General features: G+C 65.5%; 56 protein-coding genes and 2 pseudogenes (2 of these 58 only partly in view). 17 read left to right on the top strand and 41 right to left on the bottom strand.

Annotated features, from left to right (window positions below; genetic code table 11):
• On the top strand, nucleotides 1-561 hold the 3' portion of the coding sequence (locus F7D01_RS15275; RefSeq protein WP_251566730.1) for a hypothetical protein. It extends 84 nt beyond the left edge of the window; only the last 561 of its 645 coding nucleotides appear in the window; the start codon falls outside the window, past its left edge; it ends in the stop codon at nucleotides 559-561.
• 364 nt (nucleotides 562-925) lie between these two features.
• Here the strand turns inward: F7D01_RS15275 and F7D01_RS10475 are convergent, their stop codons facing one another.
• Genes F7D01_RS10475 through F7D01_RS10460 form a run of 4 tightly spaced genes read right to left on the bottom strand, consistent with a single transcriptional unit; the run spans nucleotide 926 to nucleotide 5,164 of the window.
• Nucleotides 926-1,948 (bottom strand): glycosyltransferase, encoded by a 1,023-nt coding sequence (locus tag F7D01_RS10475; RefSeq protein WP_215227513.1) that lies wholly within the window; start codon nucleotides 1,946-1,948, stop codon nucleotides 926-928.
• On the bottom strand, nucleotides 1,945-2,934 hold the full coding sequence (locus F7D01_RS10470) for a glycosyltransferase family 2 protein (RefSeq protein WP_215227512.1): 990 nt from the start codon (nucleotides 2,932-2,934) through the stop codon (nucleotides 1,945-1,947). Before F7D01_RS10470 ends, F7D01_RS10475 begins: the two co-directional genes overlap by 4 nt.
• A gap of 26 nt (nucleotides 2,935-2,960) precedes the next feature.
• A complete protein-coding gene (locus F7D01_RS10465) occupies nucleotides 2,961-3,893 on the bottom strand; it encodes a glycosyltransferase family A protein (RefSeq protein WP_215227511.1) in 933 nt (310 codons plus the stop codon).
• Nucleotides 3,894-3,916: 23 nt separating this feature from the next.
• On the bottom strand, nucleotides 3,917-5,164 hold the full coding sequence (locus F7D01_RS10460; RefSeq protein WP_215227510.1) for an oligosaccharide flippase family protein: 1,248 nt from the start codon (nucleotides 5,162-5,164) through the stop codon (nucleotides 3,917-3,919).
• Between the two features lie 300 nt (nucleotides 5,165-5,464).
• Here F7D01_RS10460 and F7D01_RS10455 point away from each other — a divergent pair, with 300 nt between their 5' ends.
• Nucleotides 5,465-6,892, top strand: coding sequence for a WecB/TagA/CpsF family glycosyltransferase (locus tag F7D01_RS10455; protein ID WP_215227509.1), 1,428 nt, complete (start codon nucleotides 5,465-5,467; stop codon nucleotides 6,890-6,892).
• Here F7D01_RS10455 and F7D01_RS15430 read toward each other — a convergent pair.
• The 3 genes from F7D01_RS15430 to F7D01_RS10440 all read right to left on the bottom strand — a co-directional run bounded on the left by F7D01_RS15430 (nucleotide 6,886) and on the right by F7D01_RS10440 (nucleotide 13,459).
• Entirely contained in the window at nucleotides 6,886-8,541 is a 1,656-nt protein-coding gene (locus F7D01_RS15430) for a response regulator (RefSeq protein WP_305825942.1), read from the bottom strand. The genes F7D01_RS10455 and F7D01_RS15430 overlap by 7 nt on opposite strands.
• Before the next feature lie 154 nt (nucleotides 8,542-8,695).
• On the bottom strand, nucleotides 8,696-13,003 hold the full coding sequence (locus F7D01_RS10445; protein ID WP_215227508.1) for a PAS domain S-box protein: 4,308 nt from the start codon (nucleotides 13,001-13,003) through the stop codon (nucleotides 8,696-8,698).
• Between the two features lie 81 nt (nucleotides 13,004-13,084).
• A complete protein-coding gene (locus F7D01_RS10440) occupies nucleotides 13,085-13,459 on the bottom strand; it encodes a GAF domain-containing protein (protein ID WP_371819722.1) in 375 nt (124 codons plus the stop codon).
• A 329-nt stretch (nucleotides 13,460-13,788) separates the two neighbouring features.
• Here F7D01_RS10440 and galE point away from each other — a divergent pair, with 329 nt between their 5' ends.
• From galE to F7D01_RS10420, 4 genes and pseudogenes are all read left to right on the top strand, one after another.
• Nucleotides 13,789-14,811 (top strand): UDP-glucose 4-epimerase GalE, encoded by a 1,023-nt coding sequence (gene galE / locus F7D01_RS10435; protein ID WP_215227507.1) that lies wholly within the window; start codon nucleotides 13,789-13,791, stop codon nucleotides 14,809-14,811.
• 340 nt (nucleotides 14,812-15,151) lie between these two features.
• Nucleotides 15,152-17,899 (top strand): TonB-dependent receptor, encoded by a 2,748-nt coding sequence (locus F7D01_RS10430; protein WP_215227506.1) that lies wholly within the window; start codon nucleotides 15,152-15,154, stop codon nucleotides 17,897-17,899.
• Between the two features lie 90 nt (nucleotides 17,900-17,989).
• The gene (locus F7D01_RS10425; RefSeq protein WP_215227505.1) at nucleotides 17,990-18,970 is read left to right on the top strand and encodes an alpha/beta hydrolase; all 981 of its coding nucleotides are present in this window, start codon (nucleotides 17,990-17,992) and stop codon (nucleotides 18,968-18,970) included.
• 40 nt (nucleotides 18,971-19,010) lie between these two features.
• Nucleotides 19,011-19,790: pseudogene (locus F7D01_RS10420) on the top strand (pectinesterase family protein); the annotation flags it as partial.
• 348 nt (nucleotides 19,791-20,138) lie between these two features.
• Here the strand turns inward: F7D01_RS10420 and F7D01_RS10415 are convergent.
• From F7D01_RS10415 to F7D01_RS10400, 4 genes and pseudogenes are all read right to left on the bottom strand, one after another.
• Nucleotides 20,139-21,038 (bottom strand): annotated as a pseudogene (locus F7D01_RS10415) (TRAP transporter large permease); the annotation flags it as partial.
• Nucleotides 21,038-21,508, bottom strand: a complete 471-nt coding sequence (locus F7D01_RS10410) for a TRAP transporter small permease (RefSeq protein ID WP_215227504.1) — start codon at nucleotides 21,506-21,508, stop codon at nucleotides 21,038-21,040. The gene F7D01_RS10410 and the pseudogene F7D01_RS10415, both read right to left, overlap by 1 nt.
• Before the next feature lies 1 nt (nucleotide 21,509).
• On the bottom strand, nucleotides 21,510-22,517 hold the full coding sequence (locus F7D01_RS10405; RefSeq protein ID WP_215227503.1) for a TRAP transporter substrate-binding protein: 1,008 nt from the start codon (nucleotides 22,515-22,517) through the stop codon (nucleotides 21,510-21,512).
• The gene (locus F7D01_RS10400) at nucleotides 22,514-23,473 is read right to left on the bottom strand and encodes an alpha/beta hydrolase (RefSeq protein WP_251566726.1); all 960 of its coding nucleotides are present in this window, start codon (nucleotides 23,471-23,473) and stop codon (nucleotides 22,514-22,516) included. The genes F7D01_RS10405 and F7D01_RS10400 overlap by 4 nt, the downstream gene beginning before the upstream one ends.
• 139 nt (nucleotides 23,474-23,612) lie before the next feature.
• On the opposite strand from F7D01_RS10400, the gene F7D01_RS10395 reads away from it, so the two are divergent.
• Nucleotides 23,613-24,959, top strand: coding sequence for a polysaccharide lyase family 1 protein (locus F7D01_RS10395; protein ID WP_215227501.1), 1,347 nt, complete (start codon nucleotides 23,613-23,615; stop codon nucleotides 24,957-24,959).
• A gap of 22 nt (nucleotides 24,960-24,981) precedes the next feature.
• Here F7D01_RS10395 and F7D01_RS10390 read toward each other — a convergent pair whose 3' ends face one another.
• The 4 genes from F7D01_RS10390 to F7D01_RS10375 all read right to left on the bottom strand — a co-directional run bounded on the left by F7D01_RS10390 (nucleotide 24,982) and on the right by F7D01_RS10375 (nucleotide 28,574).
• Complete coding sequence (locus tag F7D01_RS10390; RefSeq protein WP_251566724.1) at nucleotides 24,982-26,004, bottom strand: sugar kinase; 1,023 nt, start codon at nucleotides 26,002-26,004, stop codon at nucleotides 24,982-24,984.
• Entirely contained in the window at nucleotides 26,001-26,774 is a 774-nt protein-coding gene (kduD, locus tag F7D01_RS10385) for a 2-dehydro-3-deoxy-D-gluconate 5-dehydrogenase KduD (protein ID WP_215227500.1), read from the bottom strand. Before kduD ends, F7D01_RS10390 begins: the two co-directional genes overlap by 4 nt.
• Nucleotides 26,775-26,798: 24 nt before the next feature.
• A complete protein-coding gene (locus tag F7D01_RS10380; protein ID WP_215227499.1) occupies nucleotides 26,799-27,431 on the bottom strand; it encodes an RpiB/LacA/LacB family sugar-phosphate isomerase in 633 nt (210 codons plus the stop codon).
• Nucleotides 27,432-27,554: 123 nt separating this feature from the next.
• Nucleotides 27,555-28,574 carry a LacI family DNA-binding transcriptional regulator gene (locus F7D01_RS10375; protein WP_215227498.1) on the bottom strand — a complete coding sequence of 340 codons (1,020 nt, stop codon included), beginning with the start codon at nucleotides 28,572-28,574 and terminating at the stop codon, nucleotides 27,555-27,557.
• Nucleotides 28,575-28,745: 171 nt separating this feature from the next.
• Here F7D01_RS10375 and F7D01_RS10370 point away from each other — a divergent pair, with 171 nt between their 5' ends.
• Nucleotides 28,746-29,525: a 2-keto-4-pentenoate hydratase gene (locus tag F7D01_RS10370; protein WP_371819593.1), complete on the top strand. Its 780-nt coding sequence runs from the start codon at nucleotides 28,746-28,748 to the stop codon at nucleotides 29,523-29,525.
• 66 nt (nucleotides 29,526-29,591) lie between these two features.
• Here F7D01_RS10370 and F7D01_RS10365 read toward each other — a convergent pair whose 3' ends face one another.
• The 14 genes from F7D01_RS10365 to flgB form a co-directional block, all read right to left on the bottom strand.
• A complete protein-coding gene (locus tag F7D01_RS10365) occupies nucleotides 29,592-30,473 on the bottom strand; it encodes a flagellar motor protein MotB (protein WP_215229768.1) in 882 nt (293 codons plus the stop codon).
• A 19-nt stretch (nucleotides 30,474-30,492) separates the two neighbouring features.
• On the bottom strand, nucleotides 30,493-31,356 hold the full coding sequence (motA, locus tag F7D01_RS10360; protein WP_215227496.1) for a flagellar motor stator protein MotA: 864 nt from the start codon (nucleotides 31,354-31,356) through the stop codon (nucleotides 30,493-30,495).
• A 19-nt stretch (nucleotides 31,357-31,375) separates the two neighbouring features.
• Nucleotides 31,376-32,302 (bottom strand): flagellar biosynthesis protein FlgL, encoded by a 927-nt coding sequence (locus tag F7D01_RS10355; RefSeq protein WP_215227495.1) that lies wholly within the window; start codon nucleotides 32,300-32,302, stop codon nucleotides 31,376-31,378.
• 1 nt (nucleotide 32,303) lies between these two features.
• Nucleotides 32,304-32,561: a flagellar basal body rod C-terminal domain-containing protein gene (locus tag F7D01_RS10350; RefSeq protein WP_215227494.1), complete on the bottom strand. Its 258-nt coding sequence runs from the start codon at nucleotides 32,559-32,561 to the stop codon at nucleotides 32,304-32,306.
• 86 nt (nucleotides 32,562-32,647) lie between these two features.
• The gene (locus F7D01_RS10345) at nucleotides 32,648-33,640 is read right to left on the bottom strand and encodes a flagellar hook-associated protein FlgK (RefSeq protein ID WP_215227493.1); all 993 of its coding nucleotides are present in this window, start codon (nucleotides 33,638-33,640) and stop codon (nucleotides 32,648-32,650) included.
• 6 nt (nucleotides 33,641-33,646) lie between these two features.
• On the bottom strand, nucleotides 33,647-33,949 hold the full coding sequence (locus F7D01_RS10340; protein ID WP_215227492.1) for a rod-binding protein: 303 nt from the start codon (nucleotides 33,947-33,949) through the stop codon (nucleotides 33,647-33,649).
• Nucleotides 33,946-35,052 carry a flagellar basal body P-ring protein FlgI gene (locus F7D01_RS10335; protein ID WP_215227491.1) on the bottom strand — a complete coding sequence of 369 codons (1,107 nt, stop codon included), beginning with the start codon at nucleotides 35,050-35,052 and terminating at the stop codon, nucleotides 33,946-33,948. Before F7D01_RS10335 ends, F7D01_RS10340 begins: the two co-directional genes overlap by 4 nt.
• 13 nt (nucleotides 35,053-35,065) lie before the next feature.
• A complete protein-coding gene (locus F7D01_RS10330; RefSeq protein ID WP_371819592.1) occupies nucleotides 35,066-35,728 on the bottom strand; it encodes a flagellar basal body L-ring protein FlgH in 663 nt (220 codons plus the stop codon).
• Nucleotides 35,729-35,733: 5 nt separating this feature from the next.
• Nucleotides 35,734-36,522 (bottom strand): flagellar basal-body rod protein FlgG, encoded by a 789-nt coding sequence (gene flgG, locus F7D01_RS10325; protein WP_215227490.1) that lies wholly within the window; start codon nucleotides 36,520-36,522, stop codon nucleotides 35,734-35,736.
• A gap of 34 nt (nucleotides 36,523-36,556) precedes the next feature.
• Nucleotides 36,557-37,300, bottom strand: a complete 744-nt coding sequence (locus F7D01_RS10320; RefSeq protein WP_215227489.1) for a flagellar basal body rod protein FlgF — start codon at nucleotides 37,298-37,300, stop codon at nucleotides 36,557-36,559.
• 5 nt (nucleotides 37,301-37,305) lie between these two features.
• A complete protein-coding gene (locus tag F7D01_RS10315) occupies nucleotides 37,306-38,121 on the bottom strand; it encodes a flagellar hook-basal body complex protein (RefSeq protein WP_215227488.1) in 816 nt (271 codons plus the stop codon).
• Nucleotides 38,122-38,155: 34 nt separating this feature from the next.
• The gene (locus tag F7D01_RS10310) at nucleotides 38,156-38,473 is read right to left on the bottom strand and encodes a flagellar hook assembly protein FlgD (RefSeq protein ID WP_215227487.1); all 318 of its coding nucleotides are present in this window, start codon (nucleotides 38,471-38,473) and stop codon (nucleotides 38,156-38,158) included.
• Nucleotides 38,470-38,874 carry a flagellar basal body rod protein FlgC gene (gene flgC / locus F7D01_RS10305; RefSeq protein WP_371819591.1) on the bottom strand — a complete coding sequence of 135 codons (405 nt, stop codon included), beginning with the start codon at nucleotides 38,872-38,874 and terminating at the stop codon, nucleotides 38,470-38,472. The genes F7D01_RS10310 and flgC overlap by 4 nt, the downstream gene beginning before the upstream one ends.
• 1 nt (nucleotide 38,875) lies before the next feature.
• Nucleotides 38,876-39,223 carry a flagellar basal body rod protein FlgB gene (gene flgB / locus F7D01_RS10300; protein ID WP_215227486.1) on the bottom strand — a complete coding sequence of 116 codons (348 nt, stop codon included), beginning with the start codon at nucleotides 39,221-39,223 and terminating at the stop codon, nucleotides 38,876-38,878.
• 191 nt (nucleotides 39,224-39,414) lie between these two features.
• On the opposite strand from flgB, the gene F7D01_RS10295 reads away from it, so the two are divergent.
• From F7D01_RS10295 to F7D01_RS10255, 9 genes are all read left to right on the top strand, one after another.
• Nucleotides 39,415-40,071: a MotA/TolQ/ExbB proton channel family protein gene (locus tag F7D01_RS10295; protein WP_215227485.1), complete on the top strand. Its 657-nt coding sequence runs from the start codon at nucleotides 39,415-39,417 to the stop codon at nucleotides 40,069-40,071.
• Complete coding sequence (locus tag F7D01_RS10290; protein WP_215227484.1) at nucleotides 40,068-40,493, top strand: hypothetical protein; 426 nt, start codon at nucleotides 40,068-40,070, stop codon at nucleotides 40,491-40,493. Before F7D01_RS10295 ends, F7D01_RS10290 begins: the two co-directional genes overlap by 4 nt.
• 42 nt (nucleotides 40,494-40,535) lie before the next feature.
• Nucleotides 40,536-41,054, top strand: a complete 519-nt coding sequence (flgA, locus tag F7D01_RS10285) for a flagellar basal body P-ring formation chaperone FlgA (protein WP_215227483.1) — start codon at nucleotides 40,536-40,538, stop codon at nucleotides 41,052-41,054.
• Between the two features lie 105 nt (nucleotides 41,055-41,159).
• On the top strand, nucleotides 41,160-41,453 hold the full coding sequence (flgM, locus tag F7D01_RS10280; protein WP_241554441.1) for a flagellar biosynthesis anti-sigma factor FlgM: 294 nt from the start codon (nucleotides 41,160-41,162) through the stop codon (nucleotides 41,451-41,453).
• The gene (locus F7D01_RS10275) at nucleotides 41,450-41,788 is read left to right on the top strand and encodes a flagellar protein FlgN (protein WP_215227482.1); all 339 of its coding nucleotides are present in this window, start codon (nucleotides 41,450-41,452) and stop codon (nucleotides 41,786-41,788) included. Before flgM ends, F7D01_RS10275 begins: the two co-directional genes overlap by 4 nt.
• An 82-nt stretch (nucleotides 41,789-41,870) precedes the next feature.
• Entirely contained in the window at nucleotides 41,871-42,788 is a 918-nt protein-coding gene (locus tag F7D01_RS10270; RefSeq protein WP_251566720.1) for a transglycosylase SLT domain-containing protein, read from the top strand.
• The gene (locus F7D01_RS10265; RefSeq protein ID WP_215227481.1) at nucleotides 42,785-44,884 is read left to right on the top strand and encodes a flagellar biosynthesis protein FlhA; all 2,100 of its coding nucleotides are present in this window, start codon (nucleotides 42,785-42,787) and stop codon (nucleotides 44,882-44,884) included. The genes F7D01_RS10270 and F7D01_RS10265 overlap by 4 nt, the downstream gene beginning before the upstream one ends.
• Nucleotides 44,881-45,600: a sigma-70 family RNA polymerase sigma factor gene (locus F7D01_RS10260; RefSeq protein WP_215227480.1), complete on the top strand. Its 720-nt coding sequence runs from the start codon at nucleotides 44,881-44,883 to the stop codon at nucleotides 45,598-45,600. The genes F7D01_RS10265 and F7D01_RS10260 overlap by 4 nt, the downstream gene beginning before the upstream one ends.
• 113 nt (nucleotides 45,601-45,713) lie before the next feature.
• Nucleotides 45,714-46,316, top strand: a complete 603-nt coding sequence (locus F7D01_RS10255) for a response regulator transcription factor (RefSeq protein WP_215227479.1) — start codon at nucleotides 45,714-45,716, stop codon at nucleotides 46,314-46,316.
• 6 nt (nucleotides 46,317-46,322) lie between these two features.
• Here the strand turns inward: F7D01_RS10255 and F7D01_RS10250 are convergent, their stop codons facing one another.
• The 12 genes in view from F7D01_RS10250 to F7D01_RS10195 are tightly spaced (at most 40 nt apart) and all read right to left on the bottom strand, a layout consistent with a single transcriptional unit that may run on beyond the window.
• Nucleotides 46,323-46,709, bottom strand: a complete 387-nt coding sequence (locus tag F7D01_RS10250) for a hypothetical protein (protein ID WP_215227478.1) — start codon at nucleotides 46,707-46,709, stop codon at nucleotides 46,323-46,325.
• Between the two features lie 3 nt (nucleotides 46,710-46,712).
• The gene (gene fliD / locus F7D01_RS10245) at nucleotides 46,713-48,146 is read right to left on the bottom strand and encodes a flagellar filament capping protein FliD (RefSeq protein WP_215227477.1); all 1,434 of its coding nucleotides are present in this window, start codon (nucleotides 48,144-48,146) and stop codon (nucleotides 46,713-46,715) included.
• A 39-nt stretch (nucleotides 48,147-48,185) separates the two neighbouring features.
• A complete protein-coding gene (locus tag F7D01_RS10240; RefSeq protein WP_215227476.1) occupies nucleotides 48,186-49,307 on the bottom strand; it encodes a flagellar biosynthesis protein FlhB in 1,122 nt (373 codons plus the stop codon).
• Entirely contained in the window at nucleotides 49,304-50,083 is a 780-nt protein-coding gene (fliR, locus tag F7D01_RS10235; RefSeq protein ID WP_371819590.1) for a flagellar biosynthetic protein FliR, read from the bottom strand. Before fliR ends, F7D01_RS10240 begins: the two co-directional genes overlap by 4 nt.
• Nucleotides 50,083-50,355: a flagellar biosynthesis protein FliQ gene (gene fliQ / locus F7D01_RS10230; protein ID WP_215227475.1), complete on the bottom strand. Its 273-nt coding sequence runs from the start codon at nucleotides 50,353-50,355 to the stop codon at nucleotides 50,083-50,085. The genes fliR and fliQ overlap by 1 nt, the downstream gene beginning before the upstream one ends.
• 13 nt (nucleotides 50,356-50,368) lie before the next feature.
• Nucleotides 50,369-51,145 carry a flagellar type III secretion system pore protein FliP gene (gene fliP / locus F7D01_RS10225; protein WP_215227474.1) on the bottom strand — a complete coding sequence of 259 codons (777 nt, stop codon included), beginning with the start codon at nucleotides 51,143-51,145 and terminating at the stop codon, nucleotides 50,369-50,371.
• On the bottom strand, nucleotides 51,138-51,416 hold the full coding sequence (locus tag F7D01_RS10220; RefSeq protein ID WP_215227473.1) for a flagellar biosynthetic protein FliO: 279 nt from the start codon (nucleotides 51,414-51,416) through the stop codon (nucleotides 51,138-51,140). The genes fliP and F7D01_RS10220 overlap by 8 nt, the downstream gene beginning before the upstream one ends.
• Nucleotides 51,416-51,697, bottom strand: a complete 282-nt coding sequence (locus F7D01_RS10215) for a FliM/FliN family flagellar motor switch protein (RefSeq protein WP_215227472.1) — start codon at nucleotides 51,695-51,697, stop codon at nucleotides 51,416-51,418. Before F7D01_RS10215 ends, F7D01_RS10220 begins: the two co-directional genes overlap by 1 nt.
• 29 nt (nucleotides 51,698-51,726) lie before the next feature.
• Nucleotides 51,727-52,578 carry a FliM/FliN family flagellar motor switch protein gene (locus F7D01_RS10210; RefSeq protein WP_215227471.1) on the bottom strand — a complete coding sequence of 284 codons (852 nt, stop codon included), beginning with the start codon at nucleotides 52,576-52,578 and terminating at the stop codon, nucleotides 51,727-51,729.
• A 32-nt stretch (nucleotides 52,579-52,610) separates the two neighbouring features.
• The gene (locus F7D01_RS10205; RefSeq protein ID WP_215227470.1) at nucleotides 52,611-53,189 is read right to left on the bottom strand and encodes a flagellar basal body-associated FliL family protein; all 579 of its coding nucleotides are present in this window, start codon (nucleotides 53,187-53,189) and stop codon (nucleotides 52,611-52,613) included.
• Between the two features lie 28 nt (nucleotides 53,190-53,217).
• Nucleotides 53,218-54,687, bottom strand: coding sequence for a hypothetical protein (locus F7D01_RS10200; protein ID WP_215227469.1), 1,470 nt, complete (start codon nucleotides 54,685-54,687; stop codon nucleotides 53,218-53,220).
• 40 nt (nucleotides 54,688-54,727) lie between these two features.
• Nucleotides 54,728-54,790: the 3' end of a hypothetical protein gene (locus F7D01_RS10195; protein WP_215227468.1), read on the bottom strand. The gene runs 342 nt beyond the window's last position; only the last 63 of its 405 coding nucleotides appear in the window; its start codon lies off the right edge, out of view; it ends in the stop codon at nucleotides 54,728-54,730.

The following is a 54,790-nucleotide window of genomic DNA, read 5'->3' as shown; positions in this document are numbered from 1 at the left end:
GACCGCGCCTGGATGTGGTACCTCGCCGCCCCCGCCATGGTGCTGCTGGGCATGTTCGGGCCAGTCTTGATCGAGATCATCGAGGCCCTGATGAACGACTTCTCCGCCGCGCGTGCCGATTCCAGCCGGGTACGCGCCGCGCTGGGCCGTATCGCGATCGAGCGCTGGCAGGCAGAGGCGTACTGGTTCGGGCACGGGATCGTCGAGAACGGCCCGCATTTGGTCGAATACATGCCCATCGGCAGCCATCACAGCTGGTACGGCCTGCTGTTCGTCAAGGGACTGACCGGCGCGATCGCCCTTGCGGTGCCGCTGTTCAGCACGCTGCTGGTGCTCGCGTGGCGCGCGCGCCAGGGGAGCGCCGAGCGGGCCGCGCTGTCGATGGTGTTCGTTCTGGTGCTTTACAGCTTCGGCGAGAACCTCGAGATCCTCGCCTACCTGTTCTGGCCGGCGTTGGTCCTGATGGGCAAGGTGTTGGCCTGTCCTGCCCCCGAAACGCGGCGTGACGAGGCTAGAGAGCTCGCAAAGGAATTCGCGGCTCGACCGGCATTCGCACTCTGATCGGATCGCTGGCCCTTACCCCCGCAGCTGACCGCCACGGTCGATCACGGCGGCGAGCAAGCTTTCTCGAACGCTCTGGTCGGTTCACATGACGTCGATCGCCTAACTGCCTTCACCGTCGCGCGATCCCCGATTTTGCGAGGCGCTATATGGGACCGGGAAAGCAGGCCGATCCCTCCGTTGGTGGTGGTCCTCCAGGTCGGCGCTTCACGGCAAAGAAGTGCGGCAAGCTCCTCAAGCATGGCCGAAGGACAAGATGCAGCGAGATGATCGCAAACTAGCAGCATGTCTTACGCAAAAGGGCCGCCCCGTCGCGACATACGGCGGGACGGCCCTGGCGAGCGCGGAAGGGTAACGGCTCGCTTCAGGCGGCGTTTCTCGACAGTGGGGTCTCCACATGACCCGCCGTGTCACCGACGAATAGGTCTTTCCAGCCATCCAGGATCGCGCCCGACAGCTTGGCCGCCCGGTGCCGTCCGTGGAGCCCCATTCGGTAGAGTGGCAGCTTGGCAAATTCGGCGATCGCGGCGGCGATTTCGTCTGACGTGCGCATCGGCCGGACGAGGCCAGCCAACCCGACCTGTTCGGGCAGCCCATCGACATCGGCGACCAAAATGGGCCGCGCCGCCATGCGCGCCTCGGTGGCGACGAGGCCGTACGCCTCATAGCGCGAAGGAACGATAACGGCATGACAATCGTTAAGGAACTCTGCCGGATTGTCGATTCTCCCCCGGAAGTGAATGTGCGAATTGTCGCCGGCCGCTTCGCGCATGGCGGCCAGTTCCGGTCCGTCGCCGATCAGTTGGAGGTCGACATCGCCGGGAGCGAACATAGACACGGCTTCGATCAGGGCGATCAAGTTCTTCTCGCTGGCGAAGCGGCCATAGGCCACGAGGCGCAAGGGGCGGTCCCGATGGACCGGGACAGGCGGCAGGGCCAATAGCTCCTCGCGGCCGCACCACGGATGGATCACGCGCAGCTTGTGGCTCGGGATGCCAACGGACCTGGCGAGCCAGTCGCGCTGGACGCGCGGAACGCAGACGATCTCGTCGTACAGCGAATAGGCGATCCGCAGCAGCGCCGCGAACCTGCGCGGAGCTTTCACGCGTTCGCGGACGAACCCCTCGGTATAGCTGTGCTCGACATGGACGAGACGCGCGCCCGCATTGCGCATCCGCAGCGACAGGAGGAAGGGCAGCCGCGACCAGCGGGGCGGAACATGCGTGACCAGCACCTCCGCATCGAACCTCTTTGCGATAAGGTCCTTCCCGATAGCCACTGTCCGTGACCTTGCATGCGCCGCCAACTCAGGGTGATCGAACACGGTGAGCGCCCGGGTCACCCCGCCAAAGGCGAAATCGTCTAGCAGATGGACGACGTCGATCATGCCGCTGCCTCCTTGAGGTAGAGCTTCGAGATCGCGCGGAAGCGATCCGGGCCCAGCACCTTTCCCGCCAGCACGGCACCCGCAGTCGTCGCACTCTTGCGCGGTTCGGCCAGGAACATCTTGGGTTCGAGGCGGACGGCCTGCCCGAACAGGTCGGCAGCCAGTTCGGCATTGCCCAGCTGAACCGCGCGGCGGGCCAGGTAGCGCAACTGATACGCACGCGCCGCGTCGCCATGCCGCGCCACCAGTTCGGGCGCGTAGAGCGTGGCTTTGTCCAGCATCGCGGTCCAGCTGAGATACTGCTTGACGATATTGGCCGACAGCGCCCCGCCGACGATGCGATATTCCGTCAGCTGCCCCGCGATCCCTTCGAACCGCACGCCGTGCGCCGCCGACAGGCGAACCCACAGGTCGATGTCTTCCGACTGGCGGAAATTCTCGTCGAACCAGCATTTGCGCCACGGTTCCTTCGGATGGAAGAACATCGCCGCGTCGATGGCCGAACGGCGCAGCACCGGGGCGCTGCCATTGCCGACCGGATTGCGGCGAAGGATATCTTCGGGGCGAATACCGGTCAGTCTGGGACGCATGGCCACCGCCAGCTCGTTGCCGGCCTGATCGATCATCCGCGATCCCGAAAAACTGACGCCGATCGCCTTGTCGGCTTCCAGATGCACGTAGTGCAGGCGCAGCTTCTCGGGGTGCCAGCGATCATCGGAATCGAGCAGCGCGACATAGGGCGCGCGCGCCTCCGCTATCCCGCTGTTTCGCGCACCGGCCAGGCCGCGGTTGGCCTGGGTAACGATGCGGATGCGGCTGTCGCCGAAGCTGCGGACGATTTCCATCGAGCCGTCCTGCCCGCCATCGTCGACTACGATCAGCTCGAAGTCGGTGAAGGTCTGCGCGAGTACAGATTGGATGGCCTCGGCAACATAAGTCTCGACATTATAGACGGGCATCACGACGGAGATCTTGGGCGTGGTCATGGCAAATTCCTTTTCAAAGTAAGTGATCAAGCGAAGACGTTCGCGCGGACGCGAGCAGGCATCAGGCTGCTGCCGATGGCGGCGCCCAAAGTGAGCGCACCGCGGCGGGTGTCGGAAAAGAAGGCGCGCCAGTCAGAGCGGACGCCGTCGAAGGCCATCTGCCGGGCGAGCGGCGCCGGCCCACCGGCGCGCAGGATGCGGCGGGCGAGGTACCGGCAATAGACCGCCTCGGCGCTGCGCATGTCGAACCGGTCCGCGAACTTCGCCGCGAGCGTCCGCCAGCCGGCCAGCATGGCCTCGTAATCGCAGGAAAGGCCGTCCGGGCTCATGCGGTAGTCTACCAGCCAGTGGTCGATCCCGACGATCCGGCGTCCCTCATCCACGAAGCGGGCGAGGAATTCCTGATCCTCCGCGTGGTTCATGCCCTTGCGAAAGCCACCCATCCCCACGAACGTCTCGCGCTTGATGACCAAGTTGGAGGTGGTGCAGACCGGGTTTTCGGGTAGCACCGTTGCGAGGTCCAGCGGGCCGTCGGGCACGCTGGAGAAGGTCATCGGCTTGGCGAGCTGACCGTTCTGCATCTCCGAGCGAAAAGCGATCTTGGCATAGCTCGCCTCGATGTCTTCGTTCTCGATATGCAAGCGATTGTGACGCGACAGCTTGTCGAACGTCCAGCAATCGTCAGCATCGAGGAAAGCCAGGAACTCGCCGCGCGCGAGATCGGCTCCCTGGTTACGGGTGGCCGAAACGCCCTCACGGTTCTTGGCGAAGGAACGAACCCGCTCGTCGTCACGCGCGAAGCGGAGCATTTTGCGCACGCTGTCGTCGGTCGAGCCATCGTCGATCACGATGATCTCGAAATCCTTGAAGGACTGTCTCAGCACGCTTTCGATCGCGGCGGAGATGGTCTTCTCTGCGTTATGAACCGGGATGATGACAGAAAAGCGTGGGGTCTTCATCGGAAATCTCCTTGGAAATGAAGTTACTTGGTCGAAGCGAAGAGGTGAGAGACGGCTGCTGGCCCCATGATGAGAGCGAGCCCCGCCGCGTAGGCGGCACAGGCGGCGGCCAGTGAATAGGTGCTGCCGATCGCGAGACCGGCGAGGCCCACCACCGTGGCGGCGACCGCCAGCCGGGTCTCGACGAAGGGGCGCTTGCGGGCGCGCAGCCAGGCTCCGATCAGCGAACCCGCGTAGAGCGGCAGAGCGGCGAGCGAGAGCAGCGCGATATAGGGGGCGGCCTCGATCCACTCCGCGCCGAACACCAGCGGCACGTAGAACGGTGCCAGCAGCGCCTGTGCCGCGACCACCGGGGCCAGCAGCACCAAGCCCAGCACGAAGGACTGGCGGAACAGGCGGGCACGGTCCGCGTCGCCCTCCTGCTTGCACAGCAGCGGGAAGACCACTGTGTTGCAGGCGGTGACGAAGGACAGGGTTATGCCCAGCCCCGCGTTGAAGGCGAAGTAGTACAGGCCCAGCGCTTCGCTTCCCAGCAGCGCGCCGATCACCAGCTTGTCGGCATTGACGCGCAGCGCCGCGATCAGTTCGGAGCCGAGAATGGCGGGGCCATAGGCGGCGAATTCGCGCACCGGGGCATAACCGACCGCCGGATTGGCCGACCATGCACGGGCGCGGCGTGTCAGGATGGTCCACAGGGGCGCGGTCAGCAGCTTGGGCAGCACGATCGCCCACGCGCTCGGCCACACGACGACCAGCGCCAGGGTCAGGCAATGATCCGCCATGGTCTGTGTCGCGCCGATCCGCGCGGTCGTGGTCAGGCGACCGTCGCGCATCAGCAGGAAGACCTGCACCAGCGCGGGCGGCATGCAGAGATAGACGCCGCTGAGCACTGCTAGCATCAAGGCCGCATCGGACAGGTTCCAGATCAGGAACGAGGCAGCGGCGATGCCCAGCTGGACGCATGCGACGGCCAGGCACACCGCCCAGAACAGACGCGCGGCGGTATTGCACAGCGCGGGCAGTTCCTCGTCGGTCGCGGCGATGATGCGCTGGCCGATACCGGCATTGGCGAGCACGCGGATCAGTTCGAACAGGGTCAGCGCCAGCGCCGCCGTGCCGAGCAGTTCGGGCGACGTGCGCCGCGCAATCACGAGGATCGCGAGGATGCGCACGATCCGGGTCGCCGCCTCGGCCGAGCCATAGGCGACGAGCCCCTTGGCGATCGGTGCGATGCCTGCGGGCAGCCGGTTGGAAATGGTACGTGCGAACATTGAATGCGGGTCCTCGAATAGGTTCGCCGCATTCACTTCAAAGACTGTGCCAATCCCGGATTTCTGCCGTTCTCGAGAGGTCCGAAGACCGTCTCGCCTATCCCGGATAGCCGCTTTCGCATTTTGCAACACAATCCGTGGCGATCCGCGATGGCGAGCCCTCGCAAATTGCGAAAGGTGGACCGAGAGAAGCCAGCTTGATCCGCTTCAATTTCACCTAGGTTACTGTAATTATTACGTTTTCCCCGTCTGGCACGGCGGTTGCTGAAGGGAGGCCATCCAACAGAAGGAGGGCTTCCCATGAAACATAATCCGACAAGCGAATTCACCAGCTACGACTTCGCCGCGTTTATGCAGCGCATCAAAGCTACCGAGGCGCAGCCGACGGTCGACTTGTTCGGCCAGCCCCTCGTCAAGGGCACGCGAAAGGATACCGCGCGCGAGATCGTGTCCCGTGCAGCTCGCGGAGAGCGCACGATCGTGAACTTCGTCAACGCTCACTGCGTCAATACGCTTCATAAAGACGCTGGATATCGGCGGGCTCTCGCTGCCAGCGACCGCGTGCTGCCCAATGGCAGCGGCGTGTCGCTCGCCGCCAGAATGGCGGGTGTGGAACTCGGCGAAAACCTCAACGGCACCGACCTGTTTCCGCATATCTGCGAGTTCGCGGAATATAGCGGCCAAGCGATCTTCCTCCTGGGCGGCGATCATGGCGTGGCCGATGGCGCAGCGGCGTGGGCGGCGCGCACCTTCCCGCGCATCGATATCGCTGGCACCTGGCACGGCTATTTCGATGCCGACCAGGAAAACGCCCTGATCGAGCGGATCAATCGCTCCGGCGCCTCCATTCTGTTCGTCGGCTTCGGCGTGCCGCTGCAGGAAAAGTGGATTGCCAAGAACCGCCATCGGATCGACGTGCCTGTGATCCTCGGCGTCGGCGGCCTGTTCGATTACTACTCGGGTCGCATCCCTCGCGCGCCCAAGGCGGTGCGCGCCATCGGCTGCGAATGGGCGTGGCGGCTCGCAATGGAGCCGCGTCGCCTGGCCAATCGCTACATCGTAGGCAATGCGGTCTTCGTGGCGCATGCGGCGCTCCACGCGCTGGAGTGTCGCGGTGCGCTGGAGAAAGCCTCGGCGGCCATCAAGCGTGCTCTCGACGTGGCGATCGCCGCGATGGCGCTGGTGGTTCTCGCCCCGATCTTCCTCGCCGTCGCGCTGGCGATCAGGCTGGAGGATCGCGGCCCGGTGTTCTTCCGCCAGACCCGCATCGGCGAGCGCGGGCGCAATTTCAGCATGATCAAGTTCCGCTCGATGTACACCGATGCCGAAGCGCGCCGTGCCGCATTGCTCGCTCGCTCGGAACGGGACGGGACGTGCTTCAAGATGAAGAACGATCCGCGCATCACCAGGGTCGGTCGCTTCATCCGCCGCACCTCGATCGACGAACTGCCGCAGCTCATCAATGTGCTGACGGGCGAGATGTCGCTGGTCGGCCCGCGCCCCGCCTTGCCCTCGGAGGTGGTGACCTATGCCGGGCGGAGCTGGCGCCGGCTGGGCGGCAAGCCGGGCATCACCTGCATCTGGCAGGTCAGCGGACGAGCCGAAATCCCGTTCAAGCGCCAGGTGGCCATGGATTGCGCGTATCTGCGTCGGCGCGGTCTGCTGACCGATCTCTCGCTGCTGCTGCGTACGGTTCCGGCCGTCGCCACCGGTCGTGGCGCTTACTGAACCTGCGCGACACGCTCACCATACAGATCGTCGCAAGCCGCGAGGCTTGCGACGATCGTGTGCTGCAAGGAAGGTACCATGCTCTCCCGCCGATCGACCGGTGCGCTGCGGATCTCGGCCAGCCGATCCACCATTGCGACCGCGCCCACGTTCAGGCAGATGCCCTTGAGACTGTGGACGAGCCTGCCCGTAAGTTCATCGTCGCGGGCGAGCATGGCTTCGGCCAGTTTTTCACCATTCTTCCTGAGATCCTTGCGAAACGCATCGCGCATTTTTTTACGAAAGGATGGGGGCAGAACCAGAAACGCTTCGAGGAAAACCTCGATATCGAAAAGTCCCGTGTTTTTGTCTTGCGCGTTCTCGGCTGACAGCGCCGCGCGCAAGGCGGCATCGAGTGCATCGCGCCTGATCGGTTTGACCAGGCATTGCGACATGCCCGCCATCAGCAGGCTCTCTCTTTCGGCCTGAAGGCTGTGCGCACTGATGCCGACGATCGGCACCCGGGCTTCGGGGCCCGGCAGGGCCCGGATTGCCACGGTCGCCTCCTCGCCCGACATGATCGGCATCATCACGTCCATCAGCACCGCGTCGAAGCCTCCCCCGCGCACCGCTTCCACGGCATCGCGACCATTCGCCACCGTCGTGACCTCTCCCCCCAGCATTTCGGCCAGCCTGGCGATGACGAAGGCGTTGCTCTCGGTATCTTCCGCCAGCAGGATCTTCGGCGCGTGGCCATCCGCCGTACGCAGCGGCGTGAATTCGCTGGTCGGAACGGGAGCGGGCGCCGAATCCGCTTCACGCGGCCGGTTACCGGTCTCGTCCGCAGTCGTGATCAACTGGTCGGCGATCGCCGCCAGATTGTCCGCCGCATCCAGCCCCCGGTTGGCGAGTTCGTCACCCGGATAGCGCTGGACCAGCAGCTCCATCGCTCCGGTCAGCCCCCCCATGGGGGTACGAATGCGATGGGCCATTTCGGAAATGAAGCGGTTTCTCTTCTCCAGTTCTCTCGCCGTCTCGTGCTGAGCCTGGCGAAGCGCGTCGGTGAGCCGGGCCAGTTCCTTGACGCGGCGCTCGGCCCGCAACTGCAGGGCGCGGACGCGGCGGGCATTGGTGCGGGTTTCGGTCACGTCGCGCACGGTGGCGAAAACCACGAACTGATCGTCGACGTTCGTGCTCTCGCGCTTCACATGCCAATCGAGCCAGCGCACCTCTCCGTCGGGCCGAAGGACACGGTGCTGGAAGCTATGATCCACGTCCGGTTCGAGCACGGCGAAGGCATTGCGTGCAACGCTTGTGAAACGCTGTCGGTCGAGCGGATGGATCGCCTTCCCCAGCCGCTTCTTGCTGACGATCGTCCCTTCGGGATAGCCGAGTAGCACCGCGAAGTTCGCAGATGCGGTGAAGTGGCGATCATGTTCTACGTAGATGGTCGCCAGCTCCGCAAGACGCTGCGCACTCAGGAGCTTCTGGTTCTCGATATCGAGCCGCTCGACAAGTTCACCTTCGCGCTGGCGCAGCTCCCTGTTGGCAGTGTCGAGCTCGCGCATGCGCCTGTCGAGCATCGTTTCCGCGTCTTCGAGCGCCCTTTCCGCGCGCGCCAGACGACGAGACAGAAGTTCTATCTGCGTTTCGGGTGGAAGATCAGCCAAGTCGCTGACCATCGGCAATCTCCGTCTCCTAATCGCGGCTTCACCGCCACTTCCGTTAGCTTCTCGTAATCAGTGACCGCGCCCGGTTTCGTAAGACCAGAGAGGAATCACAGATTTCCAGATAGGTCAGGGCCCCTTTGTATTAGCGGCAATTCTAATCCCGCGCTTCGTCTGATCGCGATGAAGCGCCCGCAGCGCCAGTGAACAGCGTAGTCGGGGGGGCGGTCGCTTTCCATTTGGCGAACGCTCGCTGCGCCGCCCGAACGGCTGCGCTCTCGTCTTCATCTTGGGCATCGAGCATGGCCTGCTCCTGAACCCGGGCCACCTCGCCGAGCTCTGCCTCGCCGAACATCCCGGCGGTACCGGCCAGTTTGTGCAACATCTGCGCCACCGCTTCTACCTCGCTCCAATCGAGCGGGCTGCTCGCGTCCAGTTGGTCGAGCGCCTCGAGCGTCGTCTCGCGCCGCTCGGCATAGCTCTTCAACAGCGCTTCTTCCGGATTGTGCGGAGCCTTCTGCTGCGAACCCGAGGTTGCCTCACGGAAGAGGTGCTTGGGCAGCCATTTCTTGATCGCGTCCTTCAGGCTTCGCATGCGGATCGGCTTGGCCAGATGGCCCTGCATCCCCGCCGCGAGACAGCGTTCGACGTCGTCGCTGTAGGCATTGGCCGTCTGCGCCAAGATCGGCAATTCTTCCGGGGTAATCCCCGCGCTGCGCAACGACCGCGTGGTTTCCAAGCCGTCCATGATGGGCATCTGAACGTCCATCAGGATCAGATCGTACGGTTTACCCGCTGCCCGTGCATCGGTGACCAACCGGATGACCTCCTCGCCATTCTCGGCAATATCGACCGCCAGGCCGATGCGGCTGGCCATGGAGATGATGAGGGCCTGGTTGATGTCATGGTCTTCGGCGACGAGGATGCGCGGCGGCCTGCCGAAAACCAGCGCGCGCTCGCTGCGCGGCGGCTTTGCCAGCTCGGTCCGATCGCCATCCGCCCTCTGGATGGGAAGCCGCAGGGTGAAGACCGAGCCGCGCCCTTCTTCGCTGCTGACCAGCAGTTCGCCGTCCATCATTCTGGCAAGCTCGTTGCTGATCGTCAGCCCGAGGCCGGTGCCCCCGTATATGCGGGCGGTGGATTCATCTGCCTGGCTGAATTCACGGAAAATGGCGTCCAGCCGGTCCGCCGGTATGCCGATGCCTGTATCCTCCACAGCGACGGACAGCGTCTCCTGCAGCTGCGGGCCCCGCTCCACCGAGACGCGGCAGCTTACCATCCCCCTAGCCGTGAACTTGATCGCATTGCCCACCAGATTGGTCAGGATCTGTCGCAGCCGCAGTGGATCGGCCATCACGCGGGACGGCACATCGTCATCGATGAAGAGGTCGAATTTGAGCCCCTTCTGGCGAGCGGTCGGCTCGAGGAGCCTCATGCACGAGTGCAGCTTGTGACGCAGGTCGATCGGCTCCGGGACGATCTTCATCTGACCCGCATCGATTTTCGAAACATCGAGAATGTCGTTGAGAATCTGCATCATCGCCCGGCCCGAATCCGCGATGAGCTGCGCATTCTCCCGCTGTTCGGGCGACAGCTCGCCGGCGAGCAGCAATTCGGTGAAGCCGACCACGCCGTTCATCGGGGTGCGGATCTCGTGGCTCATATTGGCAAGGAACGTGGCTTTGGCCGCGGCGGCGGTTTCTGCATTCTTGCGCGCGGCGACCAGGTCCAGCTCCATCTTCTTGCGGTCGCCGATGTCCCTGATGGACACCGAAACCTCTTTGGCCTCATCGCTCTGTTGGTCTTTGACCAGGCCGGCATTGGCCTCCAGCCACCGATATTCGTGTTCCTCGGTCAAACGCCACCGGTAGGCGGTAACGATCTGGTTGCTCCGCCCGCACCGCAGATCGTCGAACAAGGACCACATGCGTTCCTGGTCGTCCGGGTGGAAGCCATCGAGTGCATTGGTGCCGATCAGGTGCTCGCTCGGCACGCCCAGCACGTCCTTTGCCGAGGGCGACGCATAGAGGCAGGTCCCGTCCAGCTCGACGCGGAATACCGCATCGGTCGCATTCTCCGCCAGGATCGCCAGCTGCTTGTCCCGGTCGGCGATCTCCTGTTCGAAGCGCTTGCGGTCCGTGACGTCGATGAGGACGCCGATGTAGCCGCGTACGTTTCCGTCATCGTCGCGTTCGGGTTGTGCGACGGCGTCGACCCAGACGATCGAACCGTCGGGATGCAGCCAGCGAAATTCGCCGCGGTAGGGATCCCCTTGATCCACGGCTGCGGCCCAGCTTTGGATTAGGCCGTCCAAGTCGTCCTGATGCACGGCTGTCGTCCAGCCCGTGCCCATCGCTTCCGCCTCTGTCAGGCCGGCCATCTCGCACCACGCGGGGTTGACGTAATTGCACACGCCCTCGCCATCTGTGCGGAAGATGCCTGCTGGGGAAAAGCTCGCCAGCGACTGGAAACGCCGTTCGCTTTCCTTCAGCGCGTCGGTCGCCAGCCTCTGTTCGGTGATGTCGATCGCGACGCCGATGAAGCCCTGCATCTCGCCGTTGTCGCCGATCCGCGGGACTGCGATCAGGTCCACCCACGAGATGACTTCGCCGGGCTTGACGAACTGCAATTCGCTCCGCCACTGCTTGCCCGCCTGAACGGCAGCGAGCCAGTCCCGCCTGACGTCCTCTCTCCGGTCGGGATGAACCGCCTCCAGCCAACCTGCGCCCAATGCCTGCGAGGCGATGAGCCCCGTCTGCCTGAGCCACGAATCGTTGACATAGGTGCAGAACCCGTAGGGATCGGTCCGGAAAATGCCGGCTGGGGAAAGACCGGCGAGATCGCCGAAGCGCCGCTCGCTTTCCCCCAGCGCGGCCACGGTCTCCTCGAGTTCCTGGGTGCGCTGCCTGACCAGCAACCCGATATAGGCTTCGCGGCGCGAGCCACTGAACAGCAAGCCTGCAAAAATGAGCGTAAGCAGCAGGCCGCCAATCAGTATGAGGCTGGCCTCGCGCGTCACTACCCCGCGCTCGAACGCGGGAGTACTGGTCCACACGACGGTCCAGGTCTGTTCCATCACCCTGAACGTGCGTTGGACGGTAAAGGCGGACGACGCATCGCCCGCGGGTGCTTCGGAGCTGCTGAAAATCAGCTCTTCCGCGTCGGGCCGCGCGCCATCGTATACGGCGATGTCGAACAGTTTTCCCTGACTGGGCGTAAGGTTGGACATGAACCGCGAGCCGACGAACGGGGCGTATATCCATCCGTCGAACGCCGCCCGGCGCTGACCCACCGTTTCGGTCGCCGCCCCCGGACGATACAGCGGCCGCAGCAACAGAAATCCGGGGCTTTCCGTTTCGTCCTGCACCAGCAGGATACGTTTCGTGATCGTGGCCCTGCCCGTATCGCGCGCGTTGCTGGCCGCGGCTCTGCGATTGCTCTCGAACGCTATGTCGAGACCGACGGCTTCGATGTTGTCGGCCTCGGGTTCGATCGCCACGATGACGAAACGCTCGTCGCGATCGGTAAGCGGATGGATGTCGAGATCCCCCCGCCCCCTGGCGGCCACGCTATCGAGAAATGCCTGCTCCTCGCCCGCGCGCAGCGCCTCGATAAAGCCGATACCGCTGATGCCGGGAAGGTCGTGTGACAGGTCGAGCACCGAGGCATAAGCGCGCCATTGTTCCAGGGTCACGTCCCCGGACGCCTCGAAAAGCGCCGCGCCGCCATCCAGCGCCTGCCGATAGGATTGTAGCCGATATGCGAGTGCCTGCCGACTATCGGCCGCCAGCGATTCGAAAGAGGCCTGGCTGCGCTCGTAAGCCGCCTGCATGTTCAGCCTCCACGCGGCCAAGGTCGCGCACAGCATCACCAGGATCGCGATGAAGGCGACCACCGAGAAGGGCGAGAGCCTCTGGCCCCGCCAAGTCACCAAGCCTCGGCTACAGGGTGCCAGGAACAGGAGCGGCACGACGATGAGGACCCCGCCCATATCGCCGGCCCACCAGTGCAGCCAGAAGTTCGGCAAGTCGCTCTGGGAAACGACGCCGCTCGCAAATAGCGTCGCCGTTCCGAAGGTGGCACCGACGACGCAGGCAATGGGGCCGACCAACAGGCAAAGACGCACGAGCTCTCGCGGCCCCTCCAGCTTCAGCGGGAAGCCCGCACGGCTCCTTATCCAGTATCCCCCGAGAATGGCCTGCAGGGTCGAGCCGCTCGCGATCAAAGCTGCATCGAGCAAGACGGCTGCATCGGTCGGAAGGTCGGCCGAGCCGGTCGAGAGTGCGTTGACGGACCACGCGCCCAGAAACACACCCGGCCAGACGCGGTAGCCCAGCGCCGCAACGGATGCGACGGCGAGCCCCGCCGCCGGCCAGATAAGCGACGCGAAGCCCGGTGGCGGCGCCAGGTGCTGGCCGATCCAGCCGAGCAGGGCATATCCCAGCGCAATGCCCAGGATTTGCACCGGAAGCTTGGCAACGAGTTCGCGCCATTGTGACGGAACCGATGCCCCCCTTTCGCGGATGGATGCCCTCCCGCTCATGTCCTACCCCGAGCTGGCCATTTCTCGGTGCGATCCAAGTACCTGGCTCACCTCCGCCGCCAGTTTGGTCAGCGCTTCCCTGTCCGCCTCGCTGAAATCGTGCCTCGGCTTGCGGTCGATGATGCAGATCGTGCCCAGCTTGGCCCCGTCTGCTACCGTGACCGGGGCGCCCGCATAGAAACGGATCGAAGGATCGTCGATGACGAGCGGATTGCTGTTGAACCGTTCGTCGTCCCTTGCATCTTCCACCACCATCACGTCCTCGCCCTGAATGGCATAGGCACAGAACGCGACCGAGCGCGGCGTCTCGTCGACATCGAGACCGACCTTCGCCTTGAACCACTGCCGGTCTGCGTCGACCAGCGACATGAGCGCGATCGGGGTATCGAACCGCTCCGCCGCGCGCCTTACGATCTCGTCGAATTCCGGCTCGGGGGGGGGTGTCGAGCAGCCGGTAGCCGTGGAGCGATTGCAGTCGCTTTTTTTCCCGATCTTCCATGGTATTTCCAGATTTTAAGGGCCTCCGGTTGGTACAGGGCAGCGGTTTCCGAACCATTAAGCCGAGGCCTGTCGGCAGGGCGGAGTGCCAGGGACGAGAGCGTTGGGAACGGTCAAAGCTCACCCGCCGGCGCGGATTAACGAATCCGTGCAGGTATTGTGCGAAAGGCACCGCTCGATGTGATGCCAGGTGGACATGTTTAGAACCCATGCAGACAACGGTTAAAAGCTGCATCCTCGTAACCGGCGGTGCGGGCTATATCGGTAGCCACGCGGTGCACGCCTTGCGCGATGCCGGGCGCCCCGTGGCGGTGATCGACAATCTTTCGACCGGTTTCCGCTTCGCGGTGCCAGAGGGCGTTCCCTTTTACGAAGGCGATATCGCCAACCGCGATCTGCTGGAGCGGATTTTCGCCGAACAGGGCATGGGCGATGGCCGAGGGGCGGTGATGCATTTCGCAGGCTCGATCATCGTGCCTGAATCGGTCGCCAAGCCATTGTGGTATTACGAGAACAATACCGTGAAGAGCCGCGGTCTCATCGAAGCTGCGGTGGCGGCTGGCGTGCCGCATATCCTGTTCAGCTCGACCGCCGCCACCTACGGCGTACCCGATGTTTCCCCGGTGACGGAGCAGACGCCGACCGTGCCGATCAATCCCTACGGCTGGTCAAAGCTGATGACCGAGCAAATGCTGGCGGATACCGCCCATGCCCATCCGGTCAACTTCTGCGCGCTGCGTTACTTCAACGTCGCCGGGGCCGATCCGCAAGCGCGCACAGGACAGTCGACTGCGGGGGCGACGCATCTGATCAAGGTCGCGGTCGAGGCCGCGCTGGGCAAGCGCGATTGCGTCAGCGTGTTCGGGACCGATTACGACACGCCCGACGGCACCGGCGTGCGCGACTACATTCATGTCAGCGATCTGGCGGCGGCACATGTGCTGGCGCTCGATGCGCTGATCGCCGAGCCCGAACGGTCGATGACCATGAATTGCGGCTACGGGCGCGGGTTCTCCGTACTCGAAGTGCTCGACGCGGTCGACCGGGTGACGGGAGGCCGGATCGAGCGCGTCTTCGGCGAGCGCCGCGCGGGCGACCCGGCCATGCTCGTCGCCGACATTTCGCTGCTGCGCGCGACCGTTCCCTGGACGCCGCGCTACGACGATCTCGACACGATCATCGAACACGCGCTGAAGTGGGAAGAGAAACTGACGCAATTGCGCGACGTCTAACGGGTCAAGCTCCAGCACCGGGTAAAATGAGACGTGCCGCATTCCGACAGGAGGGAGACCGGTCTCCTCTCGCTGCCGTGCAATGCCTCGATACCTTCGGGTGTCCGCCCCCACAAGGCAGCGTGCGTGAAGTCGGCAGCGCTAGGTTGTGTCCTCAGGCCCGACTTGCCCCGCCGCGTCCCCCGTTGATCGTCCTAAAGCTCATGTTTGGCTCGACCAGCGCATTGCCGACCAGCCGCATTGACACCGGTATCAAACCTTTCTAGGTCGGTGTGATTGTTGACACCGGTATCAAAGCCGCATCAGAACGGCGATAACGGAGAAAAGATGGGAGAGAGGAATGCTGAGAGGTCGGATTGGCTTGGTTTCGCGCACGCTGTCGTCGTCGGCGATGGGCGTTGTGCTGTTGGCGGGAATCGGGCTGCCATGCACGGTCGCCCATGCGCAAACCGCCGAAGAAGATCCCGCGACCCAGGCCGAGCCTGAAACCGCGATCGACGAGAACGTCATTATCGTCACCGGCTTTCGCGGGTCGCTGAAGGAGGCGCAGGATATCAAGCGCGAGGCGGTCAACGTCGTCGACAGCATCGTCGCCGAAGACATCGCCAAGATGCCGGACCTGAACATCGCCGAATCGATCCAGCGTATTCCCGGCGTCGCGGTTTCGCGCGAGGGCGGCGAGGGTCGCAACATTACTTTGCGCGGCTTCGCACCCGATTTTACCCGCACGACGCTCAACGGCATGGAAGTGCCTGCCAGCTCCGACGGTCTCGATTCCGGTGGCTTCACGATCAACGCGGGGCGCTCTTTCGACTTCCACATCTTCGCATCCGAGCTATTCAACCGGATCGACGTTCAGAAGTCGCAACGCGCCTCGACCGAAGAAGGCGGCATCGCCGGCACCGTCGACCTCTATACCGCGCACCCCTTCGATTATCCGGGGCTGACCGTGGTGGGATCGGCGCAGGCCGGCTACAATTCGCTCAGCCACAAGATCGACCCCCGGTTCACCGCGCTGGTCAGCGATACGTTCGCGGACGGCCTGATAGGCGTTCTGTTCTCCGCTGCATATTCGGAGCGCACCGTGCGGCAGGAAGGCTTCGGCACCGTTCGCTACACCTCGCCCTACGAAACCGGCGATAGCTGGGCCGATACCAACCCGACCGTCATCGGAACGGTCGACGGCAGCTGCGGCGCGGCCGACCCGCTGGACTGCCTGTGGGCCCCTCGCCTGCCGCGCGCCGACTACTTCGGCAACGATCAGAAGCGGCTGGGGCTGACCGGCTCGGTTCAGCTCGCGCCCGCCGATGGGCTGAAGCTTTCGTTCGACTGGCTGCATTCGGAACTGGAGAACGACCGGCGCAACTACAACTCGATGGAATGGCTGCTGACCCACGGCGATCCCGGTAACTTCACCGGCCAGACGCCGCTGGAATTCGTGGTCGGTCCCGACGGGAAGCAACTGATCGCAGCGTCGTTCGACGATGTGACCAGCTGGTTCGAAAGCCGCTACCAGTATTCGAAATCGACCTTCAACCAGTACATGTTCAACGCCGATTACGACGTCAGCGACGACATCACGTTTAGTGGTCTGGTCGGATATGCGGCGGACCAGGCGGACCGTACCGAGCTGCGTTTCTACACCCGCTCCGCGCCCCACTTCTACAGCTACGATTTCCGGGACAACCCGTACGTCGCGCAAGTGGACTACGGAGGCTGGGATCCGAACGACCCGGACAATTTCATCAACGCGCAGACATCGGGCAATCGCATAAACAACGTCGACAAGAAGAATTTCACCACGAAAGGTGACTTCGTGTACGACGGCGATCGCTTCAGCGTCCTGCTTGGCGCGGCCTATAACGACCGGTCGGTTCGCTATGAAGAAGGCTATGGCGATGCGGTTTCCCAGTCGCCACTCGATTACATCATCCCCTTCCCCATCGACAATTTCGGACGCGGACTGGACGAAACTCTGGTTCCATTTGCAGTCGTTGATTTCGACGCACTGCGATCGGCTGGCGGGTTCCCCGCGGGCTACACTCTCGACGTCGGACGCGGCTGGAAAGTTTCGGAGGAAACGCTGGGCGGGTATGTCGAGATCAATTCCGATTTCGACATCGGCTCCATGCTGCTGCGTGCGAATGCCGGCGTTCGCTACGTCCGGACCAAGGTGACGTCGGAAGCGGTCCTCAACGGCACCAATGTCGAGCAGGGCAACACCTACGACAATTACCTCCCGTCGCTGAACCTTGCGCTGGAGATCACGCCCGATGTCGTCGCCCGCTTCGCCTACGGGCGCAGCATGACGCGGCCGGGCCTGGGCTCGCTCAACATCGCCGGGCCGAGCTTCGGTTACACCACGCGCACCGTCAGCAATCTCGGCAATCCTGCCCTGAAGCCCTACGAGTCGAACGACCTCGACCTTTCGTTCGAATACTACACCCCCAATGGCGGCCTGGTGGCGGTCGCGCTGTTCAACAAGGACATCGTGACCTCGCTCAAGACCGACGTGGTCGAACAGATGATCGATCCGGTGTTCTGGCCCGGCATCTACGCGGACCCGGTCTACGACCCGTCGTACAATGCCGATCCGGCGGAGGTGCCCTACACTTTCTACATCCCGGTCAACAGCGACGACGGCAACCGGGTCCGGGGTATCGAAGTCACCGTGAACCAGCCGTTCACCTTCCTCCCGGGCATGCTCCAGTATTTCGGTGTCGCCGCCAACTACACCCATGTGTCGGCCGAAGATTCCACCGGACTGTCGCCCAACTCCTACAACGCCACGTTCTATTACGATCACAAGGATTACGGCGTGCGCCTGTCGGTCAACAAGCGCGATGATTATCTGTTGAGCGAACCGGGCGGAAACGGCCACGTCCAGGAGCGCAAATACGGCCCGACGCATGTCGACTTCTCGGCGTTCGTCAACGTGACCGAGAAGTTCGCGGTGACCCTCGAAGGGATAAATATCACCGACGAGAAGGAATTGATCTATGGCACGGGCTTTGGCGACCAATACCTTCCGCGCGAATACAGCCATACCGGCGCGCAGTGGTTCCTGGGTGCCCGATACACCTATTGAAGCCGGTACGTGCTGAAACAGTATCTTGTACAAAGGACGGCGGTGACCTTGCTGGTTGCCGCCGTCTCGGTTCTACCCCTTTCCGGCTGTATGCTCCCCGCATCGGCGGATAAGCCGCGCACAGCACTCTCGCACAGCTCCACCGGCGACCACACGCGCTTGCTGGACGACAGCTATACGGTGTCGCAGCGCTTCGAAGCCAACAGCCCCGCGCACCGCGAATTGGCCATCCCTACCCTTGAGCTGGGGGACGGACGCCGGATCATGTTCGATCGGCTCTATGCAAAGCGCGGAATGCGCGAATTGCATGCCGACGTGTTCCTCCCCGCCCCTTCCGCCAAACCGGCGCAGGCGATCGTGCTGGTGCATGGTGGGGCTTGGCGGTCGGGCAACAAGTCCAATTTCTACGCCATGGCCAACCTGCTTGCGCAGCGCGGCTACGCGGTGGTCATACCCGAATACCGGCTGGCGCTGGAAAGCCCTTATCCTGCCGGACTGATCGACGTGAACGCGGCGGTCGGATGGACGATCGAAAACGCCCAAGCCTTCGGGATCGACCCCCGGCGGATCGCGATCGGCGGGGAATCGTCCGGCGGTCAGATGGCTTCGCTCATCGCGTATACCGGGGGAACGGCACTGTTCTCGGGCGGAGCGGCGCATGCGCCACGCCTCAATGCGCTGATCGATCTGGATGGGGTGCTGGATTTCACCACGCCACTCGCGCTGCGGTACGAAAACGCCGCAGGCGAGGACTCCGCCGCCGCACGCTGGCTTGGCGGGTCGATGGAAACCGCGCCGCAAACCTGGCGAGAGGCGAGCGCGGCCACCCATCTGAGCGCAGCTTCGCCACCTACTCTCATCGTGAGCGGAGAGGATGACCGGTTCACGGCCGGTCGTGACGAAGTCATCGCCACGCTCACCGCGGAGGGCATTCCGGTCCGCCACGTCCACTTCGCGGGACTGCCGCATACGTTCTGGCTGTTCGACCCCTATCTGGGACAGGTTGTGGAAGCGATCGACAGCTTCCTGAAGGACCTGCCGCCCGCGCGCCCATCGCAAGCCGAGGAATGATCAATTGAAGACCACCACCAGCCTTTCCTCGCTCACGGCAATGCTCCTGTGCACCGCTGCCTGCACGACCCTGCCGCCGCAATCCTCCGCCGCTAGGATCGAGGTCAGCAAGGATTGCGGAGCGCGGCCCGCGTGCTTTGCCACCCTCACCGGCGCGCTCCAGTCCGTCGATGCGGCAGACAGCGCCCCGGTGCGTATCGATATCGGTCCCGGGGAATATGAAGAACGCGTCGTGATCGGGCGATCCAACCTCACCATCCAGGGTGCCGGCCGAGGCTCGACCGTTCTGCATAACGATCTCGTCGCCGAGAATGCCGGTCCCTATCATCGCGACGGCTGGGGCACGGCGGGATCGGCGACCCTCACGCTTGCCGGACAGAATATCCGCATCGCCGGACTGACGATCGAGAACGACTTCGACTACCTCGCCAACGATGCCTTGCCGGACTCCGACCCGCGCAAGATCGGCAATTCGCAGGCACTCGCCGTCCTGCTCGACGAGACCAGCGACATGGTGCTGCTGCGCGACGTGGCCCTTCTCGGCTATCAGGACACGCTGTTCGCGCATGGGGGGCGAGCGGTCGTGCGCGACAGCCTGATCGCGGGAAATGTCGATTTCATCTTCGGCGACGGGCAGTTGCTGATCGAGGATAGCGAGATCCGTTCGCGCCCGCGCAGCGGCGTCGATAGCGACGGCTTCCAGTCCTACATCGCCGCCCCATCCACCCAGCTCTCTCAGCCGGTCGGGATCGTGTTCCGCAATTGTCGGCTGACGCGCGAGGACGGCGTCCCCGATGGGAGCGTGGCACTGGCGCGGCCGTGGCATCCCACGACCCGGTTTCCCGATGGCCGCTATGCCGACCCTAGGGCGGTGGGCATGGCAGTGTTCGCCGATTGCTGGATGGACGCCCATATCGCGCCGGCGCACTGGACGAGCATGGCGGGAACCGCGCGCGACGGCACGAAGACCGATATATTCCGCCCGCAGGACTCGCGCTTCTGGGAAACGGGGGCCACCGGCCCCGGCGCGCGTTACGACGATATCGGCGTGACTTGGCGACCGACCATGACCGTGCAAGAGATGAGCAACGTCATCACCCGCGGCTGGGATGATGAGCAGGGTCATGACCGGGTTGTCGGTGATGACCGCGATCAGGCTGGCGAGCTCGGTGGGCACCTCCAGCAGAGCAAGCGCAAAACCGAAGGCGGTGGCGGTCGCGATGATGAACAGGACCATCGCCGTGGTCCGCGCCGACTTGCGCGCCGCGCCCCAGAATTCGTTCCACCCGAGGCTGCGATAGACGAGCGTGCCGACCAGAACGGTGTAGATCACCGCGATCGCCGAGCTCTCGGTCGGCGTGAAGATACCGCTCAGGATACCGCCCATGATGATAATCGCGGTCATCAGCCCGGGCAGCGCGACCGCAACCGCGCGCAATAGCGCTCGCCAGCCGGGAAAATAGCCCTTGGGAAGCTGCCGCTGGCGGGCAACGAACCACGCCGTGGCCATCAGCATGGCCCCGGTCAGCAAGCCTGGCAGCACGCCCGCCATGAACAGGTCCCCGATCGACACCCCGATGCCGGAGGCGGCGGAATAGATGATCATGTTGTGCGAAGGCGGGATCAACAGGCCGACGATGGCGGCGGTCACCGTCACGTTGACCGAATAATCGAGCGGATAGCCCTTGTCCTTCATCAGGGGGACCATCGTCGAACCGATCGCGGAGGCGCTGGCGATGGCCGATCCGGACACCGCGCCGAACATCATCGATGCGCCCACGTCGACTAGGCCGAGCCCGCCGCGAACTCGCCCAACCGCTGCATCGGCGACGCGCACGAGACGGTCGGCAATGCCGGCGCGGTACATCAGATCGCCGGCGAAGATGAAGAACGGAATCGCCATCAGGGTGAAGACGCTGATCCCGGCAGCCGTCCGCTGAACGGCCACGATCAGCGGAATGTCCATGACGGCAAAGCACGCGATGGCGGAACCGAGCAGGGCGAAGCCGACCGGCACGCCGAGGATCAGCAGGGCGAACAGAACAACGAAGAGAACCAGCAATTCCATCAGTCGTCTTCTTGATCAGGTTCGAAAGGGAGGCCGGTGAAAACCCGGGGCAAGGCGAACAGCGCCATCAGCAGCCCCGATACCGGCATCGGGAAATACGCGATCGACCGGCTGATCCCGAGCGAAGCGATGACGTTATCGCGCACCGACCAGCACAGCTGCGCACCGAAAATGCACAGCACCAAACCCAGCAGGAAAATGACCAGCGCGACCACGCGTCGCACGGACAGCGCCCGGTCGCCCAGTCGCTCCTCCAGCAAGGTTATGCGGATGTGGAATTCCTCGTAAACGCCCGCGGCGGTCACGAACATCACGTACCAGATCATCAGCACCAGAGAGGCCTGCTCGGTCCAGGACGGGCTCGATTGCAGGACGAACCGCCCGAACACCTGCCAGCCCACGATGATGGCCATCAGGACGAGGCCAAACGACCCCAGGCGGACCAGCCAGGCGGAAACCGTGCGCGCCATGTCAGCCCTGCCCCATTGCGACGATGCGATCGACCAGCGATTTCTGGGTCGGCGTCACGATGAACCGGTCCCAAACGGGCCTCATCAGATCGGCGAACGGGGCCTTGTCGACTGCGTTCACCTTGACGTCGGACGCGGCGATAACCCGCTTCGCTTCGGCGACGCGCAGATCCCACAGGCGCCGCATCTCGACGACCGATCGCTTCGCCGCCCGGCGCACCAGTGAACGATCGCCTTCCGCCAGATTGTCCCAGCTCGCCTTGCTCATCACCAAAGCCTCCGGGGTGAAGAGATGTTCGGTCAGGCTGAAATAGCTGACGGCTTCGTAATGCCGCTCCCCCACCAGCGTCGGCCAATTGTTCTCGGCACCGTCGATCACCCCTTGCGTCAGGGCCTGGTAAATCTCGCCGAAGGGAATCGGCACCGCGTTCGCGCCCAGCGCGTTGATCATCGCGACGTAGAGGTCCGATGGCGGCACGCGGAGCTTCAGCCCCGCCATGTCCCGGGGATGGCGGATCGGGTTGCGCTTGTTGTAGAAACTGCGCGCGCCGGAATCGTAATAGCACAGGCCGATCAGCCCATGCGGTTCGAGCGAGGCGAGGATTTCCTCGCCCACGTCGCTGTCCACCACCCTGCGCATATGCGCCACGGAATTGAAGATGAAGGGAAGGCAGACCGGCAGGGTCGTCGGCTCGATCGAATTGAGCGGCGCGAAATTTACGCGGGTGAGGTCCAGACCGCCGAAGCTGGTGATTTCCAGCGTATCGGTCTCGCTGCCGAGCTGGCCGCCCGCGAATATCTTGATGCCGAGGCGGCCACCGGTCCATTCGGACAGCAGATCGCCCATATATCGCACCGCCTGCACCGTCGGATAGTTCTGCGGGTGCGCATCGGCCGCGGTCAACATGCCGCCGAGCTTGGGCGCGCAGCCGGCCATGAGCGCGGACGCTCCGAGACCGGCGACACCCTTCAGGAAGACGCGGCGATCGGCAGTCGGCGTACCGGTCATGCGATCCCGTGCTCCTTCAGCCACGCGAGGAACATTTGCGGCCAGAGCGACAGCGCGCCGCGATCGATCCTGCGCATTCCGAAACCGTGGCCGCCCTTCGCGAATAGGTGAGTCTCGACCACGATCCCCTTCGCTTTCAGAGCGTCACGCATCGCCAGCGTGTTCTGTACCGAAACCGCCCCGTCGTCCTCGGCATGCGCGAGGAAGAACGGCGGTGCGTTGCCAGAGACATTGCGATCCGGCGAATGCGCGTTCTCGGCTGCTGCCGTGGGTCGCTCACCCAGCAGTAGCCGTCGCGAACCGGCATGGGCCAGCGGTTCGCGCATGGAAACGACGGGGTAAAGCAACGCGGTGCAGGCCGGCGTGCCAGCTTCCCGATCCGCGGCATCGACCGGCACGTTCGCGCTGGTGGCATTCAACGACGCTTCGGCGGCAACGTGCCCACCGGCGGAAAATCCGATCATCGCGAGCCGCGCAGGATCGAACCGGTAGCGTCCGGCGTGATGGCGGGCCAGGCGCACCGCGCGCTGCGCATCGCGAGAGGGGACGTTCGCACGGTCCGCCCAGCCTTCGCCGGGCAGGCGGTGGAACAGTACGAAGGCAGTGAGGCCGTTCTCCGCCGCCCAGCGAGCCGTCTCCAGCCCCTCCTTGTCGACGACGATATGCCGGTAGCCGCCACCGGGAATGACGACGAGCGCACCCCCTTTGGGCTGCCGCGCACGGACGACCAGCATACGCGGGTTGGAAATGCCGCTCATCGCGCGGTCGCGGATATCGGTATCGGTGCTGCGCTCAACCACTTGCTCGATCCGGTTCGGATCGAGATCGCCGGGAGCGCCATGGGGCCAAAGAGCGATCGTGTCCGACACGCCTGCAAGATCGAGCGTCGCCGTCGCGCCGCCGGGCGACGCGGCTGCGGCGCTCGCGGCACCGCCTCCGAACGCCGCCAGAGCCACACTGGTTGCAAGCAATGACCGGCGATCCAGGCCCACTCTCTTCCTCTCCCCCCGGCTCTTCACATTTTTTGGTAACCGGTGTCATTCGGCATTGCATTGCCGCCGCAAGCTTGTCAAGTTCGCCGGGAGAGGAGCAAATATGAAATTTTCCAGCACCCTGATCGGGCTCGTTACCGGTGCCGCGCTATCGCTGGCAACACCCGCCGCCCTGAGCGCACATCCGGCCGATCCCACCAATGGCGGGGAAGGCGGGCGGATCGTGCGCGTCACTACGCTGGCCAAGGATGGACCGGGATCCCTGGCCGAAGCCCTGGCGGGCAAGGGGCCGCGTATCATCGTGTTCGAGGTTGGCGGCGCGATCGATCTGCAACGATCCTCGCTGCGTATCGACCAGCCTTATGTCACCATCGCGGGCCAGACCGCGCCCTCCCCCGGCATCACCCTGCTGCGCGGCGGCATCGACGTCGCGACCCACGACGTAAAGATCAGCCATCTGCGCGTCCTCACCGGGGTCGACGGGCAGGCCAAGCGCAGCGGCTGGGAAGCGGACGCCTTTTCCACCATCGCGGCGCATGACGTGGTGATCGAAAACAACACCTTCATGTGGGCGATCGACGAGAACATGTCTGCCAGCGGCCCCCGCTTCACCGGCGATACCGTCGCCGACTGGCGCGCGGGCACCAGCCACGACATCGTCTTTCGCCTCAACATCGCCGCCGAGGGGCTCGCCGATGCCAGCCATCCCAAGGGCGAGCATTCCAAGGGCTCGCTGGTTCACGACAACACCACCGGGATCGTGTTCGACCGCAACATCTGGGCGCACAATGTGGAGCGTTCCCCGCTGGTGAAGGGCGGCGCGCAGGTGCTGATGGTCAACAACTTCATCTACGACCCGATGCACCGGGCGGTGCATTACAATCTGATGGACCTCGAATGGGCCGGGCACGAACCGGTGACAGGCCAGATCACCGCGGTCGGGAACGTCATGCGCGGTGGCAACAGCACCGATCCCGAGCTCCCCTTCCTGATGCTGGGCGGGGTGGGCGATCTTGCCTATTACGGTCGCGACAACGTCGCGGTGGATCGCCATGGCACCAAACTGCCGGATTTCGGCCGCTACGGCGATACCGCGGCGAGGTTGATCACGGCGGAACGACCGCTCGCCTCGCTGGAGGGATACGACATCATGCCCTCCTCCGATGTGGAGACCACGCTGCTCGCTACCGCCGGTGCCCGCCCCTGGGACCGCGGCGACGAGGAGGTTCGCATCCTCTTCTACATTGCCGAGGGCCGCGGCCACGTCATCGATTCGGAAGAGGAAGTCGGCGGCTATCCGCAGATCGCGCCGAGCCGCGCGCCCTTCGTCGAGAAGAACTGGGATCTGAAGACGCTGACGCCGAAAGCCGGGCTATATCCCGGACAGAAGGCGGGCGCGCAGGAGCATCTGTCGCCGCGGGACCGGGAGATGCGGCAGACCGGGAAGTAACCCTTCCCGGCCCGCGGCCGGACTAGCGGATGACATCGCCCCCCGAGAGGTCGAAGGCCTCGACCTCCTCGGGGGTGACAGCCAGAACGTCGCCCGGTCGGCCATGCTTCATCGCCGCGAGCTTAAGTCCGAGCTGCGCCATCCGGGCGAGCTCCACCCCTTCGAGCCAGCCGCACAGGATGCCCGTGGCAAAGGCGTCACCCGTGCCGACCCGATCGACGATCGGCGCGATGCGCACTTCGTCGGTCTGCGAGCAGCTTTCGCGGCGATCGACGCGCGCCGCCAGCCGGTGGACCTGTCCCGTTTCGACATGGCGCGCGGTGGACGCGATCAGCTCCAGGTTGGGATAGGCATCGAATGCGCGCTGCGCCGCGATCCGGCGGCGTTCGGGGCCGGACCCCTCCAGCTCCTCCCCCAGCAACAGCGAGATATCGCGGTGGTTGCCGAGCAGGATGGTTGCCTGCGAGACCAGATCGTTCAGGATCAATCGGGCATCGCCATCCCATGCGCTCCACAGATTGGCGCGATAATTCCCGTCGAAACAGATCGGAACCTCTCGACGTCGTGCAGCATCGACCGCCGCCTTCGCCAACGCTACACCGTTCGGGCCGAGCGCAGGCGTTATTCCGGACATATGCAGCAGCGCGGCACCGTCGAGAGCGTCATCGAACCGCAAGTCTTCCGGGCGGACCTGCGCGAACGAGCTATGTTCGCGGTCGTAGGTCACGCGTCCCGGGATCGGTCCCGATGGATATTCGAAGAAATATGTCCCCATGCGCCCCGCCGACCGCACGACCGCGCGCGTATCGACCCCGGCCTCTCCCAGAGCGGCTATGGCGCGCTGGCCAAGACCGTTCGGCGGGAGGGCGGTGACCATCCGGGCGGGATGCCCCATTCCCGCCAGTGCCATGGCCACATTGGCCTCCGCGCCGCCCACATGCAGGTCGAGCGCGTCGGCCCGCGCCAGCGGCGTGCCCGCGGGCGGCGACAGCCGCAGCAGCATCTCGCCGAAACAGACGACATGCCCCCCCACCGTCGCGCTCATCGGGCGAGCCAGCCCCCGTCGACGGCGAGGATATGGCCCTGCACGTAATCGGCGGCCCTGCTAGCCAGGAATACGGCGGCCCCACCGATGTCGCTCGGATCGCCCCAGCGCCCTTCGGGAATGCGTTCGAGGATCTGGCGATTGCGCGTCTCGTCATCCTGCAGCGCAGCGGTGTTGTTCGTCGCAATATAGCCGGGCGCAATGGCGTTCACATTGATGCCCTTGGGCGCCCATTCGTTCGCCATCAGCTTGGTCAGCCCGCCCACACCGCTCTTCGATGCGGTGTAGCTGGGCACGCGAACGCCGCCCTGAAAGGTGAGCATCGAGGCGATGTTGACGATCTTGCCACGGGTGTCGTCCTGCTTCGACCAGCCGCTCATATGGCGGGCAGCCGCCTGGCTGAGGAAAAACAGAACCTTCAGGTTCACATCCATGACCGCGTCCCAGTCCTCCTCCGAAAAATCGAGGGCATCGTTGCGCCGGATGATCCCCGCGTTGTTTACGAGGATATCGAGCTTCCCGAAAGTGTCCACCGTCTCGCCCACGATGCGTTCGCACGGCTCGATACTGGACAGGTCCGCCATCACGACATGCGCCCGGCTGCCTGTATCTTCCACCATGCGGCGGGTTTCGGACGGGTCCCGGCGGGCGACCAGGGTCACATCCGCCCCGGCCTGCGCCAGAGCAACAGCGATACCCTGCCCGATTCCGGTGTTCGCACCCGTCACCACGGCGGTCCGCCCGGTGAGGTCAAAAGCGTTCGCGCTCATAACTTCGTATCCCTCCGCCCGCGATCAGAGGCTACGCAGGTAGTCGTTCATCTGCTCGTCCGTCGAATTGGCGTAGAACAGCTCGTCGAACTTTTCCCCCGCGATCGCACTTTTCAGCAGGTCCTGATCGACGTTCTTGACCACCGTCAGCATGTCGTAGCAGGTCTTGGACTTGAGATCGGACAGCACCCCGCGGTTCTTCGCCATGATCTGCGCCCGCTCCTTGGGATAGCCTTCGCCCGGCGTGCCCTCGAACAGTTTGCGATAGCAATCCTGCAGGTTCAGCTCCGCCGCCCAGCCGAAGCCCTTGGCATAGGGCATGGCGATCGCGTTGCCATCGTTGATCTGCGCGAACAGGAAGGCATCGGTCGGATCGATGATAAGCCCGCAGAAAACGCCCGGCATCGCATTCGCGGCGAGCATCGAGCCCGTCCCCGTGCCGCAGCCCGTGACGACGAAGTCGGCCGCGCCGGAATTCAGCAGGATGCCCGTCAGCAGGCCGACCATCGGATAGGTGACCTGGGCCTCGTCGTCGGCGGTGTACATGCCGTAATTGTGCACTTCGTGCCCCAGCGGCTCGACCACCGTGGTCAGCGCGTCGTGGATGATGCCGTTCTTGGCGGCCTGGCTGTTTTCGTTGATGAGCGCGATTTTCATGGGGGTCACCTCTCTATGATTTGGTCGATTGGGGCCACCGCGGAAACGCATCGAATCGCGTTACGGTAACCGGTGTCATAATCCGTTATCGACGGTAGCGGGCGAAATTGCAACCGCCCCCACCTAATCGCGCGGTGCCGCTACCGAGTTGCGCACCACCAGGCGGGCGGGAAAGGTGGAAAGGTCCGCCGCCGGATTGGTCGGCTCGATCAGCTTGAGCGCGGCCGATTTGGCCATTTCGCGAATGGGCCAGCCGACAGTCGTCATCGGCGGCAGGATATGCGCTGCGATGGGGGAATCGTCGAAGCCGACGATCGAGAGTTGCGTCGGCACGTCGATCCCCCGCGCCCGCGCCGCGTGGAACGCGCCCGCCGCCATCTCGTCGTTGCTGGCGAATATGGCGGTCGGCCGATAGTCGGTATCGATCAGCGTTTCGGCCGCGGCGATACCTGAATCGAAGCGATAATTGCCGCTCCCGATCGCGGCAGGGGGAATGTCCAACCCATGCTTCTTCATGGCGGCAGCGAACCCCTCGTAGCGCTCCTTGGCGGATCGAAACCCGTCCGGCCCCTTGATGATCGCGATCCGGCGATGCCCTTGCGCCACGAGATGGTCGATCACGCTCTCGACACATTCGCGGTCGTTCGACTGAACCAGATGCTCGTCGTCGTCCAGCCGGGCCGAGCCCATCCTGACATATCCGCATCCCATGTCGCGGCACAGCCGGGCGAGATCGTCGTTCTCCGATATCGGCGGCAGTATCAGCACCCCGAAAAGACGCTGGATTTCCAGAAACGAACGGATGTCTTCCAGCATGTGCGGCGATTGCCGGTCCACCGGGCGCACGACCAGCGCAAATTCCGTATCGCGAATGGCGTCGAGCACCCCGACCTGAAAGTTCAGCACGGTCTGGGCATTGGGATTGTCGTGCAGCAATCCGATCAGGAAGTTGCGCCCCATGGCCAGAGCCCGCGCCTGTGGGTTGGGCCGATAACCCAGCTCGGCGATCACGCCCTCCACCTTGGTCCGCGTTTCCTTCTTCAGGAGAGGCGAGCGGTTGATCACCCGGCTGACGGTCTTCTTCGAAACGCCGGCCATGCGTGCCACATCGTTGATCGTCGGTTTTTGAGTGGCGTCAGGCATCTGCTTCCCGCGTTGATGACAGGTTGCGCAAGGGGATAGACGACCCTGCGCATAATGCGAAGCGCTTCGGACGCCGATTACGGGTTCTCCGCCAAACCGCTTTGACACCGGTGTCGTTATACGCCAAGCGGTATCCACAGTGCTTTAATGACGGGGCGAGGTTTGATGGAAATGGCGAGGGACATCGCGAGCGCGTTCGTGGAAGCGCGAAAATCCGGACGTCCGATCGAGGAATATCCGGGCGAGCGGCCCACCACGTTGGCGGCGGCGTATCGCGTTCAGGACAAGGCGCTGGCCCTGTGGGATCGCGAAGTGGCGGGCTGGAAAGTCGGGAAGATCAATCCGCCCGACAGCGAGGCTCTGGGCGCCAATCGGCTGGCCGGTCCGATCTTCACCGACAGCGTCCAGCGCGAACAAGACCAGCCTGCGCAGTTCGCGATTTTCGACGGGGGTTTCGCCGCGGTCGAGGCCGAGTTCATGCTGCGCCTGAAAACCCTAGACGAACCTCTTCCCCAAACCCCCCACGCGGCGATGCGCTGGATCGACGAGGTCCGGATCGGAATGGAAATCGCCTCGTCGCCCTATGCCGGTATCAATGCCGATGGGCCATGCGTCACCATTTCGGACCACGGCAACAACGCCGGGATCCTGCTGGGCAAAAGCGTCCCGGAAGAAATGTGGGACGCGCTCGATTCCGTGCCCGTTTCGGTTCGTGTCGAGGACGCGACCGTGGGCGAGGCGACGACGGCGGACATGCTGGACGGGCCGTTCGGTGCGGCCTGCTTCCTGCTGCAGAACCTGGCGGATCGCGGTATCGAACCGCGCTCCGGCTGGTGGATTTCGAGCGGCGCGATCACCGGCGTTCACGAGGTCGGTGCCGGTCAGCAGGTCACCGCTTCGTTCGGAGAAATCGGAAGCGTCGAGATTTCGACCAGCATCTTCGGTGCGTAATACGCCGTAAAGCGAGACGGGCGGGCGGGCGGGCCGCCCCGCCCCCGATCCGGCGGTTAACAGCCCCTAACGCAGCAGAAGCAGCGAGATCCGCCGGTTGCGCGGATCGGTGGGATCGTCGGCGATCAGCAACTCGCGATCCGCGACGCCTTCGATCCGGCTGAAGCGCTTTTCGGGCAGGCCGTCGCGCATCAATTGCTGCCGGGTGGCTTCCGCCCGCCCGGCGGAGAGCGACCAGTTGTTCGCCACCGTTCCCGGCTTCCATTTCACCGCATCGGTGTGCCCGCGCACGATCATCGGCGCTGCTTCCTCCGCCACCGCGTCCGCGATGACGTGCAGCAATTCGCGCGCGTCGCCGGTCAGTACGGTGGTGCCGAGCGCGAACATGGAGAAATCGGCGTCGTCGATCATGTCGATACGGATACCTTCGGGCACCACCATCACCCGCACCTGCCCCGCCAGGCTGCGCAGGCGCGCGGTCTGCGCCAGGCGATCCTGGATCTGCTTCTGCATCTGCGCGGCCCGCGCTGTGCTCGGCGCGGGCGAGGCGCCCTCGCGCGGTCCGCCGGTGGCATCGCGGGGAATGGTGAGCGCCCGCGTCCCGGTCTGACCCGCGGCATTCGGATAACTGTCGGCATCGGTAATCGAACTGCCGCCCAGCAGCCCGTTGGACCCGGCGCTTTGCTCCTTCAGCTTGACCAGCGTCGGAGTGAAGTAGTCCGCCAGCCCCTTGCGCTGATCGTCGGTCGTGGAACCAAGCAGCCATAGCAGGAGGAAGAACGCCATCATCGCGGTGACGAAGTCGGCATAGGCCACTTTCCACGCGCCGCCATGATGGCCCGCCTCCTGGACGATGATCTTCTTCACGATCAGCGGCCGGGGCGCCTCCGCCTCGTTCGCGGCCACGGCGGGCGCGCGCCGCTCCCCGCCGGGCGGCGGGTTGTCCATGAGAGGCGCGCTGGCCACCTCAGCGGCCCTTCAGGACGTCGAGCAGATCGGTCAGCTGCGGGCGCAGCATGTGCGGCAGGCCGGAACGCGCCGATTCCACCGCCAGCGCATGCGGATGGCCGTGCAGGCTGGCGATCATCACCTGCTTGACCGACAGGAATATCTGCTGGTCGTGAATGTTGATCTGCTTCAGCCGGGTCGCGAGCGGCCCCACGATGCCGTAGGCGAGCAGCACGCCCAGGAACGTGCCGACCAGGGCCGAGCCGATCATCCCGCCCAGCACCGACGGCGGCTCGTCGATCGAACCCATCGTCTTCACCACGCCGAGCACCGCGGCGACGATCCCCAGCGCAGGCAACGCGTCGGCCAGGTTCTGCAGCGCATGGGCGGGCTCGTCCATGTCGTGGAAATGCGTCTTGATCGCGTTGTCCATCACCTCTTCCACCGCGTGCGTGTCCAGCGTGCCGGAAGAGACCACCAGCAGGGTGAGCGTGTCGCAGATCAGGTGGAGCAGCGCCTCGTCCGCCAGCACGCGCGGATATTCGGCGAAGATCGTCGATTCCTGCGGGTTCTCGACATGGCTTTCGAGCGCGACCGGCCCTCCGGTCTTGAGCGAGCGCATCAGCTTCGCCGACAGGGCGATGGCGTCGATATGATCCTGCTTGGTGTAGCTGTTGCCCTTGAACACGCGCAGCAGCCCTTTGCCCAGCGCCTTGAGCTCATGCATCGAATTGCCCGCCACCAGCGCGCCGATCGCGGCACCGCCGATGATCAGCATTTCGTGCGGCACGGCTTCCGCGACCGGGCCGATCGCACCGCCGGTCAGCACGAAGCCGCCGAACACCATGACGAGCAGGATGACGATCCCGATGGCCGGAAACATGATCAATTACTCCCGTAAATCAGATTGAGTTGAACAGGCTGAGCGAAGCGAGCCGCGAGAACCCGGCCTGGCTTGCTTCCAGCACGGTCATCATTTGCTGCAGTTCTGCGATGGTTTCCGCGAAATCGATCCCGCCGATCTCGCCCGATTCGGCGGTGCGGACCTGCGCCTTCGTTTCCTGGCGGCCCTGGACCGTCTCGACCCAGGCGAGGCGGGCACCGATCACGGTCTGGGTGCGCACGACCGAATCCAGCGACCCGTCCAGATCCTTCGCCGCCCCTCTTGCGACTTCCTTGGCCATGGCGTCATCCACCGTGGGATCGAGGAGCGTGTCGCTGAGCTGGCGCAGATAGGCGAGGAGATCGGTGTTCTGGCCGCCAGCCTGGAAATCGAGGAAGCTCGGCCCGGTGACACCGCGCGAGACCGACTGTCCGTCGCCGAGCGAAAGCTCGCCCGCGCCCGCGGTGCCGACATAGGTGGCATCGCCATTGCCATCCAACGCATAGGCATCGCCGGTCGCGGCTCCGCCGAACAGCGCGTTGCCGCTGCTGTCGCGGGCGTTCGCGGTGGCCAGGATGCCCAGCCGCATCTGCGCCAGTTCCTGCCCGATGGAGTACCGCTCCTGCGGGGATGAGGAGGCGTTGGCCGCCCACAGCGCCAGTTCGCGCGCGCGCACTATGTCGTCCGCCACCAGTTGCAGCGAACTGCCCGCCAGCGACAGACTGTCATTGGCCCGCGCCGCATTGGCGCTGTCGATCGCGGCGAGCTTGTCCATGCGACCGAGCTGGCGCAGGCGCGAGGCCGCGACCGGATTGTCGGACGACCGCGACAGCTTGCTGCCGGTCGAAAGCTGTTCCTGCAGACGCTCCGCCTCACGCCGGATGGAGCCCATCTGCATGGTCGAGCGGTCATAGAACGCGAGAGTGGAATTTACCGGACCGGGCATGTCATCCAATCCCCAGCAGCGTGTCGAAGATGTCGGCGGCGACCTGGATGATCCGGCCGTTCGCCTGGAAGGCCTGCTGGAAACGCAGCAGGTTCGCGGCTTCCGCGTCCAGGTCGACGGCGGTTTCCGCGCTCAGGGCGATCCCCGCGGTGTCGGCAATGGTGCGCAGCGCATCGCGCGTGGTGGTGCGCCCGCCGATCGCGCTCGACAGCTCGAACAGGATGCGGTCGGCGGTCTTCGCCGGGCCGTTATCGTTCATGGCAGAGATGAACGCGGTGAGGTTGCCGGTATCGCGGCTGTTGGCACCCGCCCCCGCGGGTGCGGTCGCGAGACCCGCGCCGCTGGTCAGCGCAAGCCCGATATCGCGGGGTTGGTGCCGGAAAACAGCGGCTGGCCCTGCGTCCCGGCGGGCGTGATGCCCGCGGCCTGGGCGGTGTTGCCGCGCTCGATCAGCTGGGCGGCGAGGCCATCGAGCTTGTCCGACAGGTCGGCGATATGGCGCAGGCCCTGCGCCTGTCCGGCGAGCGAGCCCGAACCCAGCACCAGCGGGGTGCCCCCGACCGAGAATTCGGTATTGCCCGCGCCATCGAACGCGACGCTGATCGAGGCGGCCTGTGCCCCCGATACGATCGTCTGCCCCCCTGCCCCCCCGGCGCGGACCGCGACCCGCCCGACGCTGTCGAATTCGGTCGACAGATTGGCAAGGCCGGACATGCGGGTGAGCAGGGCGTCGCGCTGGTCGAGCAGCGCCGCCTTGTTCGCGCTGCCTTCCTGCGAGCGGGCCAGGCCGATATTGGTCCGCGCCAGTTCCGCCGACAGGGTGTTGAACTCGGTCACCCCGGCTTCGACATCGAAGCGCAGCTCGTCCGCGGCGACCCCCATGCCCTCGGTCGCGATGGCGAAGGTCTGCGTCAGCGTATTGGCGCTTTCCAGGGCATTGGCGCGCAGCGCGCCGTCCAGCGGATCGGATACCAGCTGCGACAGCGCGGCTTCGAAATTGACGATGGCGGGATAGATGCCCGCCTGTTCGATCGCGCTTTCGGCGTTTTTGAGCCCGCGCAGTTCAGCGTCGGCCCGGCTGACGTCGCTGTTGGTCCGGCGGACCTCGTTCTGCAGAAACAGCGACTGGGTGCGCTGCACCCCGTCCGCGCGCACGCCACTGAGCGCGGACGACGCGCTGAGCCCGATCCCGCCGGTCGCGACGACTTCCGACTGGCCCAGCGTGCGCCGGGCATAGGTGGCGTTGCCGGCATTGGCGATGTTCTGGCCGGTCAGCTCCAGAGCCGCGCGCGCCGCGCTCGCGCCGCTCTTGCCGATGGTGATCAGATTGCCGGACATCGCGCCTTAGCCTTCCCTGTGATCCAGCCGCGCGGACAGCTGCGCCTCGATCGCGTCCGCGATGCCGAAGCTGCTGCGCTCCGCCGCGATATCGGCGAGATGTTCGTCCCGCATCGCGGAAAACTGCTCCATGCCCCCGGCGCCCATCACGTCATCGCCGCCGAAATCCGCCGCCCGGGCGGCCTCCAGCATGCGGCGCACGAAAATCGCCTCGAACCCGCGAGCGGCCTTGCGCAGTTCTGCACGTTCGGGCGACAGCTCGGGTGTTGCCGGTCCGCTGGCCGGGCCGATGGCGGAGAGCGGGCTCACATCACCACCATTTCGGCCTGCAGCGCACCGGCCTGCTTCAGCGCCTCGAGGATGACGACGAGATCGGATGCACCCACGCCCAGGGTGTTGAGCGCATCGACGATTTCCGACAGGTCGGCCCCGCCCTGCATCAGCACGACGCGCTCGCCCACTTCATCCACGGAGATGGTGCTCGCATCCTCCACCGCGGTCACCCCGCGGCTGAACGGCTCGGGCTGGACGATGCGGGGATCCTCCTCGACCCGGACGATCAGCTTGCCGTGGCTGATCGCGGCGGGCGACAGGCGCACCGCGCCGTTCATCACCACCGTTCCGGTGCGGCTGTTGACGATGACCTTGGCCGCGCTTTCCGCGGGCTTCACCTCCAGCATCTCGATCGCGGCCATCAGCGACGAACGCGCGTCGCTGCCCAGCGGCATCAGCAGCTCGATCGTGACGCCGTCGACGATCCGCGCGGTGTCGGGATAGCGCGCATTGATGGCGTCGCGCACCCGCGATGCGGTCAGGAAATCGGCGTCGTGCAGATTGTAGCGCAGCGTGCTGCCGGCATCGAAGCCGGTGGCGACATCGCGTTCCACCGTGGCCCCGCCCGCCACGCGGCCCACTGTGGGCACGTTGACCGACAGCTGGGAGCCGTCGCGTCCGCTCACGCCCAGTCCGCCGACGGCGAGGTTGCCCTGCGCCATCGCGTAGATCTGCCCGTCTGCACCGTAGAGCGGGCTCAGCACCAGGGTGCCGCCGCGCAGGCTCTTCGCCTTGCCGAGCGTGGATACGGTGATGTCGATCCGCTGGCCGGGCTTGGAGAATGCCGGCAGCTCGGCGGTGATGATCACCGCGGCGGCATTCTTCAGGCCCGGGGCCACGCCGGGCGGCAGCGTGAGGCCGAACCGGCCCGACACGCCCTTCATCGCCTGCGTGACATATTCCAGATTGTCGTCGCCCGTGCCCTGCAGGCCGACCACGACACCGTAACCGGTTAGCTGGTTGGTCCGCACGCCCTGAAACCCGCCCAGGTCGCGCACGCGCTCCGCCGCGGCGGGGGTCGGTGCGAGCACGCCGAACAGAGCGGCGAAGCTCATCAGGAGGATGGAAAGCCGGTTCATCGTCGCCTCTCCCTCAGAACGGGCTGATCGCGCCGAAGAAGCGCGACAGCCAACCCGGGCGGCTGGCCTGCTGCACCGCGCCATTGCCCGAATATATGATCTGGGCGTCGGCGACCGAAGTCGAACGGACGCGGTTCTCGATATCGATATCGGCGAGGCGCACGATGCCGGCGAACTGCACCCACTCGTCGCCCTGGCTCAGAAGCATCTTCTTTTCCCCTAGGACCAGCGCGGTCCGGTTGGGACGCACTTCTGCGATGGTGACGGCGATGGCACCGCTGAGCGTGCTGCGCTGCGCGGCATCGCCCTTCCCATTGAACGACGCCTGGGCCGCAGCTTTAAGGGCTTCGGGGTCGAGAAAGTCGAGCGGACCGGCGCTGGGCGGCGTGATCGACGCGCTACCGTTGCGATTGGTGCTGCCCGCCGTGCTCTTGGCGGTGACCACGCTCTCGGTCAGGACGATGGTCAGCACATCGCCGACCGCGCGGGCACGGGTGCCCTCGTGATAGGCGGCATAGCCGTTCGCGGCCTGGAAGATGGCGCCGTCGCGCGCGGGGGCGACCGGCGGTGGCGGCGGCAGCGCGGCGTGGAAACCGGGCGCGGGCGCGGTGGAGCCGCACGCGGCGAGCGAGGCGGCGAGACCGGCGACGGATACGAGGCGGAAGCGGTTCATCATGGGGCTCACAGCGTCTGGTTCGCGTTGCGCAGCATTTCGTCGACCGCGCTGATCATCTTGGAATTGATCTCGTAGGCGCGCTGCGCCTCGATCATCGCGACCATTTCCTCGACCACGTTGACGTTGGACGCTTCCAGCATGCCCTGCCGGATGGAGCCGCGCCCCTCGGTCCCCGCCGCGCCGAGCTCCGCCGGGCCGCTGGCCGCGGTTTCGAGCAGGAAGTTGTCGCCGCTCTGGCGCAGGCCGGCCGCATTGGCGAAGCGCGCGACGGTGAGCTGGCCGATCTCGGTCGGATCGGTATCGCCCGCGACCAGCGCGCTGACGGTGCCGTCGGGCGCAATGCTGATGGACTGCGCACCCGGCGGCACGGCGATCGCGGGCTGCACCGCGAAACCCTGCGCGGTGACCAGCTGCCCCTCTGCGGACAGGGTGAAGTTGCCGGCGCGCGTATAGCCCAGCTGTCCGCCGGGCAGCTGCACCTGGAAATAGCCTGCGCCGTCCAGCGCCAGGTCGAAGGTGTTGCCGGTGGTGTCGAGCGTGCCCTGCGTCTCGATCCGGCTGGTGCCCTGCAGCCCCACGCCGGTGCCCAGGTTCAGCCCGACCGCATATTGCGATTCGTTGGTCGATTGCTGTCCGGCGACGCGCGCCTCCTGATAGGCGAGCGTGGCGAAGTTCGCCCGGTCGCGCTTGAACCCCGTGGTGCCGATATTGGCGAGGTTGTTGGCGATGACGCGCATCCGCGCGTCCTGTGCCTCGAGCCCGGTACGGGCAACGTGAAGGGCGGAAATGGGCATGGTGGGTGGTCCTTCGTGCGGAAAAAAGCGCGCGTCAGCCGCGCAGGCTCATGAGCTGGGAACCGGCGCGATCGAGATCGCTGGCGGTAGTGAACAGTTTGGCGCGCCGGTCGAAACTGCGCTGCGCCTCGATGATGTCGATCAGCGTTCCCGCGGTATCGACGTTGGACTGCTCCAGCGCGCCGACCTCGACCTCGGCGGTCGGATCGCCGGGCAGCACGCCGCCGTTCGGCACGCGCATGAACCCGTCGAGATCCTTTATGATGGTGCTGCCCGCCGGGCTGGCGAGCTTGATCCGGCCCACCTCTTCGGGCGGCAGTTCGGGCGTCGCGGGATCGGCGGCGGTGACCGTGCCGTCTCCCGCGATCGCGACCTGGCGACCGGCGGGGACGGTGATCGGCCCGTTCTCGCCCAGCACCGGGCGACCGTCGCCGTTTTCGAGGACGCCCCCGACCCCGATCGAGAGATCGCCACGGCGCGAATAGACTTCCGCCCCGTCCTTCCCCTGGAGCGCGATCAGGGCATCGCCCTTGACCGCGATGTCGAGCGGTTGACCGGTCGTGATCACCTTGCCGGCGGACATGTCCGCCCCGCGCACCGCGCCTTGCGCCATGACCCGCACTTCCAGCGGCGAGCCCTTCAGCGTCAGGGGTTTGACGCTGAAGGTCTCGGCGCGAAAGCCGGTGGTCTGCGCATTGGCGAGATTGCTGGCGACGGCGCGCTGCCGCGTCATCGCTGCATCCATGCCGGTCAGCGCGGTGTAGATCATCCGGTCCATCGCGATCAGCTCCGCAGGTTGATGATCGTCTGCGAAAGCTGGGTCGCGGTGTCGATCGCCTTGGCGTTCGCCTGGAAGTTGCGCTGCGCGGTGATCAGGCCGACCATCTCCTCCGCCAGATCGACGTTGGACCGCTCGAGCGCGCCCGACTGCAGTTCACCGAAGCGGCCGACCGCCGGCACGCCGTAGGACGCGGTGCCCGAGGTGCCGGACGCTTCCCACTGCGAGGAGCCGAGCTGGCGCAGGCCGGTCGGCGCGATGAAGCTGGCGAGCGCCACGCGGCCGATCGTATCCACCGTACCATCGGCATAGGCAGCCCGGATGCGCCCGTCCTTCTGCACCGTGACGCCCGAAAGATCGGCACCGTCCGCGTTCTGCTGCGGGATGAACACGTCGAGCGTGGTGCCCGGATTGGTCGGCTGGCCGTTCGCGTCGACCGCCATCATCTGCAGGCGGTTGTCGGCCCCGTCCTGCAGAAAGCCCGCGCCGTCGATCTCGAACGCGCCGTTGCGGGTGTAAACCGTCTTGCCGGTTTCCCCGCCGCGCAGGGTGAAGAAGCCGTCGCCGCTGATGGCGAGGTCGGTCGCGCGCTGCGTCTGCTCGATCGGGCCGAGGGTGAAGCTCTGGGTCATGGAGACCACGGTCGCGCCGATACCGCGGATCATCTTGGGCTCGGTATTGGGGCCGCCCGAAACCAGGTCGGCGAACTGCGTATCGCTCTTCTTGAAGCCGGTCGTTTCCGCGTTGGCGATGTTGTGCGCGATGACGCCCAGATCGGTCTGTGCGTTCTTGAGGCCGTTGAGAGAGGTATAGAAAGACATGGTAGGGTTTCCTTCGTGAAAATTCGGATGGAGATCAGGCGGAGGCGCCGGGCCGGAGCATGTCCTGCAGGCTCGATTGGGCGGCGACGAGGGAGTCGAGCTTGTCGGCGATCGCCTGCAGCGTCGCGTTCGTCTCGGTCGTGCCGGACAGCGCGGTAAACTGCGCCATCTGGACCAGCATTTCCTTGTTATCGACCGGATTGGTGGGGTCCTGCTGCTTCAGCTGTTCGATCATCAGGCGCAGGAAATCGCCACTGCCGAGCGCGGCGAAGCCACTCTTGGCAGCGGCCGCGGGGGCGGTCGGCGGGGCGGCGCCGGTGGCACCGGCGGGCTGGTTGGCTATGACGGTCATTTCATCCTCATCGTTTCGAGCATCAGTTGCTTGGCGGTCTGCATCGCCTCGACCAGGTTCTGGTACTGGCGGGCGCTTTCCATGATCTCGACCATCTCCGCCGTCTCATCGACCGGCGCTTCCCACACGTCGCCGTTCTGGTCGGCGAGCGGGTGGCCGGGATCGTGGCGCTTGACCGGCGCGGCGTCGGACCGGGCGATGCCGTTCAGCTTCACCGTGGAATTGCCGCTCGCGCGGTCGAGCTCTTCGCCGAACACGGGGCGGACCGGGCGATAGGCCTCGTCCTCGCTGCCCGCGACGGAGCCCGCGTTGGAGAGGTTGGAGGCGGCGGCGTTCATGCGCACCATCTGCGCGGACATCCCGCGCTGGACGATGGTGAAGACGTTCATCGGGGCGGGCATGTCATTCCCCCTTGATCGCGCGGGTGAGCGTTTCGACCCGGCCCTGGAGGAACGACAGAGTGGCGGTGTAGGAAACCGCGTTCTCAGCGAAGGCCATCTGTTCGTTGGCCAGCTCCACCGTGTTGCCGTCTAGCGAGGGCATGGTCGGCACGCGGTAGCGGGTCGCGCCCGCCATGGCGGAAGAGCCGTCGGTCCCACCCAGACGCGCCTGCAGCGCGGCACCGAAATCGATGTCGCGCGCCTTGTAGCCCGGGGTGGAAGCGTTCGCGATGTTGGATGTCAGCATTTCCATGCGCCGCGAGCGCACTTCCAGCGCCGCTCCGTGAATGCCGAACAATGTCTCGCTCATAATCGGTCCTTTCGCGCTCGTGACGTGCGCTCGCAGAACCATACGCAACAAGCGTGCCAGTTTTCACAGCCCCACCTTTCGGGACCGCGCCCGCCGCCGTTGCGGCAAGTTTTTGCCGCTCCCGGCAATGTTCGGCCACCCGCTTAAGCCCTCCATCGCCGGGACGTTCTCCAGTCTCGAGGAGCTTTCTTATGGATTTCGCGAACCTGATCGATCCGACCGGTGCGGCGATCGTGCTTGGCGGCACGATAATCGCCACGGTGCTGCGCACCGGTCGCCAGGAATGGCGGGCGACCGCGCACGTGCTGGCCCGACTGACCCGCCCGCGCTTTTCCTACGCGCGCACGCGGGCGGAAATCGCCCCGCAGGTGGAGGGGATCCGCAATGACGGCGTGCTGCGCGCGCGCCCGGCACCTTCCAACGACCGGGAAATCGCGGAGGCGACCGGCGCGCTGATCCATCATCGATCGGTCACCGCCCTGATCGAGGCGCATGACCGCCATCGCCAGGCCCGCCAGCAACAGCGCGCCGATGCCCTGCAGCTGCTGCACCAGGCTGGCGAACTCGCGCCCGTGTTCGGCCTTGCCGGAACGCTCGTCGCGCTCAGCCAGCTTGCGGCCACGGGCCTCGACCGGACCGGGCTGCTGGCGGCGGTCGGCACCGCCGTGCTGACGACGCTGTACGGTCTGGTGACCGCGCATGTCCTGATCTATCCGGTCGCGCGGTTGATCGAGCGGCGCGGCGCGCACGAGGAAAGCGAGCGCGAACGGCTGATCGACTGGCTGAGCGAGCAGTTGCGCGACGCGATCCCGGGCAAGTCCGGCGGATCGAGGATGCGCGCGGCATGATCCCGCGCCTCACCAGCGGCTGGCAGATCATGCTGGCCGACCTGTCCCTAATCCTGTTCATCGTCACCGCCGCGGCGATCGACACCGATGCGGCCCCCACCCCGGCGCAGGGCCTCGCCGCGCGGGCGGAGCCGGTCGCGGTGTTTCGCCCCACCGGCGAGACCGACCTGACCAGCTGGCTGGCGGAACGGCCGCTCGACCCGCGCGAGCAGCTCACCATCGTCGCGCGCTATGGCGCGGGTGGGCTGGACCGCACACGCGCGCAGGCCGAGGCGCTGGCGCAGCAGGCGGATGCGGCGGGCCTCGCCCCGCGGATCGTGATCGAGCCGGGCGAGGCGGACGACGTGGCCGCGGTGTTCGCCTTCGATCCCGCCGTGGCACGCAACTTGCAGAGATCAGGCACACCGGCCCAGGGCCGATAAAGGATTTCGCGCGGGACCACCGCCCGCCAGCAGGAGACATCAATGTCCATTCGCCGTTTCGTCCCCAGTTTTGTCGTCGCCATCGCGGCTGCCAGTGCCGTCGTGCCCGCCGCGGCGCAGAGCGCCTATACCGACCCCGCCGCGATCGACCGCGCCGTGGCCGAATTCACCGGCAGCTCCATCGGCACGCCCGGTGGTGCCCTGCGCGGCGTCGATCGCCGCTTGCGGCTGAACGCCTGCCGCGGGCCGCTGGCCCTCGCATGGTACGGCACCACCCGCGACAATGTCCGGGTCGAATGCACCGATGCCTCCGGGTGGAAGCTGTTCGTGCCGGTCCGCCGCGACGTCGCCGCGATGCAGGCCGCCGCCGCGCCCGTGGTCAAGCGGGGCGAGAACGTTTCGGTGGTCATGCGCGGCCGCGGTTTTTCCATCACCGCCTCCGGCGAGGCGATGGAAGCGGGCGCGGAAGGCGAATGGATCAGGGTGAAGCCCGAGAACGCGAAAGAACCGGTGCGCGCGCGTGTCGAACGCCCGGGCCTCGTCACTATCCCCATGTCATGACGTTGTTTTTCAACGACTTTGCCGGGTCCGGCAACTTTCTGCCGTCCAGTCCTTAAACTTTCGTGACAGGCGTCGTTCTACTCCTTGTAAGCGATGGAGCACGCCATGTCCCTCGATATCAACCCGCTTCGTATCATCCGCGCCAGCGATGCGCGCCTCGATCAGACGCGCCAGTCCGACACCGGTTCGATGCCGCAGACGTCGGTCAAGTCCGGTCGGCAGGAAGCCGGGGTGCTGGTCGAAACGAAGGCGCTCCTCGCCGAATCCGGGCCCCCGGTCGACAACGACCGCGTGCGCGAGATCCGCAAGGCGGTGAGCGACGGAACCTATCCCCTGTCCCCAACCCGCGTGGCCGATGCGATGATCGCCGCGAAATTCATGCTGAGCGACCGGAAATGACGCAAACCAAGACCCTGGCGGATTCCCTGCGGCAGATGATTGCCGTTCTGGAAGAAGAGCGGCAAGCGCTTGCCGCGATGGACATCGACGCGCTGTCGCTCGCCGGGCAGGAAAAGCACATGCTGTGCGGAACTTTGGAGGGCGGGAGCGCGGATCCGCTCGACGCCGAGTGCCGCAGCCTGCTGGAGCTGGCGCGGCACGCGAACGAGGTCAACCGCCGGGTCCGCAACCTGATGGCGGCGAACGTCGCCGCGCGGCTGAACGCGCTGACCGGCGGAGCGGGCACCTATCGCGCGGGCGCGGCCAACGCATCCTACGCGGTCGTGCGCGCTTAGGCCCACGATCGGGGCGCTCCGACGGAGCAATCTGGCACGCTTATTGCTGAACCTCGGGGACCATGTGCCCAGGTGACAGACATTGAGCGATATTTCGACCATTCCGGCGAGCGTGCCGGGCGCGACCCGCCCGGCACCAGCAATGGGCGGCGGCGGCGATGCGCGCACCCGCGCCGCGATCGCGCGCGCCGCCGAGCGGACGGGCACGGACTTTTCCTACCTGCTCGCGCAGGCGCGCATCGAATCGAGCCTCAACCCCTCCGCCCGGGCCCCCACCTCCTCCGCGAGCGGTCTCTACCAGTTCATCGACAGCACCTGGCTGGCGACGCTCGACCGGCACGGCGACAGCTACGGCCTGTCGCACATCGCCGGGGCGATCGACACGCGTGGCGGGCGCAGCTTCGTCAACAACCCCGCACTGCGCGGACAGATCATGGGCCTGCGCAACGATCCGGACGTCTCCTCGATGATGGCGGGCGCGCTCGCGCAGCAGAACCGCGCCGCGCTGTTGCCGGTGCTGGGCCGCGAGCCGCAGCCGACCGAACTCTACATGGCGCATTTCCTGGGCACCGGCGGCGCGACCCGCTTCTTCACCGCCCTCGCCGCCAATCCCGACCAGTCCGCCGCTGCGCTGCTGCCGCAGGCCGCCGGGGCCAACCGCTCGATCTTCTATGGCCCGGGCGGCGCGCCCCGCAGCCTGCGCGGCGTGATGCAACTGATGGAAAGCAAGATGGCGCGCGCCATGGCCGCCGACGGTGGCGGCCTGCCCGGCCCGTCGACGCTGGAAGGCGAATTCGCCCTTGCCCGCGGCGGATGGCAAAGCGCGCCCTCTTCGGCCGGCAATTTCGGCGGGGCCGCACCGGCGGCTCCGGCCCCGATGCGCGGCACGCCGTCGATGTCGGATACGCTGCGCGACAATTTCGGTTTGGCCAATGGGAGCGGAGGCGACCGTGGTCATGTCCGCGCGGCCTATGACAAGCTGAAGGCGTTCGGACTATGACCGGGACAACCCCACTTTCCCCGGGTGCCTTTGCACTTCCGGTGGCAATCCTCGTACTTATCGTGCTGATGGTGTTGCCCATCCCGACGCTGATGCTCGATGCGTTTTTCGTCCTTAACATCGCGTTTTCAATAGCGATTTTGATGGTCGCGATGAACGCCGCGAAGCCGCTCGACTTCTCTTCCTTCCCGTCCGTCCTGCTGTTCGCGACACTGCTTAGACTCGCGCTCAACGTCGCGTCGACGCGCATCGTGCTGGTCGGCGGACACAACGGATCGGGCGCGGCGGGCAAGGTGATCGAGAGCTTCGGCGAGTTCCTGATCGGCGGCAATTTCGCGGTCGGCCTGTTCGTCTTCATGATCCTGCTCATCATCAACATGGTGGTGATCACGAAGGGCGCGGGCCGCGTTTCCGAGGTTTCGGCGCGCTTCACCCTCGACGCCCTGCCGGGCAAGCAGATGGCGATCGACGCCGATATCGCCGCCGGGCTGATGACCGCGGAAGAAGCGAAGGCGCGCCGCGCCGAGGTCGCGACCGAAGCCGATTTCTACGGCGCGATGGATGGTGCTTCCAAGTTCGTGAAGGGCGACGCGATCGCCGCTTTGCTGATCCTGGCGGTCAACATCATCGCCGGGTTCTGCCTCGGCATGATCAGCCACGGGCTGACCGCGGCCGAGGCGGCGCAGCATTACATCACGCTCGCCGTCGGCGACGCGCTGGTGGCGCAGGTTCCCTCGCTGCTGCTCTCCATCGCCGCCGCCGCGATCGTCACCCGCGTAACCGACAAGAGCGACCTGGCGGGGCAGATCGGCGGCCAGTTCGCCGATCCGCGTAGCTGGCTGCCGGTGGCGCTGGTCCTGGGTGGCCTGGGCGTGATACCGGCGATGCCGCAATCGATCTTCCTGCCCGCCGCAGCGGGCGCGTTCTGGCTCTACTTCGTCCTGCGCCGCCGCGCCGCTCGCCCCGAGCCGGTTGCCGAGACGATCGAACCTGCGAAGCCCGAGGCGCTCACTATCGAGGACGTATCGGACCACACGCTGGTGACGGTCGAGCTCGGCTACGGCCTCGTACATCTCGTCGACGAGGCGCGCGGATCGTCGCTGGTCGCGCGCATCACCGGGGTGCGCAAGCAGCTGTCCCAGGAATTCGGCTTCGTGGTGCCGCAATTCCGCCTGCGCGACAGCCTGCAGATGGCACCCAACGATTATCGTATCACCATCGGCGGCACGCCGGTTGGTGGCGGACAGATCCTGTCCGACCAGGTCCTGGCGATCGATACCGGGGACGTCATGCCCCAGCACGGTATCCATGGTACTCCCACGACCGATCCCAGCTTCGGCTGTCCGGCCCTGTGGATCGCGCCGGGCGAGCGGGATCAGGCGGTCGCGGAAGGATTTCTGACGGTCGATCCCGGCACGGTTGTCGCGACGCACCTCAACCAGCTCCTGCGCCAGCGGGGGCCGGAACTGCTCGGGCCGGAGGAAGTTCGCGCCATCGTCGATTCGCTGCGCGAGCGTTCGCCGGGTGTGATCGAGGCGATCACGCCGGAGCCGCTCTCGCTGGCGGCCCTTACCCGCCTGCTGCGTGCCCTGATGGCAGACGGCATCACGCTGGCGCACCCCGGACCGGTGATGTCCAGCATCGCGCTCGCGCTCCAGCATACGCAGGAATTCGACGCTCTCATCGATCGCGTACGGGCCGATTTGGGTGCCTGGCTGGTGGGTCGCATCTGCCCGCCCGACGCTAAGCTGCCCGTCATCACGCTCGACGCGGCGCTGGAAAGCGCGGTGCTGGGCGGCATGCGCGATCCCGCGACCGGCCAGCCGATCATCGAGCCGGACTGCGCCCAGATGATCGGGATGCGCATCGGCCAGATTTGTGCCGAGGCAGCCGAGGGCCGCAGCCCCGCGCTGATCGTGCAGCCTCCTGCCCGTCGCGCGCTTGCCGACCTGCTGCGCGCCCGCGCACCGTCCTGCCTAGTGCTGTCTATCACCGAACTGCCGCCCACCCAGCCGATCGAAGTCGTCGCGGTGATCGGCGAAACCGAACCTGCCCCGCAACTCGCTTCAGCCACGCCGGAGGTGCTTGCCGCATGAAACTGGACCAATCGCAATTCAACGCAGCCGCCGCCTATGGATCGGTGGACCTGATCGAGGACCGCGTGCGGCGGTTCGTTCCGATGGTGCGAAAGGCCGCGTGGCATATCCATGGCAGCGCGATGAACGAATTCGATGTGGAGGACCTGATCCAGGTCGGCCTGATCGCCTTGACGGAATGTGCCCAACGCCATGCCGGCCCCACGGAAGACGGCTTTGCCGCCTATGCGAAAATCCGGGTGCGGGGTGCGATCCTGGACCATGTGCGGCGAACCATTCCGGGCAGCAGGGGCAGCGGCGCGCGCCGCCGAAGGGTCGAGCATGCGACGAGCCGGCTTCGCGCCCGACTCCGCCGTGAACCGCGCGCGGACGAGCTCGCCGCGGAGATCGTGGAGATCGGCGGCAGTCTGTCCGATCTCGAAGCGGAACCCATGCGCACCGCATCGCTGGACACCATGTACGACGACACCAGCGATATGTTCGCGGACGATCGCCCCAACCCCTTCGAACTTCTAAGTGAGCACGAGGACAGCGAACGGCTCGGTCGCATCGTAGCCGCCTTGCCCGAACGCCTGCAGACGGTGCTCCAACTCTACTTCGTCGAAGAGCTGAACCTCGCCGAAATCGCCCAGGTTCTCGAGGTCAGCGTACCGCGAGTCCATCAGCTGAAAGCGCAAGCGCTGAAGATCGTCCGCAAAGAGTTGCAGCCAGAGTAACCATTGTTAAAGTCGTAGCGGGCAGGGTGAAGCGAGACGCCGGGGCGGGCTTGGCCGGACCGGTGGGCTTTTCGCTTCGCAAACGTTAACAGGGTCTCGGGTTAAGACAGGCAATGCTGAAATTCGCGGTGGTGGACCACGACATGCGGCGCAAGGCCGACGTGGTGATGCAGTTTTCCGATATCGGCCATTCTTGCGCACCTTATGACAATGTGGAGGAATTCGCGGACTCCGGGCGGCACTATGATCTGCTGTTGCTCGCCGAACGGGCCGATGGTGCCTTTCGCGACGATCTCGAGAGCTTGCGATCCACCGTCCATGGCCAGAAGACGATCATCTATTCGACCGATCCGCATTACGCGAACGCGTGCGAGGCCCTACGGCTAGGGGCGCTCGACCTGCGGGCGTGGCCTTTCGACCTGACCGAGATCGAGGCGTGGTGGCATCGCAATGCGGAAACCTTCCTGCCCGTCAATCGCCTCCGCCTCCGCACCCGCGAGGCCCGCGACCGGCTCGCCGCTCTCACCAGCCGCGAACGGGATATCCTGCACGCCATTGCCGACGGGAAATCGAACAAGATGATCGCGGCCGGGCTGGGCGTCAGTCACCGCACCATCGAAGCGCATCGTCTCCGCTTGCTGAAAAAGATCGAGGTTACGAATTCCAGCGATGCGGTGCGCATTTCGATCGAAAGCCGGCTCTTCGATCCCGCCTGAGCCGCGTCAGGCCGGTCGGCGCCCGGTTTCCGCGAACGCCTGCTCCATCTCTAGAAAATCGTCCCGCAACGCCGTGAGCTCCGCGCGGTCGAACCTGGAACTGCCGCGAACCAGCTTGGCGCACGCATCGCCATAAACCACCAGCAGCGCCTCCCCCAGCGGCTGTGACACGTCGACGCCCAGCTTCAGCGCCTGAACGCAGGAGAGCGCCTTCAGCACGGCGGTCGAACGCTTGCCCGGTTGCGCATAGGTATCGAAGCACAGCGCGCGATTGATCGCGCCGATCGCCTCGGCCAGGCACAGGCGAGTCAGTTGGCCGGTATCGCCACCCACGATGTAGGCGTCGATCTCGACCCGGCGATAGGCTTCGGATGGCGCGATGGCTTGCAGCATGGATCAGTCCTTCGCCGTCCAGAGCGCGACCTGAGACTTCAGGAAGGACAGCGTCGATTGCGATTGTGTAACCCGGCGGTCCGCCCAGGAGAACGACCTGCCCAGTTGCGCCCGCAGGTTCTCCTGCTGCTCGGCGATTTTTTCCAGGCGGTTTTCAATCTGTGTCTGCTGCCGTTCGTAACGTGCGATGGAGCCGCCCAGCGAACCCGGATCGGTCGTGCTGCCCAGGTTGCGGGCGAGCTTGTCCATCGTCGCGAAGACGCCATAAAGCCCCGACGTGAACATCCCGGCCGCCCCGTCCGGATCCCTTGCGAGCGTTTCCTTCAGCCGATCGGCATCAAGGCGAAAGGTGCCCTCCCGGCTGGCGGTGAGGCCCAGATCGCCGAGTGTTCGCGGCGCTCCCGCCGGGGCATTGGGCATGATGACCGTACCCGCCAGCGCCGCCAGTTCGCGCTTCAGTGCGCGCGCGCCGGAATCGTTTCCGAGTTCCCCGCCGAGCGGACTGGCCGTTTGCTTCAGCTGCCCGGTCACGTCGTTCAGCGCCGCGACCAGATCCTCCATCAGAGAGGTAATCGCCCCATCCTTGCGGTCGAACGAAATCTCGGTCGGCGCACCAGCATTCGTGCCGGTCAGGGTCAGCGACAGGCCCGCAGGCAGGCCGGTGACGGTATTGGTGGCGCTGGTTACCTCCACTCCGTCGAAAACCAGCCGGGCATCCTTCGCGGTGGCTTTCAGCTGCCCCCCGTCGGTCGCAGGCGACCAGTCGAGAAAATCGATATTGCCGGGCGCGGATGCGCCCCCGCCCACACTCGCGCCGCTGCCGGAGATCGTGAAGCCGTTAACTGCGCCCTGTTCCCCCTTGATCACCAGCTGCGCCCCGGAGCTGCCGGAGACGACATAGGCGGTAAGCCCGCTGCCGGAAGTGGATATCTTGCTCGCAAGCGTGCTCAGGGTATCGTCGGCGGTCACCTCGATCGAAAGCGGGGCAGTGCCGCCATCGGCTGAGAACGAACCGCCGGAAACCGTGCCAAAATCGAAGGTCAGGGTGCCCTCCCCGACCAGACTGTCGGACGTGGCATAGGGTTTGCCGACGAGCGTCTGGCTGCTCGCAAGCTGCGTCACCTCCAGCGAATAGGTGCCACTGGCACGCGCGCCGCCCGCCACCGATACCTTAGCGACCGCGGGGTTCGCGGTCGCGGCGCTGGCGGCGAGATCGCCGGTGCGGACCCGTTCACCCAGGGCGCTCGCCAGTTGCGACAACTGCCCCTTCAGTGCCGCAGCCGCCGAAATGCGCGTTTCCATCAAATCGCTGCGCGATTTCAACTGCTCGATCTGCGCCGCATATTTCGCGGTGGAAAGATCGGTGGCGAGTTTCGCCATGTCGATGCCGCTGCCGCCGCCCAGTGCGGAAAGGATGGAGGAGGAGGGATTGTCCATGGCTTTTAGAACGGCTGGGTCGGGCCCGGTTTAAGCCGCTTACGGGCGTCCTTCGGCATCGAATTGCAGCGCCGATGGCACCGTGATCGTTGGGCGGGAAACGCGATCCCCACGCTTCAGCGACATCACGAAGGCCAGCACGCTGGCGATGGCTGCGTAGAGCTCCTCGCGCACCATCTGGTTTTCCCTTGTGGTGAAGTAGACCGAGCGCGCGAGGGCGGGATATTCCATCACCGGCACGCCGTGTTCGGCGGCCAGTTCGCGCATCGCCAGCGCCTTCTCTCCGCGACCCTTCGCGAGCACCACCGGAGCGGCGGCGAGAGCGGGATCGTAGGTCATCGCGACCGAAAAATGGGAGGGGTTGGTAAGGATGAACTGCGCGTCCTTGACTGCATTCGCCACGCCCCCGCGCGCGAGCTGCCTCTGCCGCTGCCGGATCGCGGCCTTTTTCTCGGGGGAGCCTTCGCTCTGCTTGTGCTCGTCGCGCATTTCCTGATGCGTCATCTTGAGCCGGCCCATCCGCCGGATCCACTGGATCGGCCAGTCGATGAAGGCGATCAGCACCAGCCCGACGGCGAGCAGCAGCAGCAGCCGCGCGATTGCATCCCACGCGGTGGACAGCTGCCCGACCAGATCGCCGCGCCCGAGGCTCAGCACCTCCATCACATGCGCCCCGCCCCAGAACCAGGCGATCGAGCCCAATAGCAGTATCTTCAGCAGGCTCTTGCCGAGTTCGATCAGGCCCTGCATTCCGAACATCCGCTTCAGCCCCGATCCAGGGTTGATGCGCGATCCCTTCGGTTTCAGGTTTCCCGCCAGGAAGCGGCCCTCCCCCAGCAGCAACTGCGACACCAGCGTCGCCAGCATGATGCAGCCGCCCAGCGCGACCACTGGCGGCAGCATCGACATGAGCAGGTCCAGCATCAGATCGCCCGGCGTGAAGTCGGCCAGTTGCGCCCGGTCGAAGGAGAAGCTGCTGCGCGCACCCTCCTCCATCGCGCCGAACAGCCACGGGCCGGCCACGATCAGCCACACCGCGCCCACCATCACGGACACCGCCGTGCCCACTTCCTTGGAGCGCAGGACATCGCCCTTTTGCGCCGCGTCGCGGCGGCGCTTCTCCGTCGGGGCGAAGGCCTTTTCACCGGACTGGTCGCTCATGGCGTGGCGATCCTCCCGACCTGATCGATCGCCTGCGCCGATAGGGCCACGAACTGGTCGGTGATGAGTGGCGTGGCCGCGATCAGGGCAGCGATACCCGCCAGCACACCGGCGGGCAGCCCCAAGGAGAACAAGTTGAGCGACGGAGCCGAACGGCTCAGCACGCCGGTGACCATCTGTACCAGCAGCAGCGCGAGCGTGACCGGCAGCGCGATCGCCACCGCCGTGGCGAACATCTCACCGGCGAAGGCGGCGATCACGAGCGCCTGGTCCGCGCTCATCCATTCGCCCCCCGGCGGCAGCGCGCGATAGCTCTCGATCACGAGCCGCAGCCACAGCAGGTGCCCGCCCACAGCGAGGAAGATCAACGTGAGTACGAGGGTGAAATATTGTCCCAGAGCGGTCGACTGGCCGCCGGTGTTGGGATCGGCGGCGGTGGCGATCGCCATGCCCATCGCGCCCGAAATCTGCTCCGCCGCGAGGACCGGCGCGGCGAAGCTCAACTGCAGCACGAAACCGCAAGCGAGCCCGATCACGATCTCACTGACCAAGGCGGTCAGCGCGGCGAGCGAGAAGAGGTCGGCCGGCGTCGTTACCGGCACCCAAATCTGCACGAACACGCTGATCGCACCGGCCATGATGATCCGCAGCTGCACCGGCACGCTGGTCGCGCCGAAGATCGGCGCGGCAACCAGCGCGGCACCGATGCGGGCGCTGATGAAGATCAGCTTCCACAACTCCGCCTCGATATTGCCGAAACCGAAATCGGGCAGCATCAGCTGGCGATCCCCGCGATCTGCTGGAATATCTCGCGCGCGAAATCGCTGATGAGACCCATCATCGACGCGCCGAACAGCACCAGGACCAGCGCGATGATCGCCAGCTTGGGGACGAAGGTCAGCGTCTGTTCGTTGACCGACGTCGCCGCCTGGATGATGCCGACCAACAGGCCCACCGCGAGGGCTGCCAGCAGCACCGGCGCGGCGACCAGCGCGGTCGTCCACAGCATCCGGTCGGCCAGCGCGAGAAGGGAAGCGGAATCGTTCATCAGTGCATCCTTGTCAGGCGAAACTCATCGCGAGCGAGCCCATCAGCAGGCTCCACCCGTCGATCAGGACGAACAGCAACAGCTTGAACGGCAGGGACACGATCGTCGGCGACAGCATCATCATGCCAAGGCTCATCAGCACGCTCGACACCACGAGGTCGATGACAAGGAACGGCAGGAACAGCATGAACCCGATCTGAAACGCGGTCTTTAGTTCGCTGGTCACGAACGACGGCAGCAGGATCGAAAACGGAATGTCCTGCGGCGATTCGAACTTGGGCGAATTGGCGATGTCCGCGAACATGGTGATGTCGGCGGTGCGCGTCTGCCGGATCATGAAGGCGTGGAAGGCGTCGCCCGCATTGGCGATCGCCTGATCGGCGGACAAAGTACCGGCCGAATAGGGCTGCAGCGCCTGTTCGTTCACCGTGGTCAGGGTCGGCGCCATCACGAACAGCGACAGGAACAGCGACAGGCCGATCAGCACCTGATTGGGCGGCGACTGCTGGAGCCCGAGAGCTTGGCGCAGAATCGAAAGCACGATGATGATGCGCGTGAAGCTGGTCATCATCAGCACCAGCGCGGGCAGCACCGTCAGCAGCGCCATAATCAGCAGCAGCTGCAGCGAGAGGGTCAGCGGCGCCTGCCCCTGGCCATCCGCCGCGCCCAGCGCGCGCTCGAGCGCACCGCCGACGGACCCGGCGGGGGCGGCCAGTGCAGGCTCGGCGGCGAATGCGACCAGAGCCATGCAAATTGTCAGTATGGCGGCGCGCTTCAGCGGTTTACGCATCTTCGGGCTCCACCGGCGGGCGCGCTTCGGCCTCAGCCAGGCGGGTCAGGCCGTGGCGGGAACTGCCCACGAGGATTTCTCGACCATGGAATTCGATGACCGCGAGCTTCACGCCGGGCGACAGCATCGTCGTTTCGATCAGACGCGCCGCCTTCGTCCGGCCCGCCGGGACGAAGCGCCCCTGCAGCCGCTTGGTAAGCCACAGGCTGCCCCAGATCATCCCGCCCAGCAGGGCGAGCATCAGGATCAGCTTGACGACGTACCAGGCCATCAGGCGGCCTCTTCCGCCGAAACGGGGTTGTCGTTGTCTTCATCGCCCGCCATCTTGACGATGCGCAGCGCGAAGCGATCGCCCTGGGTCACGATCTCGGCCTTCGCTATGGCCTGCCCGTTGACATAGACGTCCAGCAGTTCGTCGGTCATCCGGTCCAGCGGCACGACGCTGTCCGGGCCGAGCGCGAGCACGTCCTTCAGCTTGACCTGCGTGCGGCCGAGTTCGACCGAAAGGCGAACGTCGACATTGCGCAGGAGATCGAGGGAACGGGTAGTCATGGCAAAAGGGCCTTTCTGGAAGGGTAATTTCAGGAGAGGGTGCTGACGCGCAGGGCGACGCGATCATCGACGCTGCCGACGCTGCCATGTGCAATCACGCGGTCGCCGACCCGCAGGGGCACCTGGCGTGCGATCGGCAGGGGAACGATGTCGCCCGGTTTGAACGCCGACACGCGCGAAAGCGGCAGCGTGGTTTCCGCCACCACCGCAACCAGGTCGAACGGGGTCTCGGCGAGCGCGCCCGACAGGGGATCGCTCGTCCGCTTGCGCGCGGTGGGATCGGCGTGCGTCCGCCGCACGGCGAAGCGGGACTTTTCACCACTGCGCAGCGCCAGGCCCAGCAACCAATCCGGGGCATCGGGTTGCACCACGGTGAACTCCAGCACCGTGCAGCTTTCGTCGGCACCCAACGTGTCGAAGGCCGAATGGCGCGAATTGTCCGCGATCTGGGCCTTGCCGAGCGACGGGAGCGCGCGTTGCATGGCATCGCCCAGCAGCGTGCGGAACTGTGTCGCGACCAGATCCGCCATCAGCGGCAGTTCGACCGGCTCGTCGCCATCGGCATCGATTCCGTCCCCGCCAAACAGCCGGTCCGTCAGAGCGATCAGCGTCTTCGCATCGAGGGTCGAAACGATCTGCGCTCCGACCGCGGGAAAGACGATCGTCGCCGCGGTGGAGATGGCGTTCGCACCGCCGGTCAGTTCGGCCACCGGCCGCACGGTGGGCGCCGCGCACGACACGCGCAGCTTGGTCGCTCCGAGCAGAGCGCCCAGGCCCGGTGCCAGTGCGCGGGCGAGATCGGCCCCGAACTGCGCGAAACCCTCGCCATCCGCGTCCTTCCCGGAATCGGCGCGAAAGAGTTCTGCGCAGTGCCGCGCCACCGGGCGCGCGCGGTCGAAAGAGCTTTCCGGCTTCACTGGACGAGGTAGCCGAGGAAATAGATGTTATCGACGCCGCCGAAGCCTTCGCGCTCGGTCAGGACCTCGTTCACGGCTTTGGTCAGGCGGCGCTGCAGGTCTTTCTTGCCCGCGGCACTGGTCGCCTGTTCCTCGGTGGTTTCGGCAAGCTGGACTAGCATCGCGGAGCGCAGGGCAAGGTCGTGCTTTCCGAGCCATTGCAGCACGCGCCCGTCCCGACGGGTGGACGCGGCCAGGGTTACCTGGATGAGCGCCGGCGAAGCCTTCAGATTGGACGTAAAGCTGTCCTGAAACTGATAATAGCTGGTCCGGTATTCGCTCCCGCCCTCGCCATCGACGATCTCGGCCTCGTGCTCGCCACCTTTGGTTGCAGGGGCGTAGGGATCCTCCTCACCCTTGCGCAGAAGCTTGGGCATGTCGGGCTCGTGGGCCGCGGCGGATTTGCCCAGCAAGCCCATTTCCACTGCGGCGAAGGCACCGCCCGCACCCGCGCCGGTCAGCGCCAGTGCGCCGACCGCCATCTTGAGCTTGCCGCCTTTCTTGGGTTTTTCGGTCTGGTCTTGGTTTTTAGCCATCGTCTTTGGTTCCTGTCAGATCGTGCATTCAAGCGAAGATGCCGCGACCACGAGGCCGGGCTCTGGTCGAAGCATCGGAGGGGGTCTCGGCGTTCTCGCCGCTGTGTTGCTGGTCTGCGCGCGTGCGCGTGCCCTGTGCAGGCGAACGCTGCTGGTCGGTCGCGGTTTGCGATTGGGGCGGTGTCTGGCCCTGGTGCGCGTTGTGGCCCGCGGGCTGACCGTCATGACGAAGGGAATTGCTATCGGCGCGCACGCTCTCGCCGTGCGTGATCGAGCGGTCGGAGTGCCCGGTCTGAGCAAGCGCGGCTTGCACCGCCGGTGCGAAGTCCGGATCGGCGTTGCTGAGCGAGAAGGACAGCGCACCCGCCGCGATCCCGGATTCCAGACGCACCGATACCTTGCCGAAGTCGGCATTGCTTACCGCCATCTGCATTTCGCCGGAGCGGGCTGCGCTACGCGCCTCCATGAGGCGGTCGATCATCTGCGAGATATCGGTGTGCGGCATCGGACCGCTGGCGGGCGTTAGCGGCATAGGGGTCTGGCCCATGGCCGAGCTTAGCCCCGGCTGCTGGGTGGGAGCGGTCGAAGCCGTCGATGCGAGAGTAAAGCGGGCACTCGTCGCCTGCGCCTTCTCCCCGTGGTCCTGCGCCAAGCGCGCGCCCGGCGTCGGGTTTTCCTGCGCGGTTTCCGCATCGGCGTCCGCGCGACCGCCCGGGGCCGCTTCACCGCGTTCTATAGCGACCGGTGCCATGGCCAGTTTGACCGACTGCGTCGCCTGCCGCTCCGGCGTTGGAGCAGCGGGGGTAGCGGGAGCAGTATTGCCGGTTTCAGGAGCGAGCTTCGCCACTTCCACAACGGGTGCGCTTGCCGAACCTGGCGTGACCGCCGCTGCCGGAACGGGCTGCGACGTGGTGCCTGCCGACGCCGGAACCGCGCCACCGCTCGCCTGGAAAAGCGCATCGACCGCTTGCGGCTGGCTTGGCGTTGCCGGTGCGATCGCGACAGCCGCGCCGCGCGGCGTTTGCAGAGTTGCGGGCTGCTGGCGAAGGGTCGCGACCGGGGCCTCCGGCGCTTGGCGCAGGGCGCTCGGCAGAGACGGCGGCGTTGTCTGCGACGGCAGGCCGATAGTGCCCGCATGTTGCGCAGCGCCGCTTTCCGCCTCGACCAAACCTGTGGTCGCGGTAACGACCTGGGCAACCGCAGCGACATCGACCGGCATCGGCAAGGCGTTGCCGATCTGAACCGGCAAGATATTGCCGGTCTCTTCCGGTTCCTTGCCGGTTGCCGCTTCGCCCGGCAAAGCGTCGCTTTCACCGTCGCCGGTGATAGGTAGCAGCGCCACCTTCCCGGGCGCGACGGACATTGCGGAATTGAGCTGCACGGCAAAGGGGGAAACCGCAGATTCCCCCTGCGCACCTTCCGCCGGAACCGGTTTGGCAGAGCCGGCAACGACGCAATCGGCGATGGAAATGGTAGCGCTGGATGAAACTTGCTGCATCGGTAACCCGTCGTTCGGCGTTAAGGATACCGACTGTTATTCAAGTTCCGTGCCAATCCTTCCGCTCGGCTGCCGCGAACGCATTGCGGCGCTCGACCCGAAG

The organism is Erythrobacter sp. 3-20A1M, assembly GCF_018636735.1.
Lineage (GTDB): Bacteria > Pseudomonadota > Alphaproteobacteria > Sphingomonadales > Sphingomonadaceae > Alteriqipengyuania.
The sequence above is the reverse complement of the archived record's forward strand: the minus strand, read 5'-3'. Positions and strand labels throughout refer to the sequence as shown.

What these genes read in the sequence shown, in the direction of transcription:
- F7D01_RS10475 (WP_215227513.1), bottom strand. Translation starts at nt 1,948, where the DNA reads ATGATCGACGTCGTCCATCTGCTAGACGATTTCGCCTTTGGCGGGGTG.
- F7D01_RS10470 (WP_215227512.1), bottom strand. Translation starts at nt 2,934, where the DNA reads ATGACCACGCCCAAGATCTCCGTCGTGATGCCCGTCTATAATGTCGAG.
- F7D01_RS10465 (WP_215227511.1), bottom strand. Translation starts at nt 3,893, where the DNA reads ATGAAGACCCCACGCTTTTCTGTCATCATCCCGGTTCATAACGCAGAG.
- F7D01_RS10460 (WP_215227510.1), bottom strand. Translation starts at nt 5,164, where the DNA reads ATGTTCGCACGTACCATTTCCAACCGGCTGCCCGCAGGCATCGCACCG.
- F7D01_RS10455 (WP_215227509.1), top strand. Translation starts at nt 5,465, where the DNA reads ATGAAACATAATCCGACAAGCGAATTCACCAGCTACGACTTCGCCGCG.
- galE (WP_215227507.1), top strand. Translation starts at nt 13,789, where the DNA reads ATGCAGACAACGGTTAAAAGCTGCATCCTCGTAACCGGCGGTGCGGGC.
- F7D01_RS10430 (WP_215227506.1), top strand. Translation starts at nt 15,152, where the DNA reads ATGCTGAGAGGTCGGATTGGCTTGGTTTCGCGCACGCTGTCGTCGTCG.
- F7D01_RS10425 (WP_215227505.1), top strand. Translation starts at nt 17,990, where the DNA reads ATGCTCCCCGCATCGGCGGATAAGCCGCGCACAGCACTCTCGCACAGC.
- F7D01_RS10410 (WP_215227504.1), bottom strand. Translation starts at nt 21,508, where the DNA reads ATGGCGCGCACGGTTTCCGCCTGGCTGGTCCGCCTGGGGTCGTTTGGC.
- F7D01_RS10405 (WP_215227503.1), bottom strand. Translation starts at nt 22,517, where the DNA reads ATGACCGGTACGCCGACTGCCGATCGCCGCGTCTTCCTGAAGGGTGTC.
- F7D01_RS10395 (WP_215227501.1), top strand. Translation starts at nt 23,613, where the DNA reads ATGAAATTTTCCAGCACCCTGATCGGGCTCGTTACCGGTGCCGCGCTA.
- F7D01_RS10390 (WP_251566724.1), bottom strand. Translation starts at nt 26,004, where the DNA reads ATGAGCGCGACGGTGGGGGGGCATGTCGTCTGTTTCGGCGAGATGCTG.
- kduD (WP_215227500.1), bottom strand. Translation starts at nt 26,774, where the DNA reads ATGAGCGCGAACGCTTTTGACCTCACCGGGCGGACCGCCGTGGTGACG.
- F7D01_RS10380 (WP_215227499.1), bottom strand. Translation starts at nt 27,431, where the DNA reads ATGAAAATCGCGCTCATCAACGAAAACAGCCAGGCCGCCAAGAACGGC.
- F7D01_RS10375 (WP_215227498.1), bottom strand. Translation starts at nt 28,574, where the DNA reads ATGCCTGACGCCACTCAAAAACCGACGATCAACGATGTGGCACGCATG.
- F7D01_RS10370 (WP_371819593.1), top strand. Translation starts at nt 28,746, where the DNA reads ATGGCGAGGGACATCGCGAGCGCGTTCGTGGAAGCGCGAAAATCCGGA.
- F7D01_RS10365 (WP_215229768.1), bottom strand. Translation starts at nt 30,473, where the DNA reads ATGGACAACCCGCCGCCCGGCGGGGAGCGGCGCGCGCCCGCCGTGGCC.
- motA (WP_215227496.1), bottom strand. Translation starts at nt 31,356, where the DNA reads ATGTTTCCGGCCATCGGGATCGTCATCCTGCTCGTCATGGTGTTCGGC.
- F7D01_RS10355 (WP_215227495.1), bottom strand. Translation starts at nt 32,302, where the DNA reads ATGCCCGGTCCGGTAAATTCCACTCTCGCGTTCTATGACCGCTCGACC.
- F7D01_RS10350 (WP_215227494.1), bottom strand. Translation starts at nt 32,561, where the DNA reads ATGAACGATAACGGCCCGGCGAAGACCGCCGACCGCATCCTGTTCGAG.
- F7D01_RS10345 (WP_215227493.1), bottom strand. Translation starts at nt 33,640, where the DNA reads ATGTCCGGCAATCTGATCACCATCGGCAAGAGCGGCGCGAGCGCGGCG.
- F7D01_RS10335 (WP_215227491.1), bottom strand. Translation starts at nt 35,052, where the DNA reads ATGAACCGGCTTTCCATCCTCCTGATGAGCTTCGCCGCTCTGTTCGGC.
- F7D01_RS10330 (WP_371819592.1), bottom strand. Translation starts at nt 35,728, where the DNA reads ATGATGAACCGCTTCCGCCTCGTATCCGTCGCCGGTCTCGCCGCCTCG.
- flgG (WP_215227490.1), bottom strand. Translation starts at nt 36,522, where the DNA reads ATGCCCATTTCCGCCCTTCACGTTGCCCGTACCGGGCTCGAGGCACAG.
- F7D01_RS10320 (WP_215227489.1), bottom strand. Translation starts at nt 37,300, where the DNA reads ATGGACCGGATGATCTACACCGCGCTGACCGGCATGGATGCAGCGATG.
- F7D01_RS10315 (WP_215227488.1), bottom strand. Translation starts at nt 38,121, where the DNA reads ATGTCTTTCTATACCTCTCTCAACGGCCTCAAGAACGCACAGACCGAT.
- F7D01_RS10310 (WP_215227487.1), bottom strand. Translation starts at nt 38,473, where the DNA reads ATGACCGTCATAGCCAACCAGCCCGCCGGTGCCACCGGCGCCGCCCCG.
- flgC (WP_371819591.1), bottom strand. Translation starts at nt 38,874, where the DNA reads ATGCCCGCCCCGATGAACGTCTTCACCATCGTCCAGCGCGGGATGTCC.
- flgB (WP_215227486.1), bottom strand. Translation starts at nt 39,223, where the DNA reads ATGAGCGAGACATTGTTCGGCATTCACGGAGCGGCGCTGGAAGTGCGC.
- F7D01_RS10295 (WP_215227485.1), top strand. Translation starts at nt 39,415, where the DNA reads ATGGATTTCGCGAACCTGATCGATCCGACCGGTGCGGCGATCGTGCTT.
- F7D01_RS10290 (WP_215227484.1), top strand. Translation starts at nt 40,068, where the DNA reads ATGATCCCGCGCCTCACCAGCGGCTGGCAGATCATGCTGGCCGACCTG.
- flgA (WP_215227483.1), top strand. Translation starts at nt 40,536, where the DNA reads ATGTCCATTCGCCGTTTCGTCCCCAGTTTTGTCGTCGCCATCGCGGCT.
- flgM (WP_241554441.1), top strand. Translation starts at nt 41,160, where the DNA reads ATGTCCCTCGATATCAACCCGCTTCGTATCATCCGCGCCAGCGATGCG.
- F7D01_RS10275 (WP_215227482.1), top strand. Translation starts at nt 41,450, where the DNA reads ATGACGCAAACCAAGACCCTGGCGGATTCCCTGCGGCAGATGATTGCC.
- F7D01_RS10265 (WP_215227481.1), top strand. Translation starts at nt 42,785, where the DNA reads ATGACCGGGACAACCCCACTTTCCCCGGGTGCCTTTGCACTTCCGGTG.
- F7D01_RS10260 (WP_215227480.1), top strand. Translation starts at nt 44,881, where the DNA reads ATGAAACTGGACCAATCGCAATTCAACGCAGCCGCCGCCTATGGATCG.
- F7D01_RS10255 (WP_215227479.1), top strand. Translation starts at nt 45,714, where the DNA reads ATGCTGAAATTCGCGGTGGTGGACCACGACATGCGGCGCAAGGCCGAC.
- F7D01_RS10250 (WP_215227478.1), bottom strand. Translation starts at nt 46,709, where the DNA reads ATGCTGCAAGCCATCGCGCCATCCGAAGCCTATCGCCGGGTCGAGATC.
- fliD (WP_215227477.1), bottom strand. Translation starts at nt 48,146, where the DNA reads ATGGACAATCCCTCCTCCTCCATCCTTTCCGCACTGGGCGGCGGCAGC.
- F7D01_RS10240 (WP_215227476.1), bottom strand. Translation starts at nt 49,307, where the DNA reads ATGAGCGACCAGTCCGGTGAAAAGGCCTTCGCCCCGACGGAGAAGCGC.
- fliR (WP_371819590.1), bottom strand. Translation starts at nt 50,083, where the DNA reads ATGCTGCCCGATTTCGGTTTCGGCAATATCGAGGCGGAGTTGTGGAAG.
- fliQ (WP_215227475.1), bottom strand. Translation starts at nt 50,355, where the DNA reads ATGAACGATTCCGCTTCCCTTCTCGCGCTGGCCGACCGGATGCTGTGG.
- fliP (WP_215227474.1), bottom strand. Translation starts at nt 51,145, where the DNA reads ATGCGTAAACCGCTGAAGCGCGCCGCCATACTGACAATTTGCATGGCT.
- F7D01_RS10220 (WP_215227473.1), bottom strand. Translation starts at nt 51,416, where the DNA reads ATGGCCTGGTACGTCGTCAAGCTGATCCTGATGCTCGCCCTGCTGGGC.
- F7D01_RS10215 (WP_215227472.1), bottom strand. Translation starts at nt 51,697, where the DNA reads ATGACTACCCGTTCCCTCGATCTCCTGCGCAATGTCGACGTTCGCCTT.
- F7D01_RS10205 (WP_215227470.1), bottom strand. Translation starts at nt 53,189, where the DNA reads ATGGCTAAAAACCAAGACCAGACCGAAAAACCCAAGAAAGGCGGCAAG.
- F7D01_RS10200 (WP_215227469.1), bottom strand. Translation starts at nt 54,687, where the DNA reads ATGCAGCAAGTTTCATCCAGCGCTACCATTTCCATCGCCGATTGCGTC.